Source organism: Anaeromassilibacillus sp. An250, from assembly GCF_002159845.1.
Lineage (GTDB): Bacteria > Bacillota > Clostridia > Oscillospirales > Acutalibacteraceae > Anaeromassilibacillus > Anaeromassilibacillus stercoravium.
Genome location: NZ_NFJK01000006.1, coordinates 1 through 57671, shown reverse-complemented (window position 1 = coordinate 57671; position 57671 = coordinate 1). Strand labels below are relative to the sequence as shown.

51 protein-coding genes and 6 pseudogenes (1 of these 57 running past the window's edge) are annotated in these 57671 nt (G+C 55.3%); 7 read left to right on the top strand and 50 right to left on the bottom strand.

Annotated elements, in window-relative coordinates:
• The 28 genes and pseudogenes from B5F54_RS07030 to B5F54_RS06895 form a co-directional block, all read right to left on the bottom strand.
• Positions 1-679, bottom strand: partial view of a recombinase family protein gene (locus tag B5F54_RS07030; protein ID WP_072849783.1) — the start only. It extends 980 nt beyond the left edge of the window; the window shows 679 of its 1659 coding nt (coding positions 1-679); it begins with the start codon at positions 677-679; the stop codon falls past the left edge of the window.
• Between the two features lie 3 nt (positions 680-682).
• Positions 683-2245, bottom strand: coding sequence for a recombinase family protein (locus B5F54_RS07025; RefSeq protein WP_242969656.1), 1563 nt, complete (start codon positions 2243-2245; stop codon positions 683-685).
• Positions 2246-2689: 444 nt separating this feature from the next.
• On the bottom strand, positions 2690-3421 hold the full coding sequence (locus tag B5F54_RS07020; protein WP_072849791.1) for an ABC transporter permease: 732 nt from the start codon (positions 3419-3421) through the stop codon (positions 2690-2692).
• 12 nt (positions 3422-3433) lie between these two features.
• Positions 3434-4165 (bottom strand): ABC transporter permease, encoded by a 732-nt coding sequence (locus B5F54_RS07015; protein ID WP_072849793.1) that lies wholly within the window; start codon positions 4163-4165, stop codon positions 3434-3436.
• A complete protein-coding gene (locus tag B5F54_RS07010; protein ID WP_071433747.1) occupies positions 4158-5081 on the bottom strand; it encodes an ABC transporter ATP-binding protein in 924 nt (307 codons plus the stop codon). The genes B5F54_RS07015 and B5F54_RS07010 overlap by 8 nt, the downstream gene beginning before the upstream one ends.
• Before the next feature lie 17 nt (positions 5082-5098).
• Complete coding sequence (locus tag B5F54_RS07005) at positions 5099-5524, bottom strand: DUF3887 domain-containing protein (protein ID WP_087232379.1); 426 nt, start codon at positions 5522-5524, stop codon at positions 5099-5101.
• 12 nt (positions 5525-5536) lie between these two features.
• Entirely contained in the window at positions 5537-6304 is a 768-nt protein-coding gene (locus B5F54_RS07000) for an ABC transporter permease (protein WP_072849796.1), read from the bottom strand.
• A gap of 92 nt (positions 6305-6396) precedes the next feature.
• Positions 6397-7320: a sensor histidine kinase gene (locus B5F54_RS06995; protein WP_071433753.1), complete on the bottom strand. Its 924-nt coding sequence runs from the start codon at positions 7318-7320 to the stop codon at positions 6397-6399.
• A gap of 2 nt (positions 7321-7322) precedes the next feature.
• Positions 7323-7850 (bottom strand): annotated as a pseudogene (locus B5F54_RS06990) (response regulator transcription factor); the annotation flags it as partial.
• Positions 7804-8271: an RNA polymerase sigma factor gene (locus tag B5F54_RS06985; protein WP_087232375.1), complete on the bottom strand. Its 468-nt coding sequence runs from the start codon at positions 8269-8271 to the stop codon at positions 7804-7806. The pseudogene B5F54_RS06990 and the gene B5F54_RS06985, both read right to left, overlap by 47 nt.
• Positions 8272-8741: 470 nt before the next feature.
• Positions 8742-11069, bottom strand: a complete 2328-nt coding sequence (locus B5F54_RS06980) for an ABC transporter permease (RefSeq protein WP_087232372.1) — start codon at positions 11067-11069, stop codon at positions 8742-8744.
• Positions 11066-11749, bottom strand: coding sequence for an ABC transporter ATP-binding protein (locus B5F54_RS06975; protein WP_072849805.1), 684 nt, complete (start codon positions 11747-11749; stop codon positions 11066-11068). Before B5F54_RS06975 ends, B5F54_RS06980 begins: the two co-directional genes overlap by 4 nt.
• A gap of 156 nt (positions 11750-11905) precedes the next feature.
• Positions 11906-12607, bottom strand: coding sequence for a biosynthetic peptidoglycan transglycosylase (locus tag B5F54_RS06970; protein WP_040917449.1), 702 nt, complete (start codon positions 12605-12607; stop codon positions 11906-11908).
• Between the two features lie 41 nt (positions 12608-12648).
• Positions 12649-14466 (bottom strand): ABC transporter permease, encoded by a 1818-nt coding sequence (locus B5F54_RS06965; protein ID WP_087232369.1) that lies wholly within the window; start codon positions 14464-14466, stop codon positions 12649-12651.
• Complete coding sequence (locus B5F54_RS06960; protein ID WP_072849809.1) at positions 14463-15146, bottom strand: ABC transporter ATP-binding protein; 684 nt, start codon at positions 15144-15146, stop codon at positions 14463-14465. Before B5F54_RS06960 ends, B5F54_RS06965 begins: the two co-directional genes overlap by 4 nt.
• A gap of 73 nt (positions 15147-15219) precedes the next feature.
• A complete protein-coding gene (locus tag B5F54_RS06955; protein ID WP_072849811.1) occupies positions 15220-16257 on the bottom strand; it encodes a sensor histidine kinase in 1038 nt (345 codons plus the stop codon).
• Between the two features lie 8 nt (positions 16258-16265).
• Positions 16266-16958, bottom strand: coding sequence for a response regulator transcription factor (locus B5F54_RS06950; RefSeq protein WP_007045920.1), 693 nt, complete (start codon positions 16956-16958; stop codon positions 16266-16268).
• Positions 16955-17149: a helix-turn-helix domain-containing protein gene (locus B5F54_RS06945; RefSeq protein ID WP_072849813.1), complete on the bottom strand. Its 195-nt coding sequence runs from the start codon at positions 17147-17149 to the stop codon at positions 16955-16957. Before B5F54_RS06945 ends, B5F54_RS06950 begins: the two co-directional genes overlap by 4 nt.
• Positions 17150-17379: 230 nt before the next feature.
• Positions 17380-18792 (bottom strand): relaxase/mobilization nuclease domain-containing protein, encoded by a 1413-nt coding sequence (locus B5F54_RS06940; protein WP_072849815.1) that lies wholly within the window; start codon positions 18790-18792, stop codon positions 17380-17382.
• A 59-nt stretch (positions 18793-18851) separates the two neighbouring features.
• Positions 18852-19202: a hypothetical protein gene (locus B5F54_RS06935; protein ID WP_072849817.1), complete on the bottom strand. Its 351-nt coding sequence runs from the start codon at positions 19200-19202 to the stop codon at positions 18852-18854.
• On the bottom strand, positions 19199-20047 hold the full coding sequence (locus tag B5F54_RS06930; protein ID WP_072849818.1) for a nucleotidyl transferase AbiEii/AbiGii toxin family protein: 849 nt from the start codon (positions 20045-20047) through the stop codon (positions 19199-19201). The genes B5F54_RS06935 and B5F54_RS06930 overlap by 4 nt, the downstream gene beginning before the upstream one ends.
• Positions 20044-20637: a type IV toxin-antitoxin system AbiEi family antitoxin domain-containing protein gene (locus B5F54_RS06925; protein WP_072849820.1), complete on the bottom strand. Its 594-nt coding sequence runs from the start codon at positions 20635-20637 to the stop codon at positions 20044-20046. Before B5F54_RS06925 ends, B5F54_RS06930 begins: the two co-directional genes overlap by 4 nt.
• Before the next feature lie 102 nt (positions 20638-20739).
• Positions 20740-21051 carry a CD1845 family protein gene (locus B5F54_RS06920; protein ID WP_084730579.1) on the bottom strand — a complete coding sequence of 104 codons (312 nt, stop codon included), beginning with the start codon at positions 21049-21051 and terminating at the stop codon, positions 20740-20742.
• On the bottom strand, positions 21048-21353 hold the full coding sequence (locus B5F54_RS06915) for a hypothetical protein (protein WP_072849822.1): 306 nt from the start codon (positions 21351-21353) through the stop codon (positions 21048-21050). Before B5F54_RS06915 ends, B5F54_RS06920 begins: the two co-directional genes overlap by 4 nt.
• Before the next feature lie 141 nt (positions 21354-21494).
• Positions 21495-21839 (bottom strand): plasmid mobilization protein, encoded by a 345-nt coding sequence (locus B5F54_RS06910; RefSeq protein ID WP_072849824.1) that lies wholly within the window; start codon positions 21837-21839, stop codon positions 21495-21497.
• Positions 21836-22912, bottom strand: a complete 1077-nt coding sequence (locus B5F54_RS06905) for a DUF3849 domain-containing protein (protein WP_072849826.1) — start codon at positions 22910-22912, stop codon at positions 21836-21838. Before B5F54_RS06905 ends, B5F54_RS06910 begins: the two co-directional genes overlap by 4 nt.
• A 1-nt stretch (position 22913) precedes the next feature.
• Positions 22914-24665 (bottom strand): annotated as a pseudogene (locus tag B5F54_RS06900) (helicase-related protein); the annotation flags it as partial.
• A 4-nt stretch (positions 24666-24669) separates the two neighbouring features.
• Entirely contained in the window at positions 24670-24912 is a 243-nt protein-coding gene (locus tag B5F54_RS06895) for a hypothetical protein (protein WP_087232366.1), read from the bottom strand.
• Between the two features lie 130 nt (positions 24913-25042).
• On the opposite strand from B5F54_RS06895, the gene B5F54_RS06890 reads away from it, so the two are divergent.
• Entirely contained in the window at positions 25043-25318 is a 276-nt protein-coding gene (locus B5F54_RS06890) for a type II toxin-antitoxin system RelB/DinJ family antitoxin (RefSeq protein WP_087232628.1), read from the top strand.
• Complete coding sequence (locus B5F54_RS06885; RefSeq protein WP_087232363.1) at positions 25315-25602, top strand: type II toxin-antitoxin system YafQ family toxin; 288 nt, start codon at positions 25315-25317, stop codon at positions 25600-25602. Before B5F54_RS06890 ends, B5F54_RS06885 begins: the two co-directional genes overlap by 4 nt.
• Before the next feature lie 84 nt (positions 25603-25686).
• On the opposite strand, the gene mobQ is transcribed toward B5F54_RS06885, so the two are convergent.
• The 5 genes and pseudogenes from mobQ to B5F54_RS06865 all read right to left on the bottom strand — a co-directional run bounded on the left by mobQ (position 25687) and on the right by B5F54_RS06865 (position 30515).
• Complete coding sequence (gene mobQ, locus B5F54_RS06880; RefSeq protein WP_087232625.1) at positions 25687-27264, bottom strand: MobQ family relaxase; 1578 nt, start codon at positions 27262-27264, stop codon at positions 25687-25689.
• A 273-nt stretch (positions 27265-27537) separates the two neighbouring features.
• A complete protein-coding gene (locus B5F54_RS06875) occupies positions 27538-27843 on the bottom strand; it encodes a DUF3847 domain-containing protein (protein WP_087232361.1) in 306 nt (101 codons plus the stop codon).
• Positions 27844-27909: 66 nt separating this feature from the next.
• Positions 27910-28128, bottom strand: a complete 219-nt coding sequence (locus tag B5F54_RS18055; protein WP_242969655.1) for a hypothetical protein — start codon at positions 28126-28128, stop codon at positions 27910-27912.
• A 24-nt stretch (positions 28129-28152) separates the two neighbouring features.
• Positions 28153-28257, bottom strand: a pseudogene (locus B5F54_RS18050) (TnpV protein); the annotation flags it as partial.
• Positions 28258-28625: 368 nt separating this feature from the next.
• The gene (locus B5F54_RS06865) at positions 28626-30515 is read right to left on the bottom strand and encodes a BglG family transcription antiterminator (protein ID WP_087232355.1); all 1890 of its coding nucleotides are present in this window, start codon (positions 30513-30515) and stop codon (positions 28626-28628) included.
• Positions 30516-30722: 207 nt separating this feature from the next.
• On the opposite strand from B5F54_RS06865, the gene B5F54_RS06860 reads away from it, so the two are divergent.
• From B5F54_RS06860 to B5F54_RS06845, 4 genes are read left to right on the top strand one after another with little or no spacing between them, the layout of a single operon-like run.
• On the top strand, positions 30723-31031 hold the full coding sequence (locus tag B5F54_RS06860) for a PTS sugar transporter subunit IIB (RefSeq protein WP_087232353.1): 309 nt from the start codon (positions 30723-30725) through the stop codon (positions 31029-31031).
• A 24-nt stretch (positions 31032-31055) separates the two neighbouring features.
• Positions 31056-32315, top strand: a complete 1260-nt coding sequence (locus tag B5F54_RS06855) for a PTS sugar transporter subunit IIC (protein WP_087232349.1) — start codon at positions 31056-31058, stop codon at positions 32313-32315.
• Between the two features lie 26 nt (positions 32316-32341).
• Positions 32342-32677 carry a PTS lactose/cellobiose transporter subunit IIA gene (locus B5F54_RS06850; protein WP_087232346.1) on the top strand — a complete coding sequence of 112 codons (336 nt, stop codon included), beginning with the start codon at positions 32342-32344 and terminating at the stop codon, positions 32675-32677.
• A gap of 2 nt (positions 32678-32679) precedes the next feature.
• Entirely contained in the window at positions 32680-34197 is a 1518-nt protein-coding gene (locus tag B5F54_RS06845; protein WP_087232343.1) for a glycoside hydrolase family 1 protein, read from the top strand.
• Between the two features lie 223 nt (positions 34198-34420).
• Here B5F54_RS06845 and B5F54_RS06835 read toward each other — a convergent pair.
• Positions 34421-34780, bottom strand: a pseudogene (locus B5F54_RS06835) (replication initiator protein A); the annotation flags it as partial.
• Positions 34781-34938: 158 nt separating this feature from the next.
• On the opposite strand from B5F54_RS06835, the gene B5F54_RS06830 reads away from it, so the two are divergent.
• Positions 34939-35397 carry a sugar phosphate isomerase/epimerase family protein gene (locus tag B5F54_RS06830; protein WP_330396771.1) on the top strand — a complete coding sequence of 153 codons (459 nt, stop codon included), beginning with the start codon at positions 34939-34941 and terminating at the stop codon, positions 35395-35397.
• Positions 35398-35536: 139 nt separating this feature from the next.
• On the opposite strand, the gene B5F54_RS06825 is transcribed toward B5F54_RS06830, so the two are convergent.
• From B5F54_RS06825 to B5F54_RS06735, 16 genes and pseudogenes are all read right to left on the bottom strand, one after another.
• Positions 35537-35818, bottom strand: a complete 282-nt coding sequence (locus B5F54_RS06825; RefSeq protein WP_087232330.1) for a DUF6809 family protein — start codon at positions 35816-35818, stop codon at positions 35537-35539.
• 14 nt (positions 35819-35832) lie between these two features.
• Positions 35833-36207: a TnpV protein gene (locus B5F54_RS06820; protein WP_087232327.1), complete on the bottom strand. Its 375-nt coding sequence runs from the start codon at positions 36205-36207 to the stop codon at positions 35833-35835.
• The gene (locus B5F54_RS06815) at positions 36204-38264 is read right to left on the bottom strand and encodes a recombinase family protein (protein WP_087232324.1); all 2061 of its coding nucleotides are present in this window, start codon (positions 38262-38264) and stop codon (positions 36204-36206) included. Before B5F54_RS06815 ends, B5F54_RS06820 begins: the two co-directional genes overlap by 4 nt.
• A gap of 195 nt (positions 38265-38459) precedes the next feature.
• Positions 38460-44696 (bottom strand): annotated as a pseudogene (locus B5F54_RS18390) (SNF2-related protein); the annotation flags it as partial.
• A gap of 77 nt (positions 44697-44773) precedes the next feature.
• Complete coding sequence (locus B5F54_RS06795; protein ID WP_007045895.1) at positions 44774-44989, bottom strand: transposon-transfer assisting family protein; 216 nt, start codon at positions 44987-44989, stop codon at positions 44774-44776.
• A 1-nt stretch (position 44990) separates the two neighbouring features.
• Positions 44991-48122, bottom strand: a complete 3132-nt coding sequence (locus tag B5F54_RS06790) for an LPD16 domain-containing protein (RefSeq protein WP_087232321.1) — start codon at positions 48120-48122, stop codon at positions 44991-44993.
• A gap of 2 nt (positions 48123-48124) precedes the next feature.
• Positions 48125-48406, bottom strand: coding sequence for an immunoglobulin (locus B5F54_RS06785; protein WP_072849832.1), 282 nt, complete (start codon positions 48404-48406; stop codon positions 48125-48127).
• On the bottom strand, positions 48403-50502 hold the full coding sequence (locus B5F54_RS06780) for a type IA DNA topoisomerase (protein WP_087232318.1): 2100 nt from the start codon (positions 50500-50502) through the stop codon (positions 48403-48405). The genes B5F54_RS06785 and B5F54_RS06780 overlap by 4 nt, the downstream gene beginning before the upstream one ends.
• The gene (locus B5F54_RS06775) at positions 50483-51169 is read right to left on the bottom strand and encodes a conjugal transfer protein TraG (protein WP_087232315.1); all 687 of its coding nucleotides are present in this window, start codon (positions 51167-51169) and stop codon (positions 50483-50485) included. Before B5F54_RS06775 ends, B5F54_RS06780 begins: the two co-directional genes overlap by 20 nt.
• Before the next feature lie 193 nt (positions 51170-51362).
• Complete coding sequence (locus B5F54_RS06765) at positions 51363-52130, bottom strand: DUF4366 domain-containing protein (protein WP_072849837.1); 768 nt, start codon at positions 52128-52130, stop codon at positions 51363-51365.
• Positions 52120-52374 carry a DUF4315 family protein gene (locus B5F54_RS06760; RefSeq protein WP_072849839.1) on the bottom strand — a complete coding sequence of 85 codons (255 nt, stop codon included), beginning with the start codon at positions 52372-52374 and terminating at the stop codon, positions 52120-52122. Before B5F54_RS06760 ends, B5F54_RS06765 begins: the two co-directional genes overlap by 11 nt.
• Before the next feature lie 27 nt (positions 52375-52401).
• Complete coding sequence (locus tag B5F54_RS06755; RefSeq protein WP_087232311.1) at positions 52402-54135, bottom strand: CD1108 family mobile element protein; 1734 nt, start codon at positions 54133-54135, stop codon at positions 52402-52404.
• Positions 54128-54508: a DUF3851 family protein gene (locus tag B5F54_RS06750; protein ID WP_054334883.1), complete on the bottom strand. Its 381-nt coding sequence runs from the start codon at positions 54506-54508 to the stop codon at positions 54128-54130. The genes B5F54_RS06755 and B5F54_RS06750 overlap by 8 nt, the downstream gene beginning before the upstream one ends.
• Positions 54505-56952: a VirB4-like conjugal transfer ATPase, CD1110 family gene (locus B5F54_RS06745; protein ID WP_072849843.1), complete on the bottom strand. Its 2448-nt coding sequence runs from the start codon at positions 56950-56952 to the stop codon at positions 54505-54507. Before B5F54_RS06745 ends, B5F54_RS06750 begins: the two co-directional genes overlap by 4 nt.
• Entirely contained in the window at positions 56882-57298 is a 417-nt protein-coding gene (locus tag B5F54_RS06740) for a PrgI family protein (RefSeq protein ID WP_072849845.1), read from the bottom strand. The genes B5F54_RS06745 and B5F54_RS06740 overlap by 71 nt, the downstream gene beginning before the upstream one ends.
• Before the next feature lie 22 nt (positions 57299-57320).
• Positions 57321-57599 (bottom strand): annotated as a pseudogene (locus tag B5F54_RS06735) (VirB6/TrbL-like conjugal transfer protein, CD1112 family); the annotation flags it as partial.
• Positions 57600-57671: the final 72 nt, after the last annotated feature.

The window sequence follows — 57671 nt, the reverse complement described above, 5'->3', positions numbered from 1 at the left end:
CGTTTAATCGAACTGCAATGGTGTTTAGGCCATCGCCTTCAGCGGCCCACTGAAACATAGTTTTGACCACCTCAGCCGCCACCGGGTCAACGATCAGTTGGTGGCAATCATCGGGGGCTTTCAAATATCCATAGGGTGTACGCCCGCCAACGTACTTGCCATCTTTCATTGCCTGCCGCTGCTGCGCTTTGATCTTTTTCGCTATATCCAGCGCATAGGCTTCGTTAATCATGTTCCGCAGAGGAATGATAATGCCATCATGGGCATGATCCGGGGAGGAAGAATCATAGCGGTCGTTTACAGCGATAAATCGAACCCCCTGTGTGGGAAAATACCGCTCGATATAGTAGCCAGTGTCAATGACATTCCGCCCCAGGCGGGAAAGATCTTTGACAATGACACAGTTGATAAGGCCCGCTTCAATATCGGAGAGCATCTGCTGGAAGCCGGGCCGGTGAAAATTCGTACCCGTTGCACCGTTGTCAATGTAGGTTTGAACCACGATGATTTCCGGGTTCTGCTCCAGATACCGGGCGATAATCAGCTGCTGGGTTTCAATAGAGGCAGTACGGGTATGCTTATCCTCAACGGAAAGCCGCACATAAACTCCGGCACGGCAAGTTGTATCTATCTCCGGCGCAGGAAGCACCGCAGTTTCTTTTCTGCTTTTTCTTGCCACAAATTATCCCACCTTTCTTTGGCTTGTTTGCTCCGCCAACTGAATCAGTTGAATGGCTTTCTGGTATTCATCCTGATATGTGAAGGTGATCTCCAGTTCCTTTTTCCCAATCACCTTGATACTCTGTATCATGTGAACCACAGCTTTGCGGTCAAGGGTCTCCATCGTGGAAAACTGCGTGAAATGGGAAATCCAACGGTTCCGCTCACTTCGGTTTTCCAACACATCGGACAGCTTATCTTTCAGCGTGCGGATCGCTTCTTTCGCATTTTCCGCAGCCCTTGTGTATTTGGCTTTATAATCGGTGTATTCTTCTTTGTCGATTGTGCCGGTAACCAGGTTTTCGTAAAGGCGGGCCTTAAACTCCAACGCCTGCGCCAACTGCCGCTCATTGGCTGCGATGTGGGAAGCGTATTCATTCGCCAGCGCCTGGTTGATGTTGCTCTGGTCGATGCCGTCCAGAATGGCTTGCAGGCAGGTCACATTGTCTATGTACCCCTTCAGGCTGTCTTTGACACACTCCACCAGATCGCTCTCCTTGAGCATCACAGGATTGGCACAGCCATGCTTTTTCCCGGTGGGGCAGTAATAATAGTGGTATTCCTTGCCTTTGACCCGGTTCGTTTTCCGCGTCATGCGCGCCCCGCAGCAGCCGCAGATCAAGATGCCGGAGAACAAATATACCGTATCTTTCTTTGGTGACGTGCGGGTATCCAGCCTGCGGATACGCTGAACAAGCTCGAAATCCTGCTTGGGAATCAGTGGCTCATGGGCGTCGGGAACGCGAATCCATTCAGAGGATGGCCGCTGCTCCATCTGTTTGATTTTATAGTGCGGCGTACCCTGTTTTCCCTGTACCAGTGTGCCAGTATAGGTTTCGTCCTGCAAAATGCGGATAACCGTCGTAGCAGACCATTTACAGTCCTCTTTGTCTGTGTATCCATGTTTGGCATAAGGGAAACCGTTGTTTTTCTTATAGGCCAGTGGCGACAGGACGCCCATCTCATTTAAGGTAGTGGCGATCCGCAGTGCGCTTGTCCCATCCAGACGCATACGGAAAATGTCCTGGACAACACGGGCCGCATACGGGTCTGGTACAAGCAGGTTTTTGTTTTCCTCTGACTTCATATAGCCGTAAACAGGGAAAGCCCCAACAAAATCTCCGTTCCGCCGCTTTATATCCAAAGAGGTACGGGTTTTGATGGAAATGTCCCGGCAGTAGGCTTCGTTCATAATGTTCTTGACGGATACGGTCAAGTCGTCCCCGCTGTTCTCATGGGCAGTGTCGATATTATCCGTGATGGCAATAAAGCGAACCCCATAAGCGGGAAACACCCGCCGCAGGTAGCGCCCGGTTTCGATGTATTCCCGCCCCAGGCGGGAAAGGTCTTTGACTATGACGCAGTTGATCTTGCCATCGGTAATATGCCGGTACTTCCGGCGTTCGTAGGCGGCATCGTCCTGCTCCTGGCCCCGGATCGCGGCCAGGACTTCCTCAGCCACGTCCACAAAGACATCGGTTTTATATGTATCGGGATACAGGTCCCGAAGATTGATCTTCTGCATGATGTACCTCCGTTTCAATTCACTGGTTGACGGGTGAACCGAAACGAAGGCGGCGGGCGGCACCGTTCGGGAAAATTCCCGAAAAAACGACAAGGAAAAGCGCCAGTTTCCGATGTACGGTGGCTGGCGCTTTTTATATGCGTCTTATAAGTCTTATGAACCAGCCACGATAGTGCCTGTTCATAAGCAGATGGGGGCCGGTTGGCGGCCAGGCTTTTTTTGGCAGGTAAATCCCTGCCGAATTATGTAGAAACCCTCTGTGCTTCACGGCGGCTCCCTCCGCGGGCCGCCGTGTCAGCGTGTAGTCGTCACTCCTTTGTCGAGAGCATAAGGAACGGCGGCCTTGATTTTGTCAAAGCCGCCGTAAGGTTGAGTATAGGGCATGGCGATTGCCTGCTGAACGACGGCTTTTTTCTTTTGCCGTCGTCCGGCAGGTAAAACTAATTATTTTGCTTTCCTGTTCAGCCCTTTCAGAATGAACAGTGCCAGAACAACACAGACCAGTAGAACGATGATACCAATGAAAACCTGAACCATGCTTGCATCGTAATAGCCGGAGATATTGAAAACGGCTGTCATGGGATATACCGTCTTTAGCTGGCTGGACATACTTGCGAACAGTCCGGCGAACGAATAAATTTCAGCAAATACCAGCGCCAGCCAGTAACCTTTTTTCATCCGGGCCACCAAAGCGATAATCGGAGAAATGGCAAAGAACACGCCGATCCCGTCCAGAAGATATGTTTTCAGGTTTCCCAAAACAAGACCAATGGAAAGAACTTCAAAGTGCAAAACGGCCTCAACGAGAAAGGTAATCGCAAAAAGCAGAAGATAGATTAAGACGCTGAACACCAGAGCAAGCATCATTTTGGAGAGTGTCAGCTTCACTTCATCCACGGGAATGAGCCGCAGGGATTTCAGGGTGTCCTCCTGTTCCTCTCGGCAGATCATATAGCTGCCCAGCAGGGCAATGACCGCAGGCAGCACATAAAAGGTGGCAAGGGATTGGGCCGCTGTCATAAACCATCCGGCCCCGTCGATATAGCGGCTTTCATAGAACGTGAACTGCCCCTGTGCAAAGACAATCAACGCCACCATAACTGTGGCAAACCCGGCAATCCACAAAATTTTGGAACGGCGGAGTTTCCGGCGCTCCGCCCAAAGTAAAAGCTCCATTTCAAATGCACCTCACTTTCTCTTTTTCAAAGCAGCCCCAGCCAGCAGGACAGAAGCAACGCCCCACACACCTATGCAGAGGAACGCCCCCGGAATGTTGAGGGGCTGGGTAATTACGACACCCGGAATATCCCGCATGACAATGGCGGTCATACTGGACAGTGGATGCAGGTACATATTCACCATTAAGAGGATAAAGCCGAGGAACGTATAAACCAGTGTCAGACAGACGGGAAGTATATAGCCTTTTTGCGCTGCGGCAACCGCCAGTACCGGCAGCATGGCAAAGGCGGTCAGCAGAGAGATTTCCATACACTTCCGCAGAAGATAAAGGACGCTCCCGCTGTCAAAGGCAATATAGCCGGACAGGACGCCAGTAAGGATGGACGCGGCTGCGGTAATCAGCATGAAGCAGGCCGAGTACACCAGCACCACAGCAAATTTACTGAAAAAGTACGCCATCTTATTGACTGGCACGATCCAGAGCTGTTTGAGCATATCATATTGGTTTTCGTTATACATCAGCATGGTACACAGCATCCCCAGCACCACCGGCAGGATAATCCACGGGGTATAGCTGAACGCCGTCCACTTGTAAAACTCGATGGGTTCCACGCCGGTTCCCTTAACACTTGCGAAGTAGAACACGGCGGCCAGCGGCATAAACAGAGCTGCCAGCAGCATGAGCCAGATAAACTTTCTCCGGCGCAGCTTTAGAAATTCAACCTGTATCAGTTTAAGCAATGCCCTCTCCCCCCGTAATCTGCTTGAAATAGTCCTCAAGGGTATCATTGCAGATTTGGGAGCTGATAACAGCCACATCCTGCACCACAAGGGCCTTGTTGATTGCCGCCATATCCAGTGCGGTGTCATAGAGCCGCAGGTTATGTTCGTCCTGCACCGCATAATCCGTCACATGGAACTGCCGTTCCAAAATCAGAGAGGCTTTGGGGACATCCGACACCTGAAGCTGGATGTATTTCCGATTTTTCTTTTCCAAATCCTCCATGCTGCTTTCTTCCAGCAGTACGCCGTGGTCGATGATGCCAATATCATCCGCCAGAAGTGCGATTTCGGAAAGAATGTGGCTGGAAATCAGGATGGTTTTGCCACGATCCACGCTTAAATCCTTGATAAAATTCCGCACTTCGGCAATGCCGATGGGGTCAAGCCCGTTGGTCGGTTCATCCAGGATCAAAAGCTCCGGGTCATGCAGGATGGCGTTGGCAATGCCGAGGCGCTGCTTCATACCGAGAGAATACTTGCTGAACAGCTTTTTGTCCCGGTAAGGAAGCCCCACGACTTCCAGTGCGTTCTTGACGGCGTTGGGCCGGGGCGTCCCGCGCAGCTTCGCAAAGATTTCAAGGTTTTCTGTGCCGGTCAGGTTCGGGTAAAAGCCGGGAGTTTCGATGATAGCCCCAATACGGGGATAAATGCGTTTCTCATGGCCTTTGATGTTCTGGCCGAACACATCCACTTCGCCGGAAGTGATTGGCGTAAGGCCCAAAATCATTTTCATAATGGTGGTCTTACCGGCTCCATTTCGGCCCAAAAGCCCGTAAATCCGGCCCGGCTTCACATGAATATCCACAGAACTGACGGCGGTTTGCTCGCCGTAAATCTTCGTCAGCTTTTTGGTTTCAATCACAAAGTCACTCATAAAGATGCCTCTCTTTCTTATTCTGCTTCATTTTTCCAAATGACATAGTTGTAAAGGCTGCCATCCGGGGAATAGTTGATGAACACTTTGAAATCGCCCTTTTCACAGGGAATGACAAATTCAACACGGATTTGGTCGGAGTGTTCCGGCACATAACAGGACACCTCCGGGGAAGCGTCCTCCGGCAGTCCGCCCAGCTTATCGGCTTCTTCCTCCCATGTTTCCTGTATCGCCTCCGCAGAAGTGTTGTCCTGTACGCCCTGCGGCAGCGCATTGAAGAAAGTTTCAAAATCTCCATCCATCATCTGGTTAAAGTATTCGGTTGCTTCCTCTGTAATGGCCTGCTGGTCGGGGGCCTCGCTGGAAGATGGGGCGGCCTGCTGGCAGGCGCAAAGTGAAAAAGTGAACAGAACACAGAGGAATAAACTAATCAATCGTTTCATAGGTCTTTCCTTTCAGTAAGATTGCTTTTTTAGAGCCACGACGGATGCGGCGGCAAATGCGGCACCAATCAGGAGCAGCGAACCGGCACAAACAAGCGGCGAAGTATTGGGTAAAACGCCTTGCATTAGGCTTTCTACCATAGCTGCGGCTGCTTCGGAAATATGGGGATAAATCCCCATCACGCTTGCCAGCGGGTGTATTCCCGTAAGGTAAGCCGGGGCAATGACTACGGGAACCAGATAAAGCAGCGTCATGCCAATAGGCAGGATATATCCTTTTGACAGCGTGGCAAGAAACACAATCGGAAGCATGGCTATGGGGATCAGAAGCCCGCCCGTCAGATACAAAAGGCCAGCATCCATCAGTGTTTGGGCGTTCAGGTCGGAAAATCCCCCGGCAATCAGCCCGCCGACAACACATAAAAGAAAGGTAATCAGGCACAGTCCCACGGACATCAGGATCACCACAGCGACTTTTGAAAAGTATAGCTGCGCTTTTGTGATAGGAATGATGAGCAGTTCTTTCAGCGTGTCGTTCTTGTGTTCGTCAAAAAATAAGGTTGTGGCGAACATTCCCAGCACAATCGGCAGGAACAGGCTGGACAGGTTCTTAAACGCCAAAGTGTAGAGGTCGCCAAAGCTATCCATGTAGGGGCTGCTCCTTGCAATGCTGCAAGCCCGCTCAATCGCAAATGCTCCAAACAGCAGCGTCAGAGCCAGAATACACCAGACAATCTTATTTCGCTTCCATTTCTGGATTTCAGTTGCAATGATCGTCATGCGGTTTCCTCCTTTCATGGTTCCCATTATAAAGGCCAAACCTTGCCATAACCTTGCCGAGAAAAAATTTTTTCAAAAAAAGCTCTGTGATTTCACAGAGCTTTCGGAAGTATGATGGTAAATGTTGTTCCAGCTTCAAGGATACTGTCTGCCGTGATGGTTCCTTTATGGACGCTTACCAGTTCCTTAGCAATGGAGAGGCCCAGCCCGTTCCCTTTGGCAGATCGGGAGTGGTCGCATTGATACATCCGCTCAAAGATATGGGGGAGATCAGCGGCGGAAATCCCTTTCCCGTTATCAGCCACTATGATTTTTGCCTGCTGCTCCGTTTCGGTCACGGTCAGGGTCACTTGTCTTGCGCCGCTGTGCGTCAGGATATTTTGCAGCAGGTTATTGAGAATACGGGTGTAGGCGGTAGGGTCAACCCTCGTCATGTATTCTGTTTCGGGTATCTCAATTTCATAGGTGAGATTGTGACTTTCCAGCAGCGGCACCCAGTCGGCCATGATGTCGCGGGAAAGCTCGTTCAGGTCGCAGACTTCAAAATGAAAAATCTGCTCCCCGGCATCCAGCTTCACCCATTCAAACAGGGCGGTCACAAAGTCTTTCAGGTGGTGGGCTTTTTCCATAGCTACCCGAATATATTCTTCCTGCTCGGCCCCTGTCACCATCTTGCTTTCCACGGCTTCCAAATAGCCCACCAGAGAGGCAAGCGGCGTTTTCACATCATGGGAAAGGCTTGTCATAAGCCGTTTATAAGCCTGCTCGGATTGCTTCTGCTGTATCAGTCGGGATTGGCTGCTCATAGCAATCTCGTTGATGTCATAGCAGATTTGTTTCGTCAGATCGCTTTCCCGCGCCAGTACACGGCGGTTCAAGTTCCCGTTCTTTATATCTGCCAGAGCGTCTTTGATAAGGGAAAGCTGGCCCCGGACGCGGTGAAGTTTTGCCAAAAGGTAACCGATTACCAGTAGGGCAATCAATAGGGCCAGCAGCAGATAAAGATTTAACTCCATGCTCATGCCTCCTTATTGAACCGATACCCCACACCCCGGACGGTTTGGATATAAAACGGCTGTTCTGGATTTGGCTCAATCTTCTTCCGTAGTTTACTGATAAAGGCCATGATATTGTTATCGTCAAAGTCGTATTCTTCCGTCCATACCTGCGTGTAAAGTTGCTTTTTTGTAAATACCCGTCCCTTATTGGACGCCAAAACCAGAAGCAAATCAAATTCCTTGCCGGTTAGCTCTACCGGGATATTTTGGACATTCACCGTCCGATTGACTTTATCAATCACCATATCTTTCAGAAGTATGGTGGCGGCCTCGTTCCCGGTCACGGGATTTAGGGTGGTGTAGCGCCGGATTAGGGAATTGACGCGGGCCATCAGCTCGTTAATGCTGAAAGGTTTTGTCAGGTAATCGTCCGCCCCCAGCCGCAAGCCGGAAACCTTATCTTCCTCGTCGCTTTTGGCAGTCAGCATCAGCACCGGCACATTATTTTTCTCCCGGATTTTCTGCAATACCTGAAAGCCGTCCATATCGTGCCGTGTCCAGCAGGCGCGCCAGCTTCTTCAGCCCGCGCCGGATGCTCGCCCACACACGGCGGCGGTCGGTGCCCTCGATCTGGGCGATCTCGGCCACCGTCATGCCCAGGTAAAACCGGGCGTAGATGCGCCGGGCCTGGATGGCGGGCAGCTGCATCAGCGCAGCATACACTTCCTCCTGCAGCTGCTTCTGCTCCAGGACTTCCTCCGGGGTGAGCGGCCGGTTGATGGCATCGTTTTCAATGCCATCCTCCCGGTTCAGAGAGTAGTGGGCCTTGTGCCGGTACTTCCGACGCTCATAGGCCGCATCGCCCTGCTCCTGGCCCCGGATCGTGGCCAGGACTTCCTCGGTCACATCCACAAAGACATCGGTTTTATATGTATCGGGATACAGGTCCCGAAGATTGATCTTCTGCATAATGTACCTCCGTTTCAATTCACTGGTTGACGGGTGAACCGAAACGAAGGCGGTGGGCGGCACCGTTCGGGGAAATTCCCGAAAAAACGACAAGCAAAAGCGCCAGCTTCCGATGTACGGTGGCTGGCGCTTTTTATATGCGTCTTATAGGTCTTATGAACCAGCCACGATAGTGCCTGTTCATAAGCAGATGGGGGCCGGTTGACGGCCAGGCTTTTTTTGGCAGATAAATTCCTGCCGAATTATGTCGAAGCAGTTTTTGTTTCACGGCGACTCCCTCCTAAAGCCGCCGTAATCTTTAGCGTATGGTCGTCATTCCTTCGAAGGGTACAAAAGAGCGGCGGCCCTGAATTTCTTCAAAGCCGCCGGTACATGATAAAGGCATGGTAATTGCCTGCTGAACGACGGCTTTTTTTCTTTTGCCGTCGTCCGGCAGATGTTGATAAGAAATTTTCTAAAGTAGATTGCAATTATAATTCGTTGATTGTTTCAGTAATTGCCAAGTTGCGTATGCGTTTTGCCGGAGCGTAAACGGATATAACACATGAGAAAATGACCAGTAAAAGTATGATTGCAATCGAAGTAAAAGGAATCTTCCAAATACCACCAAAATGGGTAATAACAACCTTTACATAAATCAGATGGTGCAGCAGCAATCCAAGTACAACCCCGGCTACTGTGCCGCAAATAGAGTATGTAGCAGCTTCAGCAGCTATCATTTTTGTTACCTGTCTGCTTCCCATTCCAACCGCACGCATGACCCCATATTGCTTAATTCTTGCAGATACGCCCATTGAAACGCTGTTCATAATATTCAATATGGTAATAAGGGAAATAATCGCCAAAAAACTATACGCAGCAATTCGGAATACCCAATAAGAGCCACTTACTTCGCTGTTTTTCTCCCTGCTATCTGCAATTATATTTCCCTCTGCCAAATCGTAAATTTTATTTACTGCCATTTCGGACACATCTTTTTCCAATACAACGCCTACCATAGCGTAATCCTGTTCTCCTGTTAAGCGCGTATAAGTTTCTTCCGAACATACCACAACTGCTGAACCACTAACGCTTCCTACACCCTCGGACACAACGCACCCAATTTCAAGTTCTTCGTCTCCAATTTTAACCTTATCTCCGACATTCAAGGCGGTGTATTCACTATATACTGCCAACACATATTTGGAATTTCCATATATCTTTGACATATCTCCGCTGATAACGGATTTTTTGAAGCTGTCCATCATGGTATCCCCGTAGGAATATAGATCAACCGTTTCCGCATTTCCGTTAATTTCAGCAGGACATTCTATACTATACATCATGCCAAAAACAGACTCTATTCCTGGTATCTCCGAAATTTCTTCTGCCAAACTCGGGTCTATGGAATTCGAATCATCTTGACTTGCGATCGTAATGTCCGGAGTAAAATCACTCACCGACGGAAGCAGCTTATGAACAATATCAAGGCAGGCTGAGAATGTCAGAAAGAGCATAATCGTAAGTGCAAAGGAGCCTGTCATAAGGATTAAATTTTTCTTAGCTCCTGTTGCATGATGGATACCAAGAGAGGTTTCCACTTTGAGAAATTTGGTATTTGCTGCATGGACAATTTTTCCCGATACGCCTGTGTTACCAGATATTGCTGCCACAGGGGAAACCTTTGACGCCTGTTTAGCCGGTGATTGGGCTGCGATAAATACAGTGATAATACCGACGGCAGCTCCACAAAGGATACCGTTTATACTCACCGAAAACAGCGGCATATCTACCCATTCGCCTTTTACGATAAATTTTAATACCGCACACGATACCCAACAAGTTACTGTTCCCAATGCACAGCCAATAGGAATTGCGGTTTTACACCAATTCAACGCCTCAAGCCTAACAAAACGTACAATCTGCTGTTTGCTTGCACCAATACAGCGCATCATTCCAAAAAATTTTGTCCGTTGCGCCACATTGCTGTTCATACAGCTTGAAATCATAAAAATTCCTGCGATTAGAATGATAACAAAGCAAGCTACCGCTAAAGGATAAAGCGCATTTATACTTTCATTTGTACTTGCTCCCAACAGGCTCAAAACGGGTGTATTCTCACTGACATTTTCAGATGTGAGGGAATACTGCTCTTTTATATTGGCAATCGTTTTTTTCAAACCGTTCTCATTCTTAAAGCGAACATAAAATCGAGACATGGATTCCAACCCATTTAGGCTTCGCACTTCATCAAACGTGGCTCTGCACATATACATACAGGTCCCGTCAATAATATCGTTAAAATCCTCGTCATCTTCATAAAACCCTGATATAGTATAATTAAAATCTCCCGCAGGTGTATTCAAGATAATGTTGTCGCCTATCTGGACGTTAAAGAGTTCCTTTGCGTCTGCACTAAGAGCAACTTCTTTTTCGTTTTGTGGATATGAGCCTTCCAACGGATATTTCATAATATCCGTAACATAAGTTTCCTCAATACCATACAGCACAGCATTTTTCCCATTGATATAATAACCCTGGTCTGCATTAACATTTATATCATCATACCAAGAAGAATACGCTACATCAGAGCTATCTATAATCTGTTTTGCTTCATCTTCGGACATATTTTGAAGAATAATGTGCCAATCGCCATGATTACTCCTCATTGCCATTGTTTGTCCATTTGTCCACATCTCTAACAAAGAAAAAATCGAGGTGACAAGAAAGACAGCAAGAATGATACAAATGCGTGTCATGCGGCTTTGCCGCCTATGCACCTTTGCAGAAATCGGGATCAAGCTCAGATAACTTTTCATTCCTTGCACCTCCCCAAATCCGTCACCACACCGTCCGACACCCGCAAAATGCGATCGGCGGTCTGGGCGATACTCTGACTGTGGGTAATCATAACGATGGTCTGCTCATATAGCCTGGAGGCTTCTTTCAGCAGAGCGATCACCTCACTGGTATTTTGGGTGTCCAGGTTTCCGGTTGGCTCGTCGGCCAGGATCAGGGCCGGGCGGGTAATCAGTGCGCGGCCTATCGCTACACGCTGCTGCTGGCCGCCGGAAAGCTGGCTGGGCAGATGGCGGCGGCGTTCTTTCAGGCCCAGCACCGTCAGCAGTTCTTCCAGATACTTTTTGTTTGGCTTCTGGTAGTCCAGCAGCACCGGGAAGATGATGTTCTGTTCTACCGTCAGCTCTGGGATCAGGTTGAAACTCTGGAAGATGAAGCCGATGTTTCGGCGGCGGAACACCGTCAGGTTACGCTCTTTCATCGAAAAAATATCTTTTCCGTCAATGAACACCTTCCCCGAAGTGGGAGTGTCCAGCGCGCCGATCATATTCAGCAGCGTACTTTTGCCGGAACCAGACTCACCGACAACCGCAACAAACTCACCTTTGGGGACGGAGAAGGTGGCGTCTTTCAAAGCATGAACCGTAGCCTCGCCGGTCCCGTATGTTTTTGAGATATTCTTAACTTCTAACAAATCCATATCGTGTAACACCTCTTTCTGTTTTGATGTAGAAAGAGTAACACGTCAATCCTACTGCATTATGACAAGAACCCTACAATTTTGTAGGAATTGCAGAAATAAAAGCAACGGCCTTGATGGTTATCTCAAAGCCGTTGCTTTTATGTATGACGCTATTTATTTTGTAATTGTCTTTGCCTGATCTTCGGTAATATAGTCGTACTTTACCATCTGTTTGACCACATATTTCTGCCGCTGCTCCGCCAAAGCGGGATTTTCTGTCAAGGAGTACACGGAGGGCGCATTGGGAATCCCCGCCATGAGGGTACACTCATAATCCGTCATCTCAATGGGAGATTCACTCAAATAACCTTCGCAGGCGTCACCAATGCCGTAATAGCCATCTCCAAAATAAATGGAATTGACATACAACTCCAGAATTTCCTCTTTCGTGTAAGCGCGTTCCAGCCGGAACGCCATAAACATTTCTGCTACCTTGCGAATAAAGCTCTTTTCCTGCGTGAAATACATATTTTTTGCAAGCTGTTGCGTAATTGTGCTGCCGCCTTCCCGCAGGCTCCAAGTGGTTAGGTTATTCCATGCGGCCCGTCCTATGGCAATCAGATCAATTCCAAAATGCTGTTCAAAACGATGATCCTCAACGGCCACAACGGCATTTAGATACATTTCAGGAAGTCCTGATAATTCCGTATAGCCCGGATCTGACTGAATTTCCTCTACTTTGCTTTCAAGACTTTGCTGGGTCAGCGCCGCCTGATACATCTGGTAGCCACGGCCAATCAACACACATCCTGCCATAACCGCTGCGGCAATTACCAGAAGCAACAGCCGCACAATGGTTTTTCTCAATGTCCTCATGGCGCGCTTTTCCCTATGTTTGTATCGGCTCATAACTGCCGTTACAGTTCGTTGATGGTTTCCGTCACCGAGATGGTTCGTATCCGTTTTGCCGGAGAATAAGCGGCAAGCACCGCCGCGGCAATGACAAACAGGACGATGACGGCCAGCGACCCGACAGGCAGGCTCCAGGACGCATAAGGGAATTGGTTTGTGATAAGGAAATCGTACATCATTTTGCTGAAGGGCAAGCCAATCGCGCAGCCAATGAAGCAGCCCCAAAAAGCATAGGTGAAGGCTTCTGCCAGAATCATCTTGGAAAGCTGGCGGCCATCCATGCCCACCGCCCGCATGGAACCATACTGCTTGATGCGGGCCGATACACTCATAGAGATGCTGTTCATGATGTTCATCACAGTAACCAGCGTGATAATACCAAGGAAAGCATAGACGCAGGCAACAAAGGCAAAATAGGTGCCGGATGTACGCTCGTCCCGCTTATCGTTCATGGTATAACCGTTTTGCTCCACGATCTGACGAATTGCGGCCACGTCCTCATCCGTCGCGCCGGAAGTTGTCTGAATCATAATCAGTGAATAGTCGGTGATACCAGTCAACCGGGTGAATGTCTCGCCAGATGTAATCAGCGTGATCTTCCCGCCAGTAAGGCCATCTCCGCTGAACGGGTCATATTTCAACAGCCCGGCAATCGTGAGCTGCTCGTTCCCTACAAGGATGGTATCACCTACGGCCCAGGAACTGTTCTGATCCCAGGTTGCAAGGACATACCCGCTGTCGCCATAGACCTTTGATAAGTCACTGCCCCAACGAAGCGTACCGTCTTTTTGGAGAGCCTTCAGGTCAAAATCGTCAAAGGAAACCAAATCCACAGTGCTGGAAAGGGTCGTGTCTCCGTCCAGGCCAGCAGCCACGTCGAAGCTGCTTCTGCGTCCGTAAACCTGTTTGACACCTTCCATATTTGTAAGTGTCTGCACCAGATCGCTGTCAATAGAATTAGCCCCATCGCTGCTTGAAATGTCAATATCAGAGGTGGCAGCCGATTGCGGCATCAGGTGATCGACAAAATCAATCAGGACAGAAAAGCTCAAAAACAGAATAATACTCAGGGCAAAGGAGCTAATCATTAAAAACAGGTTCTTCTTTGCGGCCACAGCATGATGAACCCCCAGCGTTGTTTCAATCCTGAGAAAGCCTGTATGGACGGCGTGGTGACCCGTTTTTACCGTTTCAGAATTTCCAGTAACCGCCGCAACGGGAGAAACCTTTGCGGCGTGTTTGGCCGGAGTCCTCGCTGCCAACAGGACGCTAATCACACCAACCAAAATACCACTGACAATTCCAATGCCGCTGATACCAAACAGCGGAATGTTGGAGAATTCTTCCCCGACAAGAAATCGTAAGACAGCGCATAATACCCAGGAAGCCAAAATTCCCAAGACAAGGCCAATGGGAACGGCGGTTTTGCACCAGTTCAGGGCTTCCAGACGGACAAAGCGGATAATCTGCTGCTTACTCATGCCGATGCAGCGCATCATGCCAAAGAACTGAGTGCGCTGCGCCACACTGCTGTTCATGCTGCTGGAGATCATCAGTACCCCGGCAATCAGAACCAGCAGAAACATTACAACCGCCGTAACCATCAGCGTCTGTCCCATTACGGTGTCCACCAGACTGTCAACGAGCGAAAAATCACCATGTTTATCTGACAGCCTGGATTGTTCAATCCGAGCGCCCATTTCCGCCATGCTGAAAATAGCTGTGACCATAAACACGGCGAAAATGATGCAGAGCAGCGTCATGCGGTTTTGCCGCCGGTGAACCTTTGCAGAGATGGGGATCAGGCTCAAATAACTTCTCATTCCCGGCACCTCCCAAAATCCGTCACCACACCATCTGATACCTGCAAAATGCGGTCAGCGGTCTGGGCGATACTCTGACTATGGGTAATCATAACGATGGTCTGCTCATACAGCCTGGAGGCTTCTTTCAGCAGAGCGATGACCTCACTGGTATTTTGGGTGTCCAGGTTGCCGGTCGGCTCGTCGGCCAGAATCAGGGCCGGACGGGTAATCAGAGCGCGGCCTATCGCCACACGTTGCTGTTGGCCGCCGGAAAGCTGGCTGGGCAGATGATTGCGCCGCTCTTTCAGGCCCAGCACCGTCAGCAGTTCTTCCAGATACTTTTTGTTTGGCTTCTGGTAGTCCAGCAGCACTGGGAAGATGATGTTCTGTTCTACCGTCAGTTCCGGAATCAGATTAAAACTCTGGAAGATGAAGCCGATATTCCGTCGGCGGAATACCGTCAGGTTGCGTTCCTTCATCGAGAAAATGTCTTTACTGTCGATGAACACTTTGCCGGAAGTGGGAGTGTCCAGTGCGCCGATCATATTCAGCAGCGTACTTTTGCCGGAACCAGACTCACCGACAACTGCAACAAACTCACCTTTGGGGACGGAGAAGGTGGCGTCTTTCAAAGCATGAACCGTAGCCTCGCCGGTCCCGTATGTTTTTGAGATATTCTTAACTTCTAACAAATCCATATCGTGTAACACCTCTTTCTGTTTTGATGTAGAAAGAGTAGCACGTCAACCCTACTGCATTATGACTGGAATCCTACAGTTTTGTAGGATTCAGAAAATTGATGGTAAAGGTTGTCCCTACACCTAACGTACTATTCACCTCAATCGTTCCATTATGATCTTCTATAATCGCTTTCGCCAATGGCAATCCCAGACCAATTCCCTGGGTATCTTTTGAAAAACGGCTGCGGTAAAACCGCTTGAAAATGTGTGGCAAATCCTCCGGGTGGATACCGCTGCCATTATCGCTTACGATAATCTGCACCATAGAAGCGAAAGCCCGCCATGTAAGACGGATGGTAGCTCCCTCCTTAGTATGGTCAAAAGCATTTTTCACGATATTGCTGATTGCTTCGATCAGCCAAGTCTGGTCGCAGACAAGGGCGACTTCCTCATCCCCTGAAAGAACAAGAGTTTTTTCCTGCTGTTGTGCCTGATAGGCAAAATGCCTTTCGATATAGCCCATCATATCCGCAACATTTTGTGGCTGTTTATCCAATGTTATGGTTCCTGCGTCCAGTTTGGTAATTTTCAAAAGGTTTTGCACAAGACTTTCAATTCGATCCAACTCCTGCTCAGAGAGGGAGGCAAATTCTTTTAATTCCGAGCTGTTCTGCACCTCTTGCTGCATTAAACCATTATAAATGTTGAGGGCAGCCAATGGCGTTTTCAACTGATGGGAAATGTCTGAGATGGTATCCTTCAGAAAAGTTTTGGCACGCCCTTCGTTCTCAGCATGGGCGTTCAAAATCGTGACCAGAGAATTGACCTCATGGAACAGCCGGTACAGGTCACCCTCATCATCACACTCGATACGGGCATTCTGGTTCCCAGCTATGTATTCCCGAATCTGTGTGATGGCCTCATTCATGGTCTTGCTTTGATCTCGGAAATACCAATACAGAGCAGTGCAAATAATGAGCGCCATCAACAGGGCAGCGATTGCCACATAAAGGGCCGCGTTATTCAGTCCCAGGCAAATTGTGAGAACGGAAGCTGCGGTGAACACTGCCACCGATAGCAACACATACAGAAATAGCCGTTTAATTTTTCGATTGACCAGTATTTTCATGGCTCACCTCATCCCGTTGTGTTCCATTTATACCCCATACGTCGGACCGTCACAATCTTTTGAGGATCAGCAGGGTTATCTTCTACTTTTGTTCGGAGTCGCCGGATATACACAGTCAGAGTATTGTTATCAATGTATTTCTCATCACAATCCCAGAGCTTGCTCAGAATTTGCTCTGGAGAAAGAATGATGTTCGGGTTTTCCATAAACAGGCACAGTAACTTATATTCGCTGGCTGTTAAGTCAAGCGGTGTCCCGTTTTTAATAACCTTTTGCTTGAGAAGCTGAATCTGTATACCATTGGATTGCAGCTCTGTCTCAGCCTGTTCCTGATTAAAGTTTTCACTACGCCGCAGCAAGGCATTGATCCTGGAAAGGAACACAGCCAGTTTGAATGGTTTTGTCATATAGTCATCGCCGCCAATGTCAAGACCCATGATAATATCCGTTTCTTCGTCGGCAGCCGTCAAAAACATGATCGGCACTTTGGAGGACGCCCGGATTTTCCGGCACAGGTCAAAGCCTGATCCGTCCGGCAATGTCACATCCAAAATCACAAGATCATAGTTACCATTCGTCCACAACTGTTCAGCTTCAACGCTGGTACGCGCAATCGTCAGTTCATAGCCTTGCTTCTTGATTGCAAAGGACAGGCCGTTGATTAAACTCAAGTCATCCTCCACAAAGAAAATGTGCTTCATTTGTTTTCACCATCCTTACAGCGTGTGCTTTTGAATCTTCTGTCGGCGGGCTTTTGAGCGCCTTTGGGTATCAGCCAAACGGTTCCCATTTTTACTGCGCCGGGAATACGATCAGCCGCACAATAGTAGTTTATCCGTCGAGGGGTCACACCCCATTTTTTGCTTGCCTCTTTCAAAGTCATATAGTCCATGTTCATGCCTCCATAAAAGCCATTATAGTTCTTTTTCTCGAACAAAGCAAGAATACGGAGTTGCGCTGCAAAGTTATAGATAAAGGTTTGCAGAGTGACTGGCAAGCAATGCTTGTGGCTATCCAGATAGCCCCACGCGCTTGTTGAGGGAAGTCCCCCAAGCCCCCTTGGAACACAGATTTTCAATCTGTGGCTGCGCGTTTTTGCAAACGCTTTTGACCGCGACCAGCTCACCGCTGGCCGTGGTCTTTTTCTTTCTGTTGCGGCTCGGTCTGCTCCATCGCCAGGACCCGATCCACGTTGTTCTTGACCGTCAGCAGCTCCCGCATGGCGGCGCGGGCCTGCCGGTACTCTCCATAAGCCTTTTTCTTGTCCGCCAGCAGCTGGGCGTACTCGGTCTGAAGCTCCTTGATGGTGGGCAGCTTCTTCACATTCAGCTCGTTGAAGGCTTCCTTGGCCGCCTGGTGCAGCAAGATTTCCTCCTCATGCTCCTGCCGGAATTTCTTTGAATATCCAGCCTTGCGATAGGCTACATAGGTCTCGCGGGTCTTGGCGTAGTTGACGATGTGGGTGCGCAGCACGGCAATCTCGGCCATGCGCTTCTCGGCGGCCTTGATCTGATCGGACAGCGCATTGTAACGGGCCGTCGCCTCTGCTGTTTTTGCTTCTAGATCGGCATAATCCAGCAGCCCGTGTTCAGACAGGTAGTTGAGGGTCTGTGCTATCTGCTTGAGGTTGAACACCTTGGCCCAGCGGACGTACCCGGCACCTTTCCTGGCCTGGAGTTTTGCCTGGATGTCCACCAGCAGATTGACCTTGGACGGAGCGGCCTGCGGAGCAGATTGCTTGCGGGGCGTATGCTCTTTCTGGCCGGAGAGGACCGCCAGCAGATCGTTCAGCGTGTAGCCGTCTCCCAGCCGGTCAAAGCGGACGTTGTTGCCCCAGCCCTCCGCGCCGATGGAGATGGTTTTTCCACGCCGGTGAACGGTAAAGCCGTCCTGCTCCAACAGGCGCAGCAACTCCTCCAGGCTGGCCGGTTTCTGTGCCAGCGCCCGGTCAATAGCCTGGCGCAGCTGCTCTTTGTGGGAGGGCTTTGCCGCATCGCCCAGCCACTTGTTGTAGCTCTGGCCGCGCCGCTTTGGAGCCTCCACAATGGAGTAGCCGTTTTCGATGCAGATGGTATCGCTCAGACGGTGGACAGCGCGGGTGCTGCCCCAAAAGTTGCGGAACTTGCGGTCACACTCCAGCGTGGTGGAGTTCCATATAATATGGTTGTGGACGTGAGCCTTGTCGATGTGGGTACAGACGATGAAAGCGTGCTTGCCCTTGGTGAAGCGCCGGGCCAGCTCCACGCCCAGGCGGTTTGCTTCCTCCGGCGTGATCTCGCCCGGCACAAAGGACTGCCGCAGGTGGTAGGCAATCACATTGTCCGCACCGCGCACCCGGCCGGTGCGGGCGGCGTAGGTCTGCTTGTCCAGCAGGAACTGCGCATCGGCCACGCGGCTGTCACACTGGTAGCTGGTGATGAGCCTACCGTGGTCGGTCTTTTCTGGATTTTTTACATAGTCGATGATGTCGCTGATCGCCTTGCCGACCGTGCGGCCCTTGCCGGCGTGCAGCGGTATAATGCGGGTGGTGGCCATGTGGGGTCCGCCTCCTATTCCAAAAAATAAGCGGCCTGCTCATCACAGACCGCATCGGTTTACTCTATATCAGTTTCCTCGTCCATATAAAAATCGAAATCTTCTTCAAAGTCATCTTCCAATTCATCCAGTTCTATCCTGGGCGGGAACCGAATTTCATATTGTTCCGTCGCCAGGGTTCGCACGGCATCCCGCCTGTCTTTCATCCGCTTCTTCAGCCACGAAAGCTGTTCTTTGGATAATCTCCAGGGAAGGTTGACAAGCCGGGTAAGTGTCATTTCTTCTGCCTGCCGTTCTGGCGGGAGAGCGGCGCAGGTTTTACAGATGTGTGCGGCATGGCCTTTGCCGGAAAACTTTTCGTTGGCTTTATACTCGCCACAGACCTTGCAGTAGTGCCCACGCTTTTTCATACCGTGCCCTCGCAACGAGCGAACAGCTGACGGACCGCAGCCATGACCGTATCCCAGCCAAGGTCGGACGCATAGGAGAACTTTTTCTGATAGGCCGCCCACAGGTCCTGCATGACCGGGCTGTTCTCCACTTCATCAAAGACTTCGGCGGCCTCGGCCAGATGGCGTTCGGTGCCGCGCTTGTGGGCTGTCGCCAGCAGCGCGTCATGGAGAACGTGCGGGTCCAGAGTGCTGCCATAGAGTTGTTGCAGGATGGCGATGTCGTAAAAATCTCTCATGCGGGTGTTGGTCGTGGTCCGGGTGATGATGGTTTCCAGCTTTTCAGCCAGCACAGTTTCCAGGTTATAGGCCCAAACGTCGATGGAGCGATCTTCCAGCATGAGCTTGAAGCTGTACCGCACCTCTTTAGGGGTGATGGCATCGCCGGTGGAAATGTCGATTTTCAGCGGCGTGCGTACCCCGTCAAAAAGCGTTGTCATCGTCACCCGGATGCCGGGATATTCCGCTTCATCCATGATCTCCGAAATGCTTTTCACCTGGAAGGTAACGCCGTCATCAATGGGAACAGCGATGATCTCGGCTATCATGTTCTCCACATCCTCCACGCTGATGTTGGCCCCCTTGACCGTTGCGTCCAGGTCCATCGTAGAGCGGGCATCCAGCCCGACCATCGCGGCCACCAGCATCCCGCCCTTGAGGATAAATTTGTCCCGGTAGGCCGAGAGGGAGATACGCTCCAGGAACCGCTCCATCATGTAGTTTCGCATCAGAATCTGCGCGTCCGCAGCGTTTTTCCTGGACAGGTTGCGGATCAAATCTTTCAGCTGTCTGGCTGTCTTTATCATAACAGCACCTCCAAATACTGGCGTAAAATCTTCTCGACCCGGAACAGTTTGGCATAGCGCACCAGCGTCCGCAGGTCCTTGTCTTTCCGGCGGGCATACGCTTTCAAAGCGTCCTGGAATGTCTGCATCTCGATGTGGCTCCGGCTGCGCAGCACATCGCAGATCGTCCGTTCCATATCATAGACCGGCACATCGTGGCCGAAGGGGGTTTGCGCAGTTGTCAGGCCGACCTCATACAGCTCCGCCTTGATGGTAAAGACCTGAACGCCCTCACTTTTAAGCCGGGTGGGGTTGTAGCCCGTCTTGACCGTAATGGAATAGGCCAGCGGCTCCCGGTCGGTCAGGTCGTGGAAAAACAGCGCCGTTTCATGGGAAAAAACCGCCTGCGGACAACGAAGATGCAGCAGATACATGGCGTCCACCCAGGCGTCTTTGGAAAGATAAATCCCATGCGCCGCCTGTTCCAACCCGCGGGAGCGTACAAACTGATAAAAAACAGGTTTTGAGATCCCGGCCGCGAGGGCCTGCCCGGTGCGCAGCATTCCGTCCTGACGTTCCATCAGCTGGTCCAGCTGTTGAAATTGGCTCACGTTCTTCACCTTCCTTTCATGCTAATATTATACGCGAAATTAGCACAAAAGTAAAGTTAAAAATTGCCAGGGCTTCACTCCCGGCAATTCTTCGTTTCCTGTTCAGCCATACACCGCATCCTGGATCATATACCGCAGGTCCTGCACCTTGCTCACCAGCCAGGCGGCGGCCATCGGAAGGCCCAGCGGGCTGACCAGAAAGGCGATCACCAGCAGGATCACGCCGTTTTGCGGCGAGTAGGTCACCAGCACCGCGACCCCCAGCAGCGCCACCACCGTGGAGGCCAGGCCGAAGATGAAGCTGGACACATACAGCAGCCCGAAGCACAGCCAGGTGAACAGCATCAGCGCCAGCACCACCGGCGCGGCAAGGATTTTTAGCCCCAATTTCAAAACAAACAGCACAGCTCTCATTTCAGCGCCTCCTTCCGCCAGTCCAGGTAGGGCTGGCACAATTCTTCCACGGCTTTTTCGTCGGCTTCTGTAACCTCCCGGCGGCCTTTCGTCCGGCGGAGCAATTCAAAGTCCTGGTAATCCGTGAGCAGCAGGTCAAACAGTTCCTCCGGGGTCCGGCAGAGGATGCCGTCCACGCAGTAGCGGGAATCCTTGTTCCAGGTCAATCGAACATAGCCGCGCTTGCAGGGGAGGACTTCTTCCTCCGGGTCACACAGCAGATACTCTTGAAACAACTCCAAGATATTTTCAAATGTCAACATCAGCCTTCACCTCCGTTTCTGATGATATTATCGCCTGCGGCCCGCAAAAGTGCAACGATACGGGCAAAGAAAAAAGAGGGAGGCCCGGCGCAGCAGCCTGCACGCGCCGGACCTCCCTCAAAGCCGGGGCGTATGCCCCTGTCACGACAGCTTTGCCAGCTGGGTCAATACCTGATGCACCCCATCCCACAAAGCATCCTGCCGCCGGGATATATCCTCCAGGTCGGCGTCATAAATGCGCCCGGTTTCATGCACGCGGCGGGTCAGCTGGTTCAGGTTGTTGCTGGAATAGCGCATCAGGGAGACCAGCTCCTTCAGCTCCGGCAGTTCCAGGCGCACCACATAACCGTCCAGGGCCATCTTGCGCAGATAGGCTTCCCGGTTCTTTGTCCCCAGCTGGACCATCTTCTGCTCGATCAGCGCCAGTTCTTCCGGCGAGACCCGGAAGTTCAGCTGCACCTCCCGCTTGCGCTTGGGGGCGCTCACCGTTCCGGCTCCTTTTTCTTATGGATGGGGGATTTTTTCTCCGGCTTTTCAGCAGGGCGCGGCTCCTGTTTCAGCTGGCGGCGGACCGAGGGGCGTCGCTGGCGCAGCCCCTTGGAGCGGTCCTCGCTGGCCAGAATGGTGACATAGGTGCCGGGCAGGTCCTTCATGCCGGTGATCGCCAGGCTACGGAACGGCAGCAGCGCCATCAGCTGGTCGTGGGCCTGGGTGCCGGCGCGGGCCAGAAAATCCGGCGAAACGCGGGCCATGTAATGGGTGCCGTGGGGGCTGTTGGGCGTATCCGGCGCACGAAGCTCCTGCAACAGCCGGGCGGCCTCGACGTGAATCTCCTCCGGTGTCAGCGGCTGGAGCCGCAAATAATCCTGCCGCGCCTGGCTCAAGAACAGATCGACCAGGCCGGGGTGGCCGTCCACCACGAAGTCCAGGTTGCGGTCGCTGCCGAAGCCATCCGGGTTGGGCGGGATGTCCACGGTCCTGGCCCACGCCTTGTTGGCCGGGCTGAACCGCCCGTCCCATTCCTTCTGCTGCACAGTGTTCGCCAGCACATAGAGGGTACGGGTGTAGCCGAACTGCTCGATCACCTGGGGCACCGCGTCTTTGTCCAGCCGGTTGTCCCGGTAATGTTCCGAAATGGACGCCTCGATGGCCTCCTTGCAGGCGATGTTGGCGCGCCGGGACGCCCGGTACAAATCCAGGTTGCCCTGCTCACGGGCATAGGCGGCGTCGTGCCGGTAGAGCGGCAGTTCCCGCTGGGCATCCAGCGCCGCCTCGGCCCGCTGCTCGATGCTGTCCCGCACCACATCCATGTAGGAAGTTTCCCGGTCGGCAAACTCCTTGTAGACATCCGCCAGCGGGGACGGGGAGGCCAGCAACGCGGCGGCCCGGCTTTGGGGCAGGTCCAACTCCTCCATCGCCATCAGAATGTCCTCCCGGACCGTATACTCGTAGGCATGATTTAAGATTTCCTCCGGCGGCTGGCTTTTCAGCCAGTCCCGAAACTTATCCTGTTCGGCGGCCATCTTCTCATAGAGGGCCGTGTTTTTATCGGTATTCATGTTATCGCACCTCCTGTTCGTGGTGTTTGGGTTTCTTCTCAGAGCAGCGCGGCGGCACCGGGCGTTTCAGCCCTTCCAGCACCGAGGGGCGGCTGCTCTTGGCAAGAACCGCTTCCGGCGCAGGGCGGCCCCGGCCGTCCATGTTCAGCAGTACATCCAGCTCGGCCAGCCGGGCGGATTTGTCCCGCAGCTCCTGTTCCTGGGGGAAGGGCTTGCCCACTTCGGCCTTGGCGGCGGCCTGTTGCTGGTAGAGATTGTCCAACTGGTTCTTCACCGCCTCCAGCCGCTGGGGCATCTGACCGAGTGCATTGTCGATGCGGGTGAGGTTTCCGCGAGGGTCGGTGCCGAGGGTCGCCCGGTGGGTCATCTGGCCTTTCAGCAGGAGCGTATACTCCTGTTTCCAGGCGTCAAACTGCACCGACATAGCAAAACCCCGATAACTGCCAACCAGCACCGGGTCGGACCCCTTGACCTCCTTGCAGGCGTCCAGCAGCGCCGCCCCGGCGTTCTCCTTGTCGGTGAGGGTGTCGCCACGGACTTCCATGCCGGCAAAGCCGTCCTCTGGGTGGGGATGGGCGGCCAGGGTCGCCATATCCGCTTCCAGCCCGGCGATAAAGCCCTTGTTTTTCTCGATCTCCTCCGGGAAGGTTTTGAGCAGCTGGTCCTCCAGCCGGTACTGCTTGCTCTGGTGGTCGGCCTTCAGCAGCTTCAGCCGGGACACGTCCACATCCAGGTCCATGCGCTCCTTGATGCGGGGGTCTCCGGCGCACAGCGCCTTGATTTCCGCAAAGGAAAGCGCCGTTTCGTCCACATCATCGCAGGAGCGCACCGGGCTTTTACTGGTCATGATTTGCGAAATGAATTTCTGCTTGTTCTCCACCGTCTGCCAGAGATAGGCGTCAAATGTTCCTTCGGTGACGTAGCGGAACACATGGACGGTCTCGTTTTGGTTGCCCTGACGCTCGATGCGGCCCTTTCGCTGGGCCAGGTCGCCAGGCCGCCACGGGCAGTCCAGGTCATGCAGCGCCACCAGGCGGTCCTGCACATTGGTTCCGGCCCCCATCTTTTGGGTGCTGCCCAGAAGGACGCGCACCTGGCCGGTGCGAACCTTGGAAAACAGCTCCTTTTTGCGCACCTCGGTGTTGGCCTCGTGGATAAAGGCGATCTGCTCGGCGGGCATACCTTTGGCGATGAGCTTTTGCCGGATGTCCTCATACACGGTAAAGGCCGGTTCCGGCTCATCCAGCGGCACCGCGTCCTCCAAAGCGTGGAGGGTCGGGTTGTCCAGGGCCTTCGCTACCTTTTTGGCGGGCTTGGCCTGGGGCGTGGAGATGTCGCAGAACACCAGCTGGGTCAGCTTGTCTGCCTGCCCGTCCCGCCAGATTTGCATGATATTGTCCACGCACTGGTTGACCTTGGTGCCCGGTTCGTCCGGCAGCATCTGGTTGATGATCCGCTGATCCAGCCCCAGCTTTCGCCCATCCGACGTGATCTTGAGCATATTGTCCACCGATGGGTCCACGCTGCCCCGGTGTACTTCGGACGCACGTTCGGAGAGAGCCTTTACCATCTCTTTCTGGATTTCGGTAGGCTGGGCCACGATGTTGTGGTACTCCACCTGGGGCGTAGGCAGGTGCAGCTGGTCGGCGGTCTTGATGTCGGCCACCTCTTTGAACAGGTTCATCAGTTCCGGCAGGTTGAAAAACTTGGAGAACCGGGTCCTGGCCCGGTAGCCGGTGCCCTCAGGAAGCAAGTTGTCAAGAGGTTTTCTGCATTTTCTCTAAATGAACCAAATTGGAGCGTTTAGCTTCGTTGAGAATGTCCCGCGCACAGGCTTCACGAAGTGCGGATTCTAGCGTTTTCACGTTATTTTCTGCCGTTAGAACACGCACGATAAACCGGGTTTTTCCGATCCTCACAGAAAAAGAGCCGCCAGTGATGGCGGCTTGACTATTCAGTGTATTGACAGCGTTAGCGCCGTTGTGTTCGATATCCTTCATCCTATTCCTCCTCCCCTTGGGGGACGTTGTCAAAATCTTCAGAAGCAAATTGTAAATTTCAGTTTATTGAATTGATTTTGCATTGCAATTATCATATAATATAAGTGCAATAGCTACGAAAGGAGTGATAATTGTGGCTACTACCAACTTCAGCGTTCGCATGGATAGCGATGTTAAAAAGCAGTGTGAAGCTCTTTATGGTGAGCTGGGGATCAACCTCACCACTGCCATCAATGTTTTCCTTCGTCAATCGCTCCGGGTTGGCGGGTTTCCCTTTGATGTCCGTCTGGAACAGCCGAACAAGGAAACGATTGCAGCCATGCTGGAAGCCGAACGCATTGCCCGCGATCCGTCTGTGAAGCGTTACTCCGATGTGGAGGAAGCATTGAGGGCTTTGAAAGAATGAGCAAGCATCTGGATATCGTCTGGACTACCCAGTTCAAAAAAGACTACAAGCTGGCCATGAAGCGCCATCTGAACATTGACCTTCTTGACGACATCATCCGTAAGTTGGCAAGCAGCGAACCGCTTCCAGAGAAAAACAGGGATCATGCCCTGACAGGAAATTGGATCGGACATCGTGAGTGCCACATCCAACCCGATTGGCTGCTTATTTACCGCATCGAAAATGATCTGCTGGTATTGACGCTATCCCGAACCGGAACCCATGGTGACTTGTTCGGCAAATAAGAGAAGGGACACCCGATTTTGCCGGGTGTCCCTTTTTCTTTTCAACTAGCAAAGGCACCCGACTTCTTTCCAAAACCGGATGCCTTACCGTTCCATCTTCTGTTCTTGTTCCTCTCGGGATGCCTTGTCCTGTTTTTGGGTTCGCTCACGGGCCTGACGAAGCTGCTCCACTACCGACTGCTTACCTTCGGCATTGTCCAGACTCTCTACCTGTTCCGCTCCCAAAACCTGACTGACCCAGTAGCGGACCTCGTTCAGCGGCTTCAGCTCTGCCTGCACCTGTTCCAGCTGCCGGGCAAAGGTCGCCTGCTCCGTTTGCAGCTTGCTGTACTCTGCTTCCAGGGCATCCAGGTTCACGTTCAGATCAACGTGCTGCGCTTTCAAGTAGCGATAGGCTTTGTTGTAGGCTTTCAGTTCTTCCTGGTGGCTCTCGGCAAAGGCTGCCTGGCGCTTCTTCCAGCCGATCTTCAGGTACTTGTCATGGACGGGTTTCTGCTCCTGGCAAACTGCAACGGCGTTCTGAATCCCGGCGATGTCCTTCATACGCTTTTCGGCTTTTCTCATTCCAGTACGGGCCTGGCTGGCTTTCTGATTCACGCCGGACAGGACGGTGTTCAGCTGATCCAATGTCGTGATCTTATGATGCTGGAGATAGACAATCGCCCTGGATACATCCTTCAAATCCTTAATATCACCCTTCTGCTGGCCGGACCAAGACCAATCGCTCCGTTCCACTTTTCTCTGGTTCAGGTAATCATTGAGAAGCACCCCAAGGTCTGTGGCGACTGCTTCTTCTTTCAGCAGTTCCTTCTCTGCCTGAACCAGTTCTTCAATCCAGTCAAGCAACCCCCGAATGGTTTTGCGGATAGCTGCCAGCATCTGGTTGGCGGCTTTAATGTCTCGGTTCAGGTTTCCGATGTTAGTCTGGATACCCCGCCGCTCCATCTGAACCACCGCAGGCCCCATGTGGACGGTGGGAATCACGTCCAGGCCCTGCCGCTCATAGGAGCGCAAGTCTAGCCGCTCCGGCCGGTCTGTTGCTTCCAGATAGCGGTTGACCATATCGGCCCATCCCTGCCGCCAGATCTCTGCATACTTCTGGTCGTTCCAGTCAACGGTGTTTTCCTTATGGCTTTTCCAGTTTCCCGACGGGAGCCGGATGCGTTCGCCGTTTTCATCCAGGTCATACACTTTCCGGCTCTTGGGGAGCCACCTCCCATGCTCGTCCATAGCTCTGAGGGTCAGCATCACATGACAGTGAACATTGTGTCCGGGCGGGTCTGGGTCATGAATGGCGAAGTCGGCAATCATTCCCTTGGAAACAAACTGTTTCTCGCAGTAGTCTCGGACCATTTGCGGGTACTGTTCTGGCGGGACTTCTTTGGGCAGGGCCAGTACGAAGCGTCGGGCCAGCTGGGCGTTCCACTGTTTCTCAATCGCTTCCACCGAGTTCCAAAGTGTTTCCCGATTGGCGTATTCCGGCGGAGCGTGAGCAGGCAACATAATTTCAGTATACAGGATGCCGCGCTTGCCGGAGTAGTTTTTGGTTTTCTGATCGTATTCCGAAAACAGCTTCTCCCCGCTCTGGTAGGCTGCACCTGCCACCGCCGACTGGCCCTTGCTGCGCTGGGTGATGGTGATTTGAAAATGCGGACACGGAATAGGTATCACCTCCTAAACAAAAAGACCGCCCGTCAGGATTTCTCTTGACGAACGGTCTGGAATCATATTCGGTTGTTCGCTCTCTGTCCAGGGATGGAGTGGGGTGCGCTTCGGCCCTGGGCGAGAGCTGCAAAAGGATAGCTGCGGAGCAGCGCAAGGAAAATGCAGTTTTCCTTGGGATGGAATCGGGATGGCGAATGGAACGCCAGCCCGGTTTCATCAAGCCGTCTGCAAGACCGCAATTGCACCGGAACGGTGTATAATTGCGCCCTATTATAATAGGGTTGGAATGTCCCGGGCTTCTTGCAAATCGTGAATCATTTTTGCAAGAGCCAGCACAACCTCTTGTTGACGGAACGAGAGTTTCAGCAGCTCCATCACCTGGTCATCGGTCAGCTCCTCCGGGCAGATCAGAAAACTTTCCAGCATCCCGCCTCGGGTACAGAGACGATGAGTGCGGGCCTTACGGGTCAGTTCTGGTATCCGGTGCTCCAACATTTTCTCCTGGTGCTGGTAGTAGCGAAGCTTCTGTTCGGCCTTTTCTTTTTGGGCTTTCATTCGGTTCAGTTTTTCACTCATAAGACTCCACCTCCTTTATAAATAATGAAAGCGGCAGGAGCGTCCAACCGGACTCCTGCCACTGTTTCATTTGTTATTTATCTTTTTGACTTGCTCTACCGCTTCCTGCTGCACCAACAATCCTGCTGAGAAGCCAACCTTGAAGTGACACTCGTTCTCCTCGCACTGGGCGATGGAAACCTGATCCTGGAGTTCTTCCACCAGGTCGTAATCTTCTTTGCTCCGTTTTTCGGCCAGCCGATCCATAATCTTCTCGCAGGCTTTCATCTCCTCGGTGATGCCCACGGCCTGGCCCATCTGCCGGACGATGAGGCTGCACCACTCAGAGGCCTGCTCGTTCAGATCGGCCAGGAGGGTGTACAGCTTCCCGGAGAGAAGCAGCGCGTTGTAGAGGACCGGACGGTTAGTTTTCAGATACTCCTTATGGAGCCGCCCCCAGCTGCCAATGGGGGCGGCTTTCTTCCGGCAGATCCAGTTCTGGGAGGTAAACGTCGCCTTTCAAAACATATCGGGGTGCAACTCCGTGATAGGAACCTGCCGGATCTCCTCGGCCTGTTCTGCCGGGACTGCATTTGTTTTCAATATACTGTGCCACCTCCTGTGAAAAATCAGACTGTCTGCCTATCGTCTAGGTAAAACCTTTCACTTTTTCCTCCTTTCTCTACAGGAACGCAAAAAGACACCGGCCAAGCAGCCGATGTCTTTCTCTTTTCGAGATATTCTTTTCCTGTAAAAATCCAGACTCAACAGCTCAGAACTTCTCTTTTCAAGCGGATACAAAATCAATACATCTGCGCGCAGAACTCCTCAAAAGAATCGGTCTTGAGCAAATCGAGGGTCCGGCTGGTGGAACCAAACAGCTCCACGATCAGGTTGAACGCATCTTTGAAATACTTCATTTCCTGCTGGGTGATGCCGATCATCAGAACAAAATGGATCCGCTTGTTTTTCCACGCGATGGGCATATCGTTGTGCAGCACGCAGATGAAGGAGCGGTCAGCGTACTGGCTGAGGGCGTGGGGGACGGCCAGCGCGCTGGTAAAAGCGGTGCAGGACAACGACTCCCGCAGCAAAACGTCCTGGACGAAGGCGTCGGTCACATAGCCCTGCTCCACGCAGCGGCGGCCCATGAACTGGATGCAGGCGGCCTCGTCCTCCACCGGAACATTGCGGAAGTAAAGCTCTTTGTGCAGCAGCTGTTTGAGGAATGCCCGGGCGATCTCCAGCTCCCGCCGCTGGTCGATCTCGTTGAGCATATCGCCGATGGCGGTCATGTTCTGCTTGGTCAGGATGGGGCTGACCCTGACCACCGGGCGGCTTTCATGCTCAAGGGGCAGGGCAGTGATGACAAAATCGCAGTCGGGGTGCTGCTGCAGATAGCGGTTGAGCGGCATGACGTCCATGATGATCAGCCGGTCAGAAAAGGCCCTGCTGATCTCCCGCACCATGGTCTGGGACAGGGTATGGTAATTTTCCGCCAGGACGATGCAGGTGATCCGCTCGGTGGCCTGAGCGCTGCTTTCAATGTAAGAGCCGATGTGGAAGGCGACAAAGGCGATCTCATCCTCATTCAGCTCGATATGGTAGATGTTGGAGAACTTGTGGACAAAATAGACCGCCATGTCGTAGACGGGGGCGTAATCGGCCTTGAACTGCCCGGCGATGGGGTTGGGGTAACTGATGCCCAGGATGCTGCGCTGGTAGGCGTAGTACATATGGACCGAGAACTGCAGGGCAAAATCGTTGGTAAAGACCGGCGTGCAGTAGCGCTTGGCCAGCGCCGCCAGGACGGCGGTCACATTGTTGATGAACTCGGGGTCGATGACGCTCTGGATGTCCACCGTCTCATGCTCCACCGAGAGGGCGATCAGCATCAAAATCTGCTGGTAATCCGGCCCGGGGATGCGGATGCCGTAATCCCGGGCGAAGGTCTCGGTGATCATGTCAGCCAGGGCTACGATCTCGTCCCGGTTGGCGATGCCGGACAGGTCGCAGGCTGAGACGGGGGTCTCCTTTTCGGTCAAGTCGTCGTTGGACTCCACCCGGATCAGGATGACCAGGATGTGGACCAGGAGGTTGTTCAGCGAGTAATCGTTGAGGAACAGCCTTGCCTGCAGGCAGGTATCGTACAGCTTCTGCATGACGCCGCGGATGTCAAGGTTGGGGAACAGCTGCTCCAGCGCCCGCTTGGAGCTGAAAAAGCCATATACGTCCTGGGTGGCGATACGGCCGATCAGCCTGCGCTTGTTCTGCTCGCTGCCTTTGAGGGTATAGCGGTACTTTTGGGACTCGATGTGCAGATCGTAGCTGCGGATCATCTCTTTGATCTGGGGCAGGACCGTGTTGATCACCGTGCTGGCGCTGACGTGCAGGCTGTCCGCCATGTCGTAGACGTCCATCCCTTCCTTGTTGGTCAGCAGATGGGACAGCACCTGCCACAGACGGGCGTCATTTTCAGAAGAAGACTCCTGCGGGAGCGGGGCCCCCTCTTCCAGCCGGTACCCCTCGCGGGTGGAGACGATCTGCGGGCCGCCGCGGCCGTTCAGCTCACGGATATAGTTGCGGACAGTCCGCTCGCTGATGCCGAGCATGGAAGCCAGCGTCGCCGCCGGGACGCCGCGGTCAGACCGGGCAAGCAGCCGCAGCAGTTCATTTTGTTTATCGTTTTTCATTTACAGTTCCCCGCTTTCAATGTAATATTATAATATAGATTCCTCCGCTTGAAAACCAAAAAAACTTCCGCCCGGCGGCAATACACTCATATTGCCGCCAAGCTGCAAAAGGTCTGTTTTATTTTGCCCCGTGTCTCTGCTACACTGTAGGCAATCGGATTGGACGTTGTGCACAAATCCATCCAAACAGAAAGGAGATAAAACTGTATGATCCGCATTCTTCTTGCCTGCGGCATCGGTGCTTCCACCGGGTTCATGGCCGCCAATATGAGAAAGGCCGCCAAGGCCAAGGGTCTGGACGTCACCATCCACGCCGTCAGCAAATCCCAGGTGCCCGAGTATGCCGACAAGATCGACGTGCTGCTGCTGGGCCCCCACTTTTCTGCCGAGGTGCCCAAGTACACCGAGATGCTCAAGGACCACAATGTCAAGGTGACCTCCATCGACCCCGACAACTATGCGGCGCTGGACGGCGAGTCCATTCTGGAGGACGCCATCGACTTCTACAACGGCTGAGTGTAAACAAGCGGGAGGATCAAAATGAAACAGATACAGGCGTGGATCGAGCGCGTGCTCGTCCCCGTGATCAACAAGATCACGTCCAACTTCTGGTTTGGCATCGTGGCAGATGCCATCCTGTACATCGTGCCCTTCTCGATGGTCAGCGCCATCCCTTCCATCTGGACCATCATCCGCAACTTTGTGCCGTCGCTGCCTGACATCAGCGCCATCAGCACCTACTCCTTCGGCCTGATCGGCCTGTTCGTGGTATTCATCATACCCTACAACTGCCTGAACAAGATCGAAAAGAAAGACCGCTCCCTCATCGCCGGCTTTACCGGCATCGGCACCTACATGCTCTGCATGAACATCCAGGCAGTAGACGGCGGGTCCCTGGTGGATCTGAGCAAGTTCGGCGCCGGCGGTATGTTCACCGCCATGTTCGTCGGCCTGATCGTAGCCGTGATCTACAAGCTGATGGCCAAGTACTCCTTCTTCGGTGAGGACAGCGTCATCCCCGACTTTGTCAAGAACTGGTTCGACAACATCATCGCCGTCCTCATCAGCCTGTTCCTGGGCTACCTGTTGACCTTCGTCTGCAAGATCGACGTCTTTACCATGGTACAGCTGATCATGAAGCCGGTCACCAGCTTCGCACAGAGCGCCCCCGGCGTCGTGCTGATCGTTTTCCTGCAGAACATCTTCTACTTCTTCGGCATCTCCGGCTGGGTGTTCACCCCGGTCACCCGCTCCATCACCCAGGCTGCCATTGCTGAGAACGCCACCCTGGTGGCCGCCGGCATGGCCCCCAAGAACATCTACGCCTACGGCTTCAGCCGCTACCACCACATCGGCGGCCAGGGCGCTACCCTCCCGCTGGCATTCTTCATGCTGGGCGCAAAGTCCAAAAAGTACCGCCTGCTGGGCAAGGCGACCCTGGTGCCCTCCATCTTCAACATCAACGAGCCCCTGCAGTATGGCGCCATCGTCGGCAACCCCTTCATGTTCATCCCCACCGTCCTGATCGCCATCATCCTGCCCGCATTCTCCTACTTCTGGTTCCAGTTTGGCTGGGGCACCATCAACTACGTCAACTTCGATATGAACTTTGCCCCCAACGCGGTCTCCGCCTTCTTCATGTCGGGCGGCGACTTCCGCAACGTCATCCTGGTCTGCATCAACTTTGTGATCGCCGGCCTGATCTGGTACCCCTTCTTCAAGGCGTCCGACAACGCCGAGTTCAAGAAGGAAAAGGAGCGCGAAGCCGCCAAGGCTGCCAAAAAGGCTGCCCAGTCCTGAGTCCGATTTGATAAGGAGAAAGAAACATGAGTGAAGAAAAGCGCGATATCAATGTGATCGCCATGGAAGTAATCATGAACGCAGGAGACGGCCGTGACAAGATCGATGAAGCCCTGGCTGCCATTGCGGCAGGGAATCTGGACGAAGCTGAGGCTCTTTTGACCGAAGCCGAAGGCCTGATCGTCAAGGCTCACAATGCCCAGACCGAGGTGATCCAGAGCCAGGTCAGCGGCGAGGACATGGAGTATTCCCTCCTGTTCATTCACGCCCAAGACACTTTGATGACCATCAACACTGAGCTTCGGATGACCCAGAAGCTGCTGCCCATCGTCAAGATGCTGCTGAACAAGAAGGAGGATTAATTATGACTAAGACATTTCCGAAAGGGTTCCTCTGGGGCGGCTCCACCGCTGCCAACCAGATCGAAGGTGCCTGGAACGAGGGAGGACGCGGTCCCGCCACCTCCGACTTCGCCCGGCTGATTACCAAGGAGATCCGGGACACCGAAGGGCCCTTTGACGCCCATGTCCCCCACAACGCCGCCTCGAAAGAGATGGTGGAGGACATGAAAGCCCATCCCGAGAACTGGGAGCTGCCCAAGCGCCGGGGCATCGACTTTTACCACACCTACAAAGAGGACATCGCCCTCTTTGCGGAGATGGGCTTCAAGGTATTCCGGATGAGCATCTCCTGGTCCCGCATCTTCCCCAACGGGGACGACCTGGTCCCCAACGAGGAGGGGCTGAAGTTCTACGACGCCGTCTTTGACGAGCTGCACAAATACGGCATCGAGCCCCTGGTCACCCTGTCCCACTTCGACACCCCGCTGCATTTGGCCGAGGTCTACGGCGGTTTTGCCAGCCGCCACACCGTGGACGCCTTCGCCCGCTATGCCGAGACGGTCATCCGCCGCTACAAGGACAAGGTGAAGTACTGGCTGACCTTCAACGAGATCAACAACGTCCTGTCCAATCCCTTTACCAGCAGCGGCGTGATCCTGGACGGTGCCCCTGAGGCGAACAGCTGCAACCCCTATCTGGAGCACTGGCAGCTGAAGTTCCAGGCCGTCCACAACCAGTTTGTGGCCAGCGCCCTGGCCACCAAAGCCCTCCATGAGATCGCCCCGGACGCCAAGATGGGCAACATGCTCTGCCGGCTGGAAAACTACGCCGAGAGCTCCAAGCCGGAGGATCAGCTCCAGGTGATGTTTGAGGACCACTTCAACTGGTTCTTCACCGATGTCCAAGCCACTGGTGAATATCCCTATTATATGCAGCGTTTCTTTGACGAGAACGGTATCAAGATTGAGATGGGCCCGGACGATCTGAAGCTCCTCAAAGAGGGCGCGGTGGATTTCATCACCATCAGCTACTACATGACCTATATCATGCGGTACAAGGGCAACCCGGTGCCCAAGCCCACCGGCCGTCTGCTCTCCGACATCAAAAACCCCCACCTGCCCAAATCGGACTGGGGCTGGGTCATCGACCCCATCGGCTTCCGGATCACCCTGAACCGGATCTACGACCGCTACCACAAGCCCATCTTCATCTCTGAAAACGGTCTGGGGGCAGTGGACCACCCCGACGCTGAGGGCCGTATTGTGGATGACTACCGCATCGACTACATGCGCGCCCATGTAGAGCAGCTGCGGGAAGCCATCGCCGACGGCGTGGACGTCTTCGGTTACGCCTGGTGGGGCCCCATCGATCTGGTTTCCTCCGGCACCTCCGAGATGACCAAGCGCTACGGCATGATCTATGTGGACCAGGACGACTACGGCAAAGGCACCGGCAAGCGCAGCAAGAAGAAATCCTTCTATTACTACAAAAAGCTGATTGCCTCCAACGGAGCAGATCTGGAAAACAACATCCCCTACTGATCAGCCTCTTCAAAATTGCTTTCTCTCCCTGCATGGTGAAAGGGACTGCTGCACAGCAACTGTTGTGTGGCAGTCCCTTTCTTATTGAAAACTCCTCTCCGGAAAGGAAAGGCTGTCTTGAGCGAATCAGCCTCCTTCTGATTCTTCTTATTAGCGTGTAGTTTTTGCACCTCCGGCCGTGTCGGTTTGACACCCCGGAGGTGTTCTTTTTTCATCTCTTGAATCGTTCTTCCGGGGCCTCGATGAAGTTTTTCACATAGATCAAACTGGGGCGGCCCAGGCCCTGCCGCCTGCGCTCGATGAGGCCCGCCTTTTCCTCCAGCTCCCGCAGCAGGCCCACCGCCTTCTTGTTGCTGCACTTGAGATGCTCCATGATGCTCTCCGCCGTGAAGATGATATACACCCTCCCTTCCTCGTCCTTCCAACCGTTTTTGACCGAGAGGCCCATCCGGTCCAGCAGGAAGCCGTAGAGGACCTTGGCCTCTACGGAGACATCCTCGAACCGCCTGCTGGTAAAGAGGACTTTGGGGAGCCGGTAGAAGGAAAACAGATTTGCTTGCTCGCCGTAAAAGAAATCACCCATACACGCATCTCCCGGCTTTCGCCGTCTCTCTGTTGTGGACAAAATAAAAAAGCGTCTGCGGGTTTTGGAACACACAAACGCTCTGAGATTGATTTAACTCAAATCTAGGTTAACCGTAACGGCCATATCCTTCCAAACACTCTTCCGGAACGCGAAATCTGCTTTCCGTACCATGCAGAGGTGTCATCCGGCGTCAAAGAATAGTCGTAGAAGAGATATTTTTAGTCCCTCAGGTTTTCAATAGCAGCCTGGGTAGCATCCAGGCAAATCCCAAAGCCGTCGCGGATCTGGCCAAAAGTTATGGCACCGACATGGTCATCATAACCGGCATGTACCGTTTTGACTACAGCAGCGAGGAAGATGTGCTGAATCTGGCCCGAAAGCTGAACAAAGCCGACCAAGCCCTCCAGAAAGAAGGCGTCCAGCTGCTCTATCACAATCACAACTGTGAGCTGCAGCACATCAACGATAGCCAGACGGCCTATGATCTCATCATTGAAAATACCGACCCTGCCTATGTCAATTTTGAATTTGACAGCTACTGGATAGCCAATGGCGGCGACCCCATCCAGAGTCTTCAGGTAAGCGGCCAGTACATGGACAAAGCATTCCGCTGAACGCTTTTATCATCTGCCCTTTTGCCAAAGTGCCACCCCATAGAAAAGACCGGCATTTGTGTGTCAAACACACTCTGCCGGTCTTTTTCTGTCTGAGAAATAGCGGCAGGAACGTCCAACTGGATGTCCTGCCGCTATTTCATTTGTCAGTTATCTTCTTGACCTGCTCCACCGCTTCCTGCTGCACCAGCAGCCCCGCTGAAAAGCCAACCTTGAAGTGGCACTCGTTCTCCTCGCTCTGGGCAATGGAAGCCTGATCCTGGAGTTCTTCCACCAGGTCGTAATCTTCTTTGCTCAGTTTTTCGGCCAGCCGGTCCATAATCTTCTCGCAGGCTTTCAGTGCATTCCGGTATTTTTCAGAGTTCGGTACTACTGTTTCGCTGGGATAAAAGTCGCCGCTATAAATCGCTTCCAAAATCATAACCAGCCCCTCCTTTAACAGCAAATCAGCTCGGCCTTGACGATTTCTTCGGCCCGACTGCGAATGGAGTTCATGGCCTGTACCCAGCGCACCGGGTCGCGGGCTTTTATCTCCTCGGTGATGCCCTCGGCCTGGGCCATCTGCCGAACGATAAGGCGGCAGCGTTCGGCGGCCTGCTCGTCCAGGTCGGCCAGGATGGTTTGCAGCCTGCCGGATAGAAGCAGTTCATTATAAAGGAGAGGGCGGGAGTTTTTCAGATATTCCCTATGTAATCGGCCCCAGCGGCCGATGGGGCGGGTTTCTTCCGGCAGCTTCAGCTCCGGCAGATAGCAGTCGCCGGACAGCGTGTAGTCGATGCCGTTTTCATAGATGTTCGGTTTGAGCTTCATGCTGATACCTCCTGTTCTTTTCGCCTGTGATAAAATTCCAGGGTAACTTTGTTGTGGTTTATTCTCTGGCAGTCCTCGGAACAGAACTTCTGTTGGCTGTGGGTGGGCCAATAGAGCTCGCCGCAGACCGCGCAGGTGCGCTGACGGTAGTAATGGTCCCCACGCTCGGCTTCCCGCCGTTTCTGCTTCTCGGCTTGCTGTGCAGCTTTCCGGCAGTCTTTGGAGCAGAAAATTTGCCGGTTGCTTTCGGGGACGTACTCTTTGCCGCAGTGGGGGCAGACTTTTTTCTTTACGATTTCGCCGCCGTTTTCAGCGATCTTCTGAGCCTTCCGCTTTTCCCGGTAGGCTTTGGAGCGTGCCTTCTCTTTTGCGATCCGTTCCGCCTCGGCACGTTCTTCCTGTTCCTTCATCTGTGCAAGTTCTTCCTCGGTGTAGGCGATGTCGATTTGTCCGGCATAGTTGAAATAAATATCAACCTGCTGTGTTCTGGCATTGCCAACGCCCTCCGCCTCATGCACGATGATTTTATCAATCATCTCCCGGAACATGGCGTCACTCACCTCGTCACTCTCCTGATACTTGCGAACCAGTCCTATGAACTGATCAATCTGGAGCTGCTCTTTGCTTTCCTCAGAAATGCGCTCCTCCAATTCTGAGATTTTGACCTCAATCGCCGCCTGTTCATCGTCATACTGCTTCATGAGCTGCCGATACTGGCGTTCAGGGAGGATACCGGACACATAGTTCTCATACAGGCTGCGAACAAGGTCAGACAGTTCCCCGTATCGCTTTTGCAGCTGCTTTATGTCGGACTTTTTCTGCTGCGGCTTTGCCTCCTGCTGGGCATTCCAGCGGGATTGAATCTCCTCGGCAAATGCCTGTTCATCGTTCAGAACACGGCGGGTTATTCTCTTGATTGTGGCCGCAATTAGGGCTTCCACCTGTCCCGCGGAGATGCCGTGTGCTGTACAGGAATCTGTCATTCTGGAATAGCCGCCGCAGCGGAAGCTGTATTGCACAGAACCATCTGTTTTGCTGTAGTGGGTCTGCAAGGTCATTCTTCTGCCGCAGTCAGCACAGTAGAGATAACCGCTCAGCCGGTGGCTGTGTGAACCCCATGCAGAAGCTCTCTGCACCCGCTTTCGCTGTTTCTGTACGCTGTCCCAAAGCTCCTGCGAAATGATTGGCTCATGGGTGTTGGGGAATACATAGTGCTCATCCGCCCCTGTTTCTTGCCGCTTATGGTTTTTGAAATCCTTGACAGTGGACTTGTGAAGAACCGTATGCCCAAGATACTCCTGTCGGCTGAGAATCGTCCTGACAGTCGATACCGACCAGATATATGGGTCTTCAAACTGCTGGCCATTGTACTGCTCCGGGTGATTTTCCTTCTCATAGGCGGAGGGAATCAGCACCTTTTCTTCCGAGAGGATTTCAGCAATCGCGCGGGGGCTTTTGCCCTCGTTCGCAAGCTGGAAGATGTGCCGGACTACCTCTGCGGCCTCCGGGTCAACGACAAGCGACTGCTTATCGTCTTTGACTCGGTTGTAGCCATAGGGGATGCTGCCGGAACAGCGTTTCCCATCTTTCATTCGGGCGTCAAAGATGGCTCGGATTTTATTGCTGGTGTCCTTGGCATACCACTCGTTCATGATATTAAGGAACGGGGCAAAATCATTGCTGGAAGCATTTTGACTGTCGATGCCGTTGTTGATGGCGATGAACCGCACGTTCTTCTGCGGGAACATCACTTCGGTGTAGAATCCGACTTGCAAATAGTTTCGACCGAACCGGCTCAGGTCCTTAACAATGATGGTGCCGATCTTCCCGGCCTCCACCTCGGCGATCAGAGACTGAAAGCCGGGCCGATTGAAATTCACACCGGAATATCCATCGTCCGTGAAGTGGATGATGTTTCCCAAACCATTTCTGAGGGCATAGTCTTCAAGGTACTTCTTTTGATTGGTAATCGAGTTCGACTCACCTACAAGGTCATCATCTCGCGACAGTCTCTCATAGAGTGCTGTCATTTTTGCTTTTCCTGCTGTTCTCTGCATGGTTTACCCCCCTCCTTTCTTTATGTAATCTTCTTGAGGCATGGACTACTCTCTATTAATAGGAGAAAATCAGGGGTCAAACCAGAACCATTTCTCACAGAAAATCGTAAGTTTTCGAAATTTTCACCGAAAGGTTTTTGACCGCTGCTTGTGCATTTAGGAACGGTGATTTCATCGTCCTGTTGCATTGTACTCCTCCGGGGCCAGCTCCAGCGCCGTCACTGTCTCCCCGAAGCGGCTGGCCCAGCAGTCAAAGTGTGCCATGCTCAGCTCTTGCAGCCGGTCATACTGGAGATACCGCTGCATGGTGTAATGCTCGGTCATGGAGTTGCTGACCGGTGTGCCAGTAGCAAAGATAACGCCGCGGCTGCCGGTGATCTCGTCCATATAGCGGCACTTGGCGAACATATCCGAAGATTTCTGCGCGTCCGTCGTGGAGAGGCCAGCCACGTTGCGCATTTTTGTGTAGAGAAAGAGGTTCTTGTAGTTATGCGCCTCGTCCACAAACAGCCGGTCCACGCCCAACTGCTCAAACGTCACCACATCGTCCTTGCGCCCCTCGGCTTGCAGCTTTTCCAGCCGTGCCTCCAGAGACTTTTTCGTGCGCTCCAGCTGCTTGACCGTGAACCGCTCGCCGCCGCTGGCCTCCACCTCGGCGATGCCCTCGGTGATTTCCCAAATCTGCTCATGCAGCAGCCGCTCCTGGCGTTCCTTGCTGATGGGGATTTTTTCAAACTGAGAGTGGCCCATAATGATGGCATCATAGTCGCCGGTGGCGATGCGGGCACAAAACTTCTTGCGGTTGTGCTTTTCAAAGTCCTTTTTGGTTGTGACCAGGATGTTCGCGGACGGGTACAGACGCAGGAACTCCGAAGCCCACTGCTCAGTCAGGTGGTTGGGCACCACAAAAAGGGATTTCTGGCACAGCCCCAGGCGCTTGGCCTCCATCGCGGCCCCCACCATTTCAAAGGTCTTGCCTGCGCCCACCTCATGGGCCAGCAGCGTGTTGCCGCCGTACAGCACATGGGCGATGGCGTTTTTCTGGTGTTCCCGCAGGGTGATGGCCGGGTTCATGCCGCCGAAAACGATGTGGCTGCCGTCATATTCGCGGGGGCGGGTGGCGTTCATTTCCTCGTTATACTGGCGCACCAGCGCCTGTCGCCGCTCCGGGTCGCGCCAAATCCAGTCCTTGAACGCCTCCCGGATGGCCTGCTGCTTCTGGGCGGCCAGGGTGGTCTCCTTGGCGTTCAGCACCCGGCGCTCCTTGCCGTCCGCATCTTCAACAGTATCGTAGATACGCACATCCCGCAGGTTGAGGGAATCTTCGAGGATTTTATAGGCGTTGGCGCGGCTGGTCCCGTAGGTGGTATAGGCCGCCACATCCCTCTGTCCCACAGCGTTTTTGCCGGAGATCTGCCACTCAGCGGTGAACGCAGAGTAGTGGACTTCGATGCTGCGCTGAAGGTAAAAGGGCGTGTCAAATGTCTCGTACATGAACTGCTGGATGTACTCTTTGTCGATCCAGGTTGCCCCCAGCCGCACCTCGATCTCAGAAGCGTCCAGGTCCTTGGGCTGGGCGGCGGTCAGGGCCTCCACATTGATGGCAAAGGCCGGGTCCTGTTCCGCCGCCCGCTGGGCCTGGCGCAGCTTCCGGCGCACGTTGCCGGACAGGTACTCGTCCGCCGTGACGTATTGGGGCCGCTCGCCCTCCGACACCGGGCCGGGCAGGCGGAAAATCACGCCCCGCAGTTCGGCGGCCAGTTCCTCGCCGGTTTTGCCGGTGAGCTGTTCCATGTAGGCCATGTCCACGCTGGCTTTTTCAGAAATGGAGACCGCCAGGGCCTCGCTGGCCGTGTCCACGGTGGTGACGGCCTCATGGGGCTTAATCGTGCGCTTGGTGAACATATCTGCCTTGCGCTCCAACCGGCCATCCTCGTCCAGTACTTCCAGCGCGCAGAGCAGGTAATAGCTGCTGTCATCGGCAAAGGCCAGCCGATTCGCCCGGTCATTGATAAGACCGTACTTGGCAGAGAAATCGTCATAGCGGCGGTTCAACTCGGCCATCTGCGCCCGGATGTCGGCATCTGGCGCGGCGGCGTCCATCTCCAGGTCGATGAGCCGTTGCACACAATCCCGCAGCCCCACCAGCCCTTTGACGCGGGCCTCGGCGGTGGCGTTCAGGTCAGGGCGCACCATGCGGCTGTTTTCCCGGAAGTACACCGCGCCGTCCACCACCGTGTAGGAGTAATTCTTCACATTGGGGTCAGCCGGTAGGGAATCGTCGATGTCCTCGCCCTCGCCCAGCTCCGGCAGCGCGGCCTCCTGGTAGGTGCCGTGGATGTGCTGTACGGCGTCGTGCAGCTGGTCGGCCAGCTCCAGCCCCTCGATGGGGACCACGGTGTAATCCTGCTTGCCGTATTGGGTGCTTTCGGCGGTGGGCTGCCCCAGCACCATCTCCGGGTGGTCGAGAAAATACTGGTTGACCGTGAAGCCTTCCTCGGTCCGGCCGGTCTGCGTCCAGTCCGGGGTAATGTCCAGCGGACGGTCCCGCTTTTGCAGGAAGAGAATATCCGAAACGACCTCAGTTCCGGCATTTGCCTTGAACGCATTGTTTGGCAGGCGGATGGCCCCCAGCAGCTCGGCCCGCTGGGCCAGATACCGGCGCACGGTGGAATCCTTGGCGTCCATCGTATAGCGGCTGGTGACGAAAGCCACCACGCCGCCCGGCCGCACCTGGTCCAACGATTTTGCGAAAAAGTAGTTGTGAATGTTGAAACCCAGTTTGTTGTAGGCTTTGTCGTTCACCTGATACTGTCCGAAAGGGACGTTACCGATGGCAAAGTCATAGAAATCCCGCCGGTCGGTGGTCTCAAATCCTGCCACGGTGATGTCGGCCTTGGGGTAGAGCTGCTTTGCAATCCGGCCACTGATGGAATCCAGTTCCACGCCGTACAGACGGCTGCCGGCCATGCTCTCCGGCAGCATCCCGAAGAAATTGCCCACACCGCAGGACGGTTCCAGAATGTTGCCGGTGCGGAAGCCCATCTGTTCTACCGCGTCGTAGATGGCGCGGATCACAGTGGGGCTGGTGTAGTGGGCGTTGAGGGTGGAGGCCCTGGCCGCTTCATATTCCTCCGGGGTCAGCAGTTCCTTCAGCTCCGCATACTCAGCGGCCCACGCGGGTTTGTCCGGGTCAAAGGCGTCCGCCACGCCGCCCCAGCCCACATAGCGGGACAGCACTTCCTGTTGTTCCGGCGTAGCCTGCCCGGTGGTTTCCTCCAGGTATTTCAGCAGCTTGATTGCCGCCACATTAGCCTGGTACTTGGCCTTGGGGCCGCCCTCGCCTAAGTGGTCATCGGTGATGCGGAAGTTCTCGGCATTACGGCGCAGGTTGTCCCGATACTCCTGATAGGCCGCCTGCTCGGCTGCCCTCTGGTTGGGGAAGGTCTGCCACTCGCCGTTGACCGGGATAGAAACCGAGTGTTCCGGCTTTTCCTCCGGCGTCGGTTCGGGCGGCGTGGGTTCCGGCTGGTCAACGTGCAGCCGTTCCACCACTACGTCATAGGGCAAATGGTTCTGTTCGCCAGGATAGACGGTCACCGGTTCGGAATGGAACTCCGGTGCCTCGGCGGCTTCTTCAATGGGCTTGGCGGTTTCGGCAGGTTCTTCCACGTCGGCAGGGGCTTCCTGCTCCTGCACAAAGCCGTCCAGCTGGCGGGCATATAGCCCGCGCAGCAGCGGCGCGACCTCATCCCAGCGGAAGAACAACATGGCCAGTCGTTTTTCGTCCGCGTCCAGCACTTCCAGCTCGATGCCTTCGGGTATGGTGCGGTAGTCGGCGGTGTCGCCGGTCTCCAGCTCCATCGTCTCGATGATGTCGGGATAAGCCCGACTCAACCACTGGGCAATTTCAGCGTTGGACTCGCCGCTGCGCAGCAGCTCGGAAATCTCCGCCTTATCCGGCGCACCGATCAGGCCGTGGGCCAGCACGTCCCGCAAGTCCTGGTCTGCGGTATCAGGGTTGATGGGCAGAAACTCGGTGATGGCCTCGTTGCGGGCATCCTCGCGCAGCAGCGTCTCAAACCGTTCCCGACTTTCGGCCCGGAAGATTGGGTAAGCCATGCCGGAAGGAAGAAGCTGTACGGTATCCGCCCGCAGTTCTGTGATCTGGTATTCCTGATTTTCCAGATAGACCGTATCTCCCTCATGGTAGACCGGCGCGGTTGGGTCATAGACCTTTTCCTCCGGGATAGCCTGCTGAATGGCCTCGTATTCTTCATCGGAAACGGTAATGTCGATCTCATGGGTCGGCTCCCCGTTCCCGATGGTGATGGTGTCTCCCTCGCGGGTGACGGGCTGGCCGGACAGATCGGGCGGCGTAACCTGCGCCTGCGCGGCCTCATCCGGGTAGTTGCCAAAAATGCGCAGGTAGGTCCGCTGTTCTAAATCGTAGACCGCCGCGCCATCGTAGGCAAAGCCGTCCGGCTCCATCGTGCCGTCCACATAGCCCTGAGCGACTTTTTCGGCTTCTTCCCGTGTGGGATATTCCATGCGCTCATCAAAGCCGTTCTCAGAATGGTGATAGACCACCACCTGATACCGGCGGGCATCCTGCTCTTGCCTTTCCGGCTGGCGCTCCTGTTCTGTCAGAAAAGTGCCGTCCGCTATGAGCTGGGCAATCCGTCGCTGCACCTTGGGCCACGGCAATTCCATTTCTACGGAGCTTCCGGCGCGGGCGAGCAACAGCTTTGTGCTGTCCCCGCCGCTATATTCGCGGGCCAGCCAGGCAGCGGTATCTTTCTCTCGTGCATGATCTGCCATATAGTGGACCACCGCACGTTTGCTGGCAACGTCCCCATTCCAAGCGCGGATGGCATCGTCGATGTCATCCTGCGAAAGCGGGCGCAGCAGCTCGTGGAGACGCGGATAGGTCTCGTCAATGATTTCTCTGTGCAAGCGTTGGCGGAACTCCGGCGTATAGGAATAGAGCTGGAGCAGCTCCCTGTTGCCGGACGACAAAACAGCGCGGCGGATGGCCGATCTGCCTTCAATCACGGCACTTTCATAATCGCTGTGACCACAGGCGTTGCGGTATCGGGCGTCCTGGGTAACGGCCTCCAAAATGATGGGCTTATATTTCTCATGCAGCTCTCGGAGGGTAGGCTTTACCGCCTCCGCCTCATAGTCGCCAGCTTCTGGCTGCGGCTGCTCCTGGGCAAAAAAAGAAGCAGAGGGCGTTTTCACACTCTCTGCTTCATCAATTTTCTGGATTTGTTCCGCTTCGGAGAGGAACAGGTTTAAGCTCAGCTGTTGATAAGTTCCGCCATCAGAATCTCCTCGGCCTGGGCCTTGCAGGTGTTCATCAGGCCCACCCACTGCATCGGGTCGCGGGCTTTCAGTTCCTCCGTCGCGCCCGCCGCCTCGGCCAACCGGGGCATCATCTGCTCCAGACGGCTGTTCGCGGTCTCGTCGATCTCCTGAAGGTGCGGGTACAGCTTCTCGCTCATCAGCAGCTGGTTGTACAGGATGGGCCGATGCTCCTTCAGGTACGCTTTGCGCATCCTGCCGTACTTGCCCAGGGGCCTCTGCGGCTGCTCGGTCAGGTTCAGGTCGGGAATCAGGTAATCTCCGTTCCTCGTGTAAGTCAGGTTGTTCTCCATGTGTGACGCTCCTTTCTGCGAGTTGTTCACGTTCATAGTTCTGGATGGTGACGCCGATCTGCCGCAGCACCTGCTGGTTTACCTGGCTGACCGCCGTGCCCAGCGCCCCGATGGCCGCAGGGGTGTTGAAGTCGAAGATCGGCATGAAATCTTCATGGCCGAAATACTGCTCCGGTTCCAGCCCGCAGCGGGACATGAGGGCATAGGTGATGCTGACGGTGGCGGCGGATTTGAATTGCACCTCGATGTTGTACTCATCGTACTCCTCCAAAAAGGAACCGTCAACGATATAGAGAATGTCCTGCCTGTGTTCGTCCCAGTATTCCTCCGCCAGCTTGGCGGCCACATCAGCCAGTTGCTGGGCCAGGTCGTTGCTGCTCACATCGTAGTTGCGTTCCAGCATAGCCGACAAAGGCCCAATGTGCCGTTCCTCCAGCTGCCACAGCCAGGGGGTGCGGGAATGTTCCCGCGTGCCGGTGTCGGAAATATCGAACACATAGCGCAGGCGGGGCCGGTCCCCGGAATCGTCCACCAGGGCGATGCCCTTGGAACCGCGCCGCACATACCGGCCCATGCGGTCATTCCACAGGTCGTACTCGGCGCAGGCGGTAGCGTCCGGGCGCTGAGCGTAGATCATCAGCTGCTCATGGAATGGATACTTGTAGAGCCGGGCAGCAGTGGTGAGAAAGCCCGCCCACTCCTGCCAACTGCCGGTGAGCTGGACCGCGACCTTCTCCGCCATCTGCGCGTACATTTCTGCTTTGGTTGGCATGGTTATCTGTCCTCCCTTCCATTCAGGAATCGAAAAGGGGCGGCACGGTGGCCGCCCCGGCTGGTCAAAACAGGGTGTTACTCGTCAAAATCCGGGTACAGTTCCAGCTCGTCAAACTCGACGTCAGTCATGGCACGCAGCTTGGCGAGGGTGCTGTCGGTCAGGGCCAGCAGTTCGGTCTCGTCCGGCTCCAGATGGCCACGCATCTCGGACAACGCCTCGATGGCTCCCAGGCGACTGCCGGGGTTGTAGATACACAGCAAATTGGTTTCCTCAAAGGTCATAGCGTTCATATCAGATCTCCCTTTCCGCGCTCTTTTTGGGCGCTGTCTTTTTGTGTTCGGATTTAGGCTGACTTTTCAGCTGATCCATGACGGACTTCTTCTTGTCCCGATCTTCCCGGTGGGCGGCGGCCGCCAAATCCATGAGAGAGATGGGCTGGCCGCTGCGGGCCTGCTGTTCCAGCTGGGCCACCGTCGGCTCCTTGGTGCCGTTGTTGATAACGCCGTCGATCATGCCGTAGTCGTCCTCCACCGTCATCTCCGCACTTTTCAGCGGATTGTCCGGCAGGAAGCCGGGGATTTGCTGAAAGCCAAAACTGTCGCAGTAATGACAGGATACCTTGCCGTCCTGCTTGATGGCAACGATGTCACTGACGCTCATAGACGGGTGGCGGTAGTCGGCAGGGTGTTCGTTGTTGAAGCGGTATTCAAGATTATCCAGCACGCTGCCTTTCAGGTCGCCGGGTGTGAGCGGCGCAGTATAGACCAGATCGTAGTTATCGCGCTGCACAGTCCGCCCGATGGACTTGACCCATTCCAGCCCTTCATAGCGAATGTCCCTCAGTTCATCGGTGTGCTTTACCTGATAGATGGCATAGCAATCGCCCTTGTGGTTGAGAAACGCCTGCTCCCGTTCCTGCTGGTGGTCCATGCGGTCCATGACCTGAGCATCAAAGGAGGGACTATCCTCCCATTCCTCACGGGTGACGGCAAAAATGCCATCGTGGGCGTCCAGGTCGGCGGTATCAAAGGCCATCGCCGGATTCTCTCCCTGCTGGACCATGTACACAGTCAGGTCCTGCGCCATCAGCTCGTAGGCCCGCTCTTTGGAAAGGGGCAGAAGGTCGCTGTCCAGGTAGCCGCACTTTTCCAAATCGTCTTGGGTCAGCGCCGGGTCCGGCATGGGGTATTCGTCCAGCGCCTGCTCCGGGGCATCCGGCAGCTGGGTGACTTCCGGCACAGCGGCTTGAGCCGCTGCCTGCATCTGTTGGATTGCCGCCTCCTGCAAGGTCTCGATCATGGACAGCGGTGCATAGCGAATGGACTGGCCGCCCATGCCGCGCATCTCACAGATTTTCAGCGCAGCGGTGGACAGCGACAGCTCCGGCGCATCCAGCTGGCCGCCGTCCAGCTGCTTCATGGTCGCTGCATCGTAGAGCGTGTAGTCCCAGCCGGTGTCGCAGGACTGAACATGAAGATAAGTGGCATCATCAACCAGCAACAGGGCCTCCTGGGCTTCGGCGCTGGGCTGGGTCCTTTCAGTATCGAAGGATACCGGGAATTCCTTATCAGAGTTCCACGCAGTATCTACGCCCATCGCCCTCGCTTCATCCGCCATTTTCACAAGGTTGGGGTCAGGTTCCGGCACCAGCTGGTCCAGACGATCCAACAGCTCGGCAGCTTTTGTGACCGCTTCTCCAGGTTCATTTTCATCGGCAAATTCCTGGAGCCAGTCCCGAACACCGCTGGCATCCCCGCTGCGGAGCGTAGCGGTCAGTTCCCGCAGCGCATCCTCACGATTATCCACCTGATCCCGATATTCATAGGTATCGTAGTCAAAAGAAAACTGGTCGATGTCGGCTGCCAGCTGCTCGATAGGGTCCAGCTGCGGTTCCGGGGCAGCAGTCAGGTCAATACCGCGCTCCTTGCAGATAACCTTATAGTGCCGGTCGATGTCGTTAATCAGCTCACCGGCGGTCTTATTGATAGTTTCCAAACTGGCCCGCAGCTCCGGCAGCTCCTTACCCTGGCTCCAGTTGGCGATGTAGCCGAAGCTGTTCTCGCCGGTCTGGATACCGTAATACTGGCAAACCGCGTAGGAAATGCTCTCGGCTTCCACCTCCTCGGTATTGCGGTCTTTCTTCTTGGGCGGCTCCTTGTCACCGGCCCTGGCCGCTTCCTCCTGTGCCTTGGCGTAGTTGTGCAGCTTGCTGTGGGCGATCTCATGGACGGCGGCGGAAACGGTCTGTACCTCGCTCATGCCTGCTCGGATGGCGATGCGCTGCTGGTCCGGCGAGAAATACCCGTCCATGTTGGCGGCCATCGGCTCCACAGAAAGCGGCACCGGCGCGGACCGGCGCAGCGCCTCCATGAAAGCCTCGTAGTTCTGGACACTCCCGGAAAGGGTGGACGCCAGCTCCGGCAGCGGTTTCCCGTCTGTCTGGCTTACATCGAACACCTTCACCGGACGGAACATGGGAATCTCAACTTCCCGTTCCTCCATGACCGCCTTGCCCTCTGCGTCCAGGATGGGGGCCTTGGTGTCCGGGTCCAGCTTCTGTTCCTCAATCTTTTTCTTGAACGGCGTGGGCGCGATGATGGTAATACCATGCTCACCCTTTTTTACATGGCGCTCAAACTGATTTTTCCACTTGTTGTACCCGGCCACCAGCGTGGCGTCCGGCTTCTGCATATAAATGAGCATGGTGTTGTTGACGGAGTAGCGGTGGAAACGGGACATCACGGACAGGTAGCGCATATACTTTTCGCTCTCGAACAGCTCCTTGATACCCTGTTCAATGCCCGCCGTGATTTGCTGCAACCGTTCCCGGTTGGTAGGTTTGTCAGCCATGATGTTCACTCTCCTCCCTATGGCCGAAATTTCAGCGGTGTGTTCTGCGATCCACTGGTCCTGTTCCTCGGTGCTGCTGTCGAGGAAGGTGTCCAGCAGATAGCCCATGTAATCTTTTTTCTGGATGGCCTCCAAAAAGCGCGGGTGCGGGTCCTCGTCCGGCGTCTTGGGGGAATAGTCGGCCTCCCATTTTCGGAGCAAGTGGTAGTAGTCCGTCAGGACACGCCAGCCGTGTTCCCGTTTTTCTTTCCGCGCCTGCGCCTCGGATTTTTGCCGGACATAGTTTCGCCGGGGCGGGGCCTTGCTGTCATAGGCAAGGCCAAAATCTTGGGCCAGTTTTTCGGCGGCCTCCTTGGGGGACAGGCCATAGAGCCGGGCGGTGAAGTCGATCACGTCGCCGTCTGCGCCGCAGCCAAAACAGTGGAAACGGGTGTCCACCTTCATGCTGGGGTGGCGGTCATCGTGGAAGGGGCAGCAGGCCATGCCGCCGCGCCCCACCGCGATGCCGTAAAGCTCCGCCGCCTCCCGGACGGTGACGGACTGTTTTACGACTTCAAAGACGCTCTCGCCCATGCTCACTTGCCGCCCGCTTTCGGGATGGGTGGTTTGTACCCGGCGGCCTTGGCCCGTTCGCTGGCGGCCTTGCGGCGCTCGGCGCTGTACGGCTCCCGCACCGACACGCAGCGTTTGGGCACCGTAAAGGTCTGACGGTCCTTTTTCACGATCTGGTCCGGGTACTTCTCCGCCAGCCGCCGCAGCTTTTCCAGCAGGCGCGGATCGTGGGAATAGACCTCGGCGGTGGCCTCGGCCTGGTTGTAGAGGATAATCGTTTCCTGTTCATACAAACTCAATTTCATTTGCCGCCGCCTTTCTGCCGGTCAAATTCCAGCTTGAAGTTGACGTACTGGCCGGTATCTTCCAGCACCACGGTGGCGTCGTAGGTCTTGCCGCTTTTCTCGGAGTACAGCCCCGCCACATGGGCGCGGCCATCTTTCAGCAGCGCCGCCACAATGTCCTTGGTGGGTTGTTTGCGCTTCGCTGCCCACCAGTTGCTGTTCTTCCAGATCGCAAATTTGCAAGATTTGTCCTGGCAGAAGAAGCCTTTTTGCATTTCTGCAATTTCACCGCCGCAGCGGGGGCATTTGCCCACCACCTCGCGGGGCGGAGCAAACAGGTACTCGCTGCCCTTGATGACCTGATAGGTCCCCACCAGCTCCTGCAGCATGGCGGTAATCTCGGCCATGAAGTCCTCCGGGGCCAGCTCACCGCGCTCGATCTCACCCAGCCGGTACTCCCACTCGGCGGTCAGCAGCGGGGATTGCAGCTGCTCCGGCAGGACGGTAATCAGGGAAATGGCGTCGTGGGATGGCAAAAGCTGCACGGTTTTCTTGCTCTTTTTGCGTTCCAAAAAGCCGGTGGACACCAATTTTTCTAAAATCCCGGCGCGGGTGGCGGGGGTGCCCAGCCCCTTGCGCTCGGCGTCCTCCGGCATATCGTCTTTTCCGGCAGTCTCCATCGCGGAGAGCAGAGTGTCCTCGGTGAAGTGCTTGGGCGGGCTGGTCTTACCCTCCTTGACGGTGGCACCGGCGACAGGCAGCTCCTGGCCCTCGGCCAGCTCCGGCAGGGCTTTGTCCTCGGTCTCTTTGTCCGGCTCCGCATTTTTCATGCTGGCCCGGTAGGCGGCGTCCAGCGCCCGCCAGCCGGGCTGCTTCACCGTGCGGCCTTTGGCGGTAAACTCCGCACCGGCGCACTCCACCGAGACAGAAGTTTCATCGTAGATATAGGGAGGTGCCACCGCGCACAGCAGCCGCAGCGCCACCAACTCCAGAATCGCCCGTTCACCCACCGGCAAAGCGGACAGGTCCGCCTCACGGATGTTGCGGGTGGGGATCACCGCATGGTGGTCGGTCACTTTCTTGTCGTTGATGACCGCCGCCGCATCGCAGGAAATGGCGATGCCCTTGCGGAACTGCATGGTCTTGGCGACCAGATTCACCAGCACCGGCAGGCTTTCAGCCATATCCGAGGTCAGATATTGGCTGTCCGTTCGGGGATAGGTGCAGAGCTTCTTTTCATAGAGGTTTTGCAGATAGTCCAGTGTCTGCTGCGCCGTGAACCCCAGCAGGCGGTTTGCGTCCCGCTGGAGGGTGGTGAGGTCATAGAGCGCGGGCGGCTTCTCGGATTTGTCCTTGCGTTCCACCTGTTTGACCGTCACCGTGCCGCCCTGGCAGGCGTTTTTCAGCTGTTCGGCATCGGCTTTCTTGTCCATGCGGGCGCTGGCAGCGGTAAAACTGGGCAGGTCCAGAGCCACAGAATAGAACGGCACCGGCTTGAAGGCGTCGATCTCTGCCTCCCGCTGGACGATGAGGGCCAGCGTCGGGGACATGACCCGCCCGATATTGAGGGTGCGGTGGTACAGCACCGAAAACAGCCGGGTGGCGTTGATACCCACCAGCCAGTCGGCCTTGGCCCGGCAGAGGGCCGCCTGGTGCAGCCCGTCATAGTCCGCGCCGGGGCGCAGGTGTGCAAAGCCATCCCGGATGGCGGAATCCTCCATGCTGGAAATCCACAGCCGTTTCATGGGTTGGGTACAGCCCGCTAGGCAGTAGACCGTGCGGAAGATCAGCTCGCCCTCGCGCCCGGCGTCGCAGGCGTTGACTACCTCGGTCACGTCCTCCCGCCGCAGCAGGGTGCGCAGCACGTCAAACTGATCCCTTTTGTCCTTGGCGATGGTAAAACGCCAGGACTCCGGCAAAATGGGCAGGTCGTCATAGCGCCACTTGGCATAGTCGGGGTTGTAGGTGGCGGCGTCCGCCAGCCCGGCCAGGTGCCCCAGGCACCAGCTCACCAGCCAGCCGCCGCCTTCCAGATAGCCGTCCCTGCGGGTAGTGGCCCCCAGCACGGCGGCCAGGGATTTTGCAACCGAGGGCTTCTCAGCGATCACAAGGCGCATCTTCCTCAACCTCCATTTCTGCATTGGATTTTTTCAGTTTTCTGGAAACGCTATTGCCATCGTCCAGAAGGCAGTCATAACCGACGTTGTAATCATAGCGGTACAGCTTTCCCAGCAGGTCGTTGATGATGACCCGGCAGGCCAGCAGCACACGCGCCTTATCCACCTGCATGAGCTGGTAGCGGCGGTAATCGCTGAAATATTCCTCGCGCTGGCGGGTCCGGGCGGCGGTTTCCTCCATCAGAATGTCGATCACGTCTTTGTCGCCGTCCTCTTTCGCGCCCTCGGCATAGTTCAGCATCTCCATCACCATTGGGAAGCTCTGCTCATCCATCGGGGCTTCCTCTTTGAGATAGCCGATCAGGGCGCAGAACAGGAACCGGGCCGCTGTCTGTTCCGGCTCGGTCAGGGCGGAAAGCGTCTCCTGCCCGCTGGGCAGAAGTTTGTTTCGGACAAAATCGTGGACCTCACCGCGGAACAAGTGGCGAATGGCGTCAATGGACAGAGACGGTTCTGCGGGTTCGTCCTCCACTTCAAATTCATAGGGGTCTTTCTGGCCCGGTTTTTTGCGCACCTTGGCGAGCGCCGTGCAAACGATGTCGCCGCCAAAATAGACGCCGAAGCAGATCAGGTCGAACACAATGAGAAACTGAATAAAGGGGTTCATTTTGGTTTTCTCCTTTCACGCAGCCACGCGGTCAGCTCTTTGTGGCAAAAACCCACGCAGGGCTGGCCGGGGCGGTAGTTTCCACAGCCATAACAGGGGTGGCCGGGAGATAAAGAGGGAGGGCGGGAAGCTGCCTTCCCGCCCTCCGGCCTGCGCGTCATTATGGGTTCAAAGGGGCTGTCGGTGAACCGGGTCATTTGGCCGGGGTCTCGCTTTCCTCATCGCCGCCCCCGTCGGCGTCCTCCGGCTCAGTCTCCCAGGTTTCATCCTCCGGGAGTTCCTCGTCCTCGCCGTAGTCATAATCATCCAGGTTATCGCTGCCCTTGGTCTTGGGCTTCTGCTTGATGAATTTGAAGTAGACCAGCGCACCGATGCCGCCCAGCACGGCCAGCACCACCAGCAGCATCGCCGGGTTCAGCCCAGCCGGTTCCTGTTCCGGCTCGGTTTCTGTCTCCGGGTCAGGGGTGGGTTCCGGCTCCTGGCCCATACACTCCGCCATATTCACGGCGCACACCGGGCAGGCCGTATTCACCGCACCGGCGGCGCATTTTTCCGTGCAGTTGCAGACAGCGGGCGTTTCCTGTGTAGTCTCGCCGTCCTCCATCAGCGCCATCAGGTCGGCCTCGTCCACCTGGTTTAAGAAGTGGACGGCGGTTTCCTTGTCCTCGTTGGCGCGGTCGATGAGGATATAGAAGTAGTTGCCCGCCTTGGTGGTGACGGTGATGAGCTGCTTGTTGCCGCCGAAATCATCCACCAGGGCGGCGTTGCCCTCCGGGGTCAGGGGCGGGCTGTCCTCGGTTTCCTCCACCACCACATTGCTGTCATTGGTGGCGTCCGCCGCAGGGGTAGCCGCCGGCGCAGGGTCGGTGCCCTGGGCAAAGGCGGTCACAGAAAAGCCGCCCATCAGCACCAGGCAGGTGCAAAGGGCGGCAAGGGTTCTACAAATTTTCTTATTCTTCATGGGGCATATCCTCCTGTTCGGAATCAGCGGGAACCGCCGCCCGGCCGGGCACCATGCCGCCCGACAGCATGGCGTTCAGCTGGGCCGGGGTCATGCGCACAGCGCGCACCATCTGGACGATCTCCAGGTTCTCCGCCTCGGTTTTCTGCGCTTCCAGGGCCTTCAGCTTTTCCTGCTGTTCCGCAATCTTCTCGCGGGTCTTAGCGATTTCCTGGTCAATGCGCTGGATTTTGTTCTTAGCCATAGTCAATCACTCCTTCATAAAAAATGTTCACCAGTTCATCAGGCCGTAGCCCTTGATGCACTCGTAGGTCAAAGAGTAGCTCTTGATCTTGCAGGCGTCGCCGGAATTGCCCTCCACAGTGTAGACTTTGCTGCCGTCGGTGCCGACAACGATCCCCACATGATCGGCCCGGCCGTCCAGGTCCCAATCGAAGAAGATGGCATCGCCGGGGGCGATGTTGGCGTAATCCCGCCCGCCCCATTGTCCATGTGACTGGAACCAGGGGATGCCCTGGGACTGGCAGGCGGCAAAGCGCGGCTCCGTCAGCCCCATCTGGCCGTAGCACCAGGACACGAAGCAGGCGCACCACTCCACGCGGGAGGTAAAGCCGTACCAGCTCCAATAGGGCTGGCCGCCCACGTTGCCAACCTGGCTCTTGGCGATGTCCACCACCGCCTGGTTGCCGGGCCGGGTGCCGTTCACAAACTCCACACCGGCCAAACTCTCGGAATCGCTGGTGTCGGCGGACCCGCCGCCGAAGATCAGGGGCTTGTTGCCCAGCGTCTGCCGGTACACCTGGTACATCTCCAGTTGGTCCGGCGTCAGCAGTTCAGAGGCCACGGAAGATATAGGTTTGCTGGTGAGGGTCACATTTAAGATGTAATAGTTGTAGGGGACCTCGACCGTGTAGCTGTTGCCCTCGCTGTCCGTCCGGGTTTCGGTGCGGTAGCGCATCTCCACTTCCTCGGTCAGCGTCAGCTGGTACTGCGCCGCGAAGATACGTTCCAGCTCCGCCTGGGCGCTTGCCCGCGTGTAACCTTGCAGCACAGCGGACAGGTAGGCCGCCAGCTCGTGGGGGTCGTGGCCGATCATATCCAGGTCATAGCGGTACTCGTCATAGCCGGGGTGGCTGCTCTCGATGTTGTCGATCTCAGCTTGCAGCGCCGCCTCCTTGGCGGCGTAGTCGGCCTCCACCGCCACCAGCTCCGGGTCATCCGAAGGGTAGGTGGTGCCGGAAATCGCCGAACCGATGCTCTGCGCCATCATGGAGCAGGAGGACATGGTGTTGAGCAGCAGGCAGACCAGCAGGAAAATCGCCAGCAGGATGCCGAATCCCTTTTTGTGCTGCATCACATAGGCCCCGGCCTGCTGGGCTTTCTCCTTGACCGTCTTGGCCGCCTTGCCGGTCTTTTGGGCGGCACCGGCGGCGCTCCCGCCGGACTGTGCGGCCCGTTTGGCGGCGGCGTACTGTTTCTTGATTTGCTGTTTCTGCTGCCAGCGGGACAGTGGATTACTGGCTGCCGCAGGGTTTTCATAGACAGATTTCTGGAACAGCGCCTCGATGTTGGCCTTTTCCAGCTTCCGCTCGGCCTGGGCGGCCTTGCGGTAAGGTTTCAGTTTGTGGCTGCGGTAGCCCTCCCGGACCAGATGCACGCCGGTCTCTACGGCTTCCTCGGACTTGTGGGCGCTCTCCACGCCCACGTTATCGTCCTCGGTCTTGCGGATCTCCTGATGGAGCTTACCCGCCACCGCGTTGCCCGGCGCGTCCCGCACCGTATGGGACAGTTTGGAGGGCGGCCGGGGCTTATCCTCCAGCACCAGCTTGGTCGTGACCTTGCCGGTCTTGGGGTCCACCTCGGCCCGCTTGACCTGCTTTTTCGGGATTTTTGCCTGCGCCTTATCCGCTTTGGCGGCGGCCTTTTCCGCCTTGCGGATGGGCTTCTCCAGCGCCGGGTCCGCCCGTTCTTCCTCCGTAAAGCGCAGGCGCGGTTCCTTAATCAAACCATTCCCCCAGCATGAGGGAGGCCGCCATGCTGGAAAGCTCCGCATAGGCCGCCAGCCCCAGCGGACCCACAAAGCGGCACTCGGTCAGGCAGGCGTAGAGCTGGGCCACCACGTCGGCCAAAATCTGGACCTCGGTGCCCTCCAGCACGGCACCTCCGGCCTGCCCGCGCTGGACCTTGGCGGCGCACAGAATCTCCACCAGCCGCAGCAGGCCAATTTCGCCGGTTTCAGTCAGTTCAGCGGCCTGGTCCGCCGCCGTGCGGCACTCGGAAACGGCGTCCGCCATCGCCGTCAGCAGCGCGGTGCGCTGGGTTTCCAGCGCCCGGTCCAGAAACATCATGTGGTCGTTATGCAGAATTTCGGGTTTCATCGTCCATCAGCCTCCTTCATTTCCTGGGGTTTGGTCGTCATAATGCGATACAGTTCGGTATTCTTGGGGAAGTGGTCCACAAAGGGCAGGATGGTGGAGCCGTAGAACAGCAGCCCCTCGCCCTCGCCGGAGTGGGTCACATAGGACAGCTGGTGCGGGGAAATACCCAGCTGCCGGGCCAAAATCTGCCGGTCACCGCCCGCCTGGTTGAGCATATACACGAAGTCGGAGTTTTCAAAGATGTTCTCCACCTCGCGGGAAGAAAGCAGGTCCTTCACGTTCTGGGTGATGCCCGTGGGAATGCCGCCCCACTTTCGGAACCGCTTCCAAATCTCCACCGTGTAGGCGGCAGTCTGTTCCTCTTTCAAGAGCAGGTGCATCTCGTCGATGTAGTAGCGGGTAGACTTGCGGGCGGCCCGGTTGATGGTGACGCGGTTCCACACCTGGTCCTGGACCACCAGCATCCCGATCTTTTTCAGCTGCTTGCCCAGCTCCTTGATGTCGTAGCAGACAATGCGGTTGTTGATGTCCACGTTGCTGCGGTGGTTGAACACGTTGAGGGAGCCGGTGACGTAGATTTCCAGCGCCGTTGCGATGTACTGCGCCTCTTTCTCATCCTGCGCCCGCAGCAGGTCGTACAAATCCTCCAGAATGGGCATATTCTCCGGGCGCGGATCGTTGAGGTAGTCCTGATACACCAGCCGCACACAGCGGTCAATGATGGTTTTCTGCACCGGCTGCAATCCGTCCTTGCCGCCCACAATCAGTTCACACAGCGACAAGATGAAGTCGGATTTCAGCGACAGCGGGCTTTCATCGTCCGAATAGTCCAGGTTCAGGTCCATCGGGTTGATATAGTTGGTGGAGGTGGGCGAGATTTTGATGACCTGCCCGTGCAGGCGCTCCACCAGCGGCGCGTACTCGGCCTCCGGGTCACAGATGATGACATCATCGCTGGTGAGCAGGAAGCAGTTAGCGATCTCACGCTTGGCGCTGAACGATTTGCCGCTGCCCGGCGTGCCTAAAATCAGGCCGTTGGGGTTTTTCAGCAGCTTGCGGTCCACCATGATGAGGTTATTGGACAGGGCGTTGATGCCGTAGTACAGCGCCTCTTTGCCATTCTGAAAAAGCTCCTGGGTGGTGAATGGCACGAAGATGGCGGTAGAGCTGGTAGTCAGCCCGCGCTGGATCTCCACCTGGTTCAGCCCCAGCGGCAGAGAGGACATCAAGCCTTCTTCCTGCTGGAAGTCCAGCCGGGTCAGCTGGCAGTTGTACTTCTGCGCGATGGAGCTCGCCTGGAAGATGTTGTTGCCCAGCTGGCGGGGATTGTCCGCGGTGTTCAGCACCAAAAACGCCACCAGGAACATCCGCTCGTTGCGGCTTTGCAGGTCCTGCAACAGCTTCTTGGCCTCGGCCCCGTAGGTAGCAAGGTCGGACGGGATGATGTCCATGTCATACCCGGCGCGGACGGCCTTTTTCTGTTCCTCGATCTTGCTGCGGTCCAGGTCGGTGATCTTGCGCTTCACCGTCTTGATAGCCTTCACCTGGTCCACCGACTGGATGTGCAGGTTGACGATCAGGCTGCTTTCCATGTCCAGGAAATCCGCCAGCATCCGGTCGTTCAGCTCCGGGGCCAGAATCTGCACGAAGCTGACAGCCCCGTACTTTCTGCCCATGCGGAACTGCTTGCCGGTGCGGAACTCGAAGCCGGACGGGGCGATGAAGTCTTTGGTGGAAAGGCCGCTGGGGGCCAGCCAGTCCCACTCGAACTGGAAGGGCACCTGCTCATCCATGTGGAAGATGGCGTGAAGCTGGGCCAGCCGGGCTTTGCCGTCCAGCACCTCGGCGGCCACACCCAGCCGCTTGAAGTTGTTCAGCACATCGGTCTCGATGCGCTCCAGCCGGGGCTTGGCGGAGCGGATGCTGTCGGCCTCGATGGAAAAGGTCAGGTACTTGGTCTTGATGAGGCCGTTGTTGCCCCGCGCCAGCTGGTTTTGCAGCATCTGCGTGTACTCCACCCGGATGGGGTCAAAGTCATCTCCCTGAGCCGGGATGGTGATGCTGTTGGCGAAGGTCTCCTGGGACGCTGCCAGGTTCAAAAAGGACAGCTGGAAACGGATGGAGCTGTCAAAATAGTTGAGGAAATCGCACCAGCCTTCAAAGATGGCGGTCTTGTCCTCGTTCTGGCTGAGCTGGTAGTTGATGTCCTGGAACTGGATGGTCTTGGTGTAGCGGCCATCCGCCACCTTGCAGATGCCGTCCGGCCACATCCGCTCATAGGGGATGCTGTCCTGGGCGGACTGTTCCTTTTTGCCCGTGCGGTTGGCGCGGGCAATCGCTGCCTCGATCTGTTTGCGTTCGGCGCGGGTCAGCTTACGCCGGGGTTTGGTCTGCGGCTGTGCCGGTTCGGCCTGCCGCTTTGTCTTTGCCGCGAACAATGTCATACACCTCCTTGTCGAGATTTGCCTGCCGCTCCAACACGGCATAGAAGTTGTTGGTGCGGTAGGGGCGCTGCTTGGGCCGGATGACGGCCACCTTGAGGATGTTGCCGATGATCTTTTCCAGGGGCTGGCCGTGTTTTTCATACATCGCCAGCATGAAGAAAGGCAGCATGACGAGCATCATGCACATGGCCGCTACGCTGTTGCCAGCAGGCCCCCGGAGCAAAAAGAAAAGCGGCACGCCGATGAGCGCCCCGCAGCCGAAGCAGACAAGCTGCCTCTTGGTTAAATTGAACGCGACCTTGGTTTTGACTTTCGTCAAGTCTTTGGGTACGGGTACATAAGCCATTTTGCGTTTCCTCCTTCCTGGCTCAGTGCGCCTGAAAAACTGCTTTCGCGAGGCTGCCGGTTTTGAACAGTGTGAAGCACAGCAGCACGGTATAGCCCACGCAGCTCCAGATCGCCATGATGATGTCCTCCTCGGTGGCGATGTTCTGCACCAGTACGGCGTAGATCGCCACGCAGACGATAATCAAAAACGCCTGGAAGCCCAGCGCCAGCAGGCTGCGCAGGTAGTTCTGGCCCATGCCGCCCCATTCCTTGCCCATCATGGTCGCCATCGGGATGGGGGCCACCGACGTGACAAGTAGGGTAAGAACCCAGCGCCTTGCCATATCGCTATGGCAGGTTTCCGAGAACTCCCCTCCGAACCGGACTTACAC

Excerpts from the sequence above, each read along its gene's own strand:
- B5F54_RS07025 (WP_242969656.1), bottom strand. The coding sequence starts at position 2,245 with ATGCAGAAGATCAATCTTCGGGACCTGTATCCCGATACATATAAAACC.
- B5F54_RS07020 (WP_072849791.1), bottom strand. The coding sequence starts at position 3,421 with ATGGAGCTTTTACTTTGGGCGGAGCGCCGGAAACTCCGCCGTTCCAAA.
- B5F54_RS07010 (WP_071433747.1), bottom strand. The coding sequence starts at position 5,081 with ATGAGTGACTTTGTGATTGAAACCAAAAAGCTGACGAAGATTTACGGC.
- B5F54_RS07005 (WP_087232379.1), bottom strand. The coding sequence starts at position 5,524 with ATGAAACGATTGATTAGTTTATTCCTCTGTGTTCTGTTCACTTTTTCA.
- B5F54_RS07000 (WP_072849796.1), bottom strand. The coding sequence starts at position 6,304 with ATGACGATCATTGCAACTGAAATCCAGAAATGGAAGCGAAATAAGATT.
- B5F54_RS06995 (WP_071433753.1), bottom strand. The coding sequence starts at position 7,320 with ATGGAGTTAAATCTTTATCTGCTGCTGGCCCTATTGATTGCCCTACTG.
- B5F54_RS06985 (WP_087232375.1), bottom strand. The coding sequence starts at position 8,271 with ATGCAGAAGATCAATCTTCGGGACCTGTATCCCGATACATATAAAACC.
- B5F54_RS06980 (WP_087232372.1), bottom strand. The coding sequence starts at position 11,069 with ATGAAAAGTTATCTGAGCTTGATCCCGATTTCTGCAAAGGTGCATAGG.
- B5F54_RS06975 (WP_072849805.1), bottom strand. The coding sequence starts at position 11,749 with ATGGATTTGTTAGAAGTTAAGAATATCTCAAAAACATACGGGACCGGC.
- B5F54_RS06970 (WP_040917449.1), bottom strand. The coding sequence starts at position 12,607 with ATGAGGACATTGAGAAAAACCATTGTGCGGCTGTTGCTTCTGGTAATT.
- B5F54_RS06965 (WP_087232369.1), bottom strand. The coding sequence starts at position 14,466 with ATGAGAAGTTATTTGAGCCTGATCCCCATCTCTGCAAAGGTTCACCGG.
- B5F54_RS06960 (WP_072849809.1), bottom strand. The coding sequence starts at position 15,146 with ATGGATTTGTTAGAAGTTAAGAATATCTCAAAAACATACGGGACCGGC.
- B5F54_RS06955 (WP_072849811.1), bottom strand. The coding sequence starts at position 16,257 with ATGAAAATACTGGTCAATCGAAAAATTAAACGGCTATTTCTGTATGTG.
- B5F54_RS06950 (WP_007045920.1), bottom strand. The coding sequence starts at position 16,958 with ATGAAGCACATTTTCTTTGTGGAGGATGACTTGAGTTTAATCAACGGC.
- B5F54_RS06945 (WP_072849813.1), bottom strand. The coding sequence starts at position 17,149 with ATGGACTATATGACTTTGAAAGAGGCAAGCAAAAAATGGGGTGTGACC.
- B5F54_RS06940 (WP_072849815.1), bottom strand. The coding sequence starts at position 18,792 with ATGGCCACCACCCGCATTATACCGCTGCACGCCGGCAAGGGCCGCACG.
- B5F54_RS06935 (WP_072849817.1), bottom strand. The coding sequence starts at position 19,202 with ATGAAAAAGCGTGGGCACTACTGCAAGGTCTGTGGCGAGTATAAAGCC.
- B5F54_RS06930 (WP_072849818.1), bottom strand. The coding sequence starts at position 20,047 with ATGATAAAGACAGCCAGACAGCTGAAAGATTTGATCCGCAACCTGTCC.
- B5F54_RS06920 (WP_084730579.1), bottom strand. The coding sequence starts at position 21,051 with ATGAGAGCTGTGCTGTTTGTTTTGAAATTGGGGCTAAAAATCCTTGCC.
- B5F54_RS06915 (WP_072849822.1), bottom strand. The coding sequence starts at position 21,353 with ATGTTGACATTTGAAAATATCTTGGAGTTGTTTCAAGAGTATCTGCTG.
- B5F54_RS06905 (WP_072849826.1), bottom strand. The coding sequence starts at position 22,912 with ATGAATACCGATAAAAACACGGCCCTCTATGAGAAGATGGCCGCCGAA.
- B5F54_RS06895 (WP_087232366.1), bottom strand. The coding sequence starts at position 24,912 with ATGAAGGATATCGAACACAACGGCGCTAACGCTGTCAATACACTGAAT.
- B5F54_RS06885 (WP_087232363.1), top strand. The coding sequence starts at position 25,315 with ATGAGCAAGCATCTGGATATCGTCTGGACTACCCAGTTCAAAAAAGAC.
- B5F54_RS06875 (WP_087232361.1), bottom strand. The coding sequence starts at position 27,843 with ATGAGTGAAAAACTGAACCGAATGAAAGCCCAAAAAGAAAAGGCCGAA.
- B5F54_RS06865 (WP_087232355.1), bottom strand. The coding sequence starts at position 30,515 with ATGAAAAACGATAAACAAAATGAACTGCTGCGGCTGCTTGCCCGGTCT.
- B5F54_RS06860 (WP_087232353.1), top strand. The coding sequence starts at position 30,723 with ATGATCCGCATTCTTCTTGCCTGCGGCATCGGTGCTTCCACCGGGTTC.
- B5F54_RS06855 (WP_087232349.1), top strand. The coding sequence starts at position 31,056 with ATGAAACAGATACAGGCGTGGATCGAGCGCGTGCTCGTCCCCGTGATC.
- B5F54_RS06850 (WP_087232346.1), top strand. The coding sequence starts at position 32,342 with ATGAGTGAAGAAAAGCGCGATATCAATGTGATCGCCATGGAAGTAATC.
- B5F54_RS06845 (WP_087232343.1), top strand. The coding sequence starts at position 32,680 with ATGACTAAGACATTTCCGAAAGGGTTCCTCTGGGGCGGCTCCACCGCT.
- B5F54_RS06825 (WP_087232330.1), bottom strand. The coding sequence starts at position 35,818 with ATGATTTTGGAAGCGATTTATAGCGGCGACTTTTATCCCAGCGAAACA.
- B5F54_RS06820 (WP_087232327.1), bottom strand. The coding sequence starts at position 36,207 with ATGAAGCTCAAACCGAACATCTATGAAAACGGCATCGACTACACGCTG.
- B5F54_RS06815 (WP_087232324.1), bottom strand. The coding sequence starts at position 38,264 with ATGCAGAGAACAGCAGGAAAAGCAAAAATGACAGCACTCTATGAGAGA.
- B5F54_RS06795 (WP_007045895.1), bottom strand. The coding sequence starts at position 44,989 with ATGAACGCTATGACCTTTGAGGAAACCAATTTGCTGTGTATCTACAAC.
- B5F54_RS06790 (WP_087232321.1), bottom strand. The coding sequence starts at position 48,122 with ATGGGCGAGAGCGTCTTTGAAGTCGTAAAACAGTCCGTCACCGTCCGG.
- B5F54_RS06785 (WP_072849832.1), bottom strand. The coding sequence starts at position 48,406 with ATGAAATTGAGTTTGTATGAACAGGAAACGATTATCCTCTACAACCAG.
- B5F54_RS06780 (WP_087232318.1), bottom strand. The coding sequence starts at position 50,502 with ATGCGCCTTGTGATCGCTGAGAAGCCCTCGGTTGCAAAATCCCTGGCC.
- B5F54_RS06775 (WP_087232315.1), bottom strand. The coding sequence starts at position 51,169 with ATGAACCCCTTTATTCAGTTTCTCATTGTGTTCGACCTGATCTGCTTC.
- B5F54_RS06765 (WP_072849837.1), bottom strand. The coding sequence starts at position 52,130 with ATGAAGAATAAGAAAATTTGTAGAACCCTTGCCGCCCTTTGCACCTGC.
- B5F54_RS06760 (WP_072849839.1), bottom strand. The coding sequence starts at position 52,374 with ATGGCTAAGAACAAAATCCAGCGCATTGACCAGGAAATCGCTAAGACC.
- B5F54_RS06750 (WP_054334883.1), bottom strand. The coding sequence starts at position 54,508 with ATGAAACCCGAAATTCTGCATAACGACCACATGATGTTTCTGGACCGG.
- B5F54_RS06745 (WP_072849843.1), bottom strand. The coding sequence starts at position 56,952 with ATGACATTGTTCGCGGCAAAGACAAAGCGGCAGGCCGAACCGGCACAG.
- B5F54_RS06740 (WP_072849845.1), bottom strand. The coding sequence starts at position 57,298 with ATGGCTTATGTACCCGTACCCAAAGACTTGACGAAAGTCAAAACCAAG.